Source organism: Saccharopolyspora spinosa NRRL 18395 (assembly GCF_000194155.1).
Lineage (GTDB): Bacteria > Actinomycetota > Actinomycetes > Mycobacteriales > Pseudonocardiaceae > Saccharopolyspora > Saccharopolyspora spinosa.
In genome coordinates this window covers 2,301,860-2,357,245 of record NZ_GL877878.1, presented here as the reverse complement: position 1 = coordinate 2,357,245, position 55,386 = coordinate 2,301,860, and the positions used below count along the sequence as shown (strand labels likewise).

Below are 55,386 nucleotides of genomic sequence, written 5' to 3'. Positions count from 1 at the left end.
ATGTAGGGGCGCACGCCGGTCAGGTCGATCGGGAGGAACGGCAGCACGCACCCGAGAAGTCCGAGGATCATCGCGGCCCCGGCCAGCCCGAACCCCTTGGGCTCGTTCACCGCAGGTGATCCGCCGGTCCACCCGGGGCCAGCGGTGTTGGTCCAGGGCTGTTGGAGAGGAGGGTGTGGCGGTGTCGGTGCAAAGTGCGCGACGTTCGGGATCGGGCTCGGGATCGGGATCGGGGTCGCTGCGTCGGGCTGCGGGGCCGACGCGTTCGGTTCGGGCAGCGGACCGTCTGTCATCGGGACTCCACACTTGCAGACTGCTTGGCAGCCTACCCGCATGTTTACCGGGCAAACAGTGGTCAGCTGGCGGTGGGGTGGTGCCGCGTCGTTCGCGATCAGGTCGTCCGCAGGCCGGTGATCGGCCTGCGCGATCAGTCACGCCAGTCCGATGCGGGCCGGGCCTTCATCGAGATCGGCGCACAATTTCCCATACGATTCGACGATTTACCGGTGTTTGGCGAGCGTATCGGCCGAGCGTCCCGAGCCGCCGCGGGCGGCGCCGCCGCACTGTTCTTGGGCAGGACGCCGCCGAGTACTCCGCCGTGCGGCGATCACGCCAAGCCCGTAGTCCCCGCCGTTCAGGCGGTGGGGCCGAACTGCTCGGTGAAGCGGCCGGTGAACAGATCCGCGCCCTTGTACTCGGCGACCATCGCGGCCGGGGCGGCGGTCGGGCCATCGGGAGAGGGCAGCTGTCCGACACCGCCGCTCGTACCGAGCGGGAGCAGGATCATGGGGAAGGGCGGGGGCTGATAGGTGGCCGTGGGTTGCTCGCCGTTTAGCTGGGCGGTGATGTTCTTGACGACCACCTCGGCGTGCTGCATCGCGTAGCCCGCCATCTTGGCCTCCGCGACATCGGTGATGTCGCCGACCGCATAGACGTGGTCGTGCTCCTTGACGTTGAGGAATTCGGTCACGGGAACCCGGCCCTGCGGCGTACGGATCGTGAGCTTGCCGTCGGCGAGGTAGTCGCTGTTGGTGCTCGTCCCGTAGGCGCGGAACCAGATGTCGGCGGTGATCTCGTCGCCGTCGGTGGTGGTGGCGGTGAAGGCACCAGCCCGGCCGGCCTCGGTGCTCGGCGGCGCCGCCAGGCCGGTGCCGAGGCGCACTTCGACGCCCAGCGCGTCGAGCTGGCCGCGCAGGTCATGAACCACCTCCGGCGTGAAGCCGGGGAGCAGCTCCTCGGCAGGGTCGGCGATGGTCACGTGCTTTTCCGGCCAGACTTCCTTGATTTCCCCGGCCAGTTCCAGGCCGACCGGGCCGGCGCCGAGGATCAGCACCTCGTTGGCCTGGAGCAGTTCCTCGTGCGTCCGGCGGAGGTCGTCCAGCGCCTCGCCGATCGAGTCGGAGCTGGGCTTGGCCGGGTAGGCGTAGCTGGAGCCGGTGGCCAGGACCACGTAGTCCGCCGTGACATGCTCGCCCGAGGCCAGGGTGACACCGCTGGGGTCCACCGAGACCGCACGGTCGCGGATAACCTCGCCCCGCGTGAGAAGGGTCTTGTAGGGGAAGAACATGTTGCCAGCCCAGCCGGGCCGGGTCAGCGCCCGCAGCGATGCGGCCGCGTTGACGAACGCGTCCCGGGGGTCGATGAGGATGACGTCGGCCTCGGATTCCAACGCCTTGGCGACCGCGGTGCCCCCATAGCCCCCGCCGATGACTGCGACTGTACGACTCATGATTTCAGGCTCCCGCAGAGGAAAGAGTTGAGTTCGTAGTACGAACTATATTAGTTCGTGTCACGAACTCAACCGAGTTGTGTCGCGGGACACGCTGTTTCTACGGTTGCAGGTCGTTGCGGGCGATCTGTTCCCTGCGCTGGGCATTGGCCGCAGTGATTTCGCCGATTCCGGAGGCGGGTGCGTCCCGCCAGGCGGGAATCGAGGTGGCCAGGTTTTCGTGGCGGCGGGGTGTGGCCTTCGGCGATCGGACACCCCGGCCCGCGCAGGGGATCAACGGGTTGAATCCGAAAGCCTTGGAGCTGGAGTTGCCCAGCCCCAAGGCCTCCGCGCCCGCGGATGGTTGCTATCAGAATGGGTGTGGTGCGTCGAATCGCTGGCGGACTTCGTCGGCCACACCTGGATTTCCGGCAGCTTCGATCAGCTTGGCGAAGCGGTGGGCGGTCAAGGCCCGCACCGGGTTGTCCGCGTAGAGGCCGATCCTGTCCAAGACCACGCCCACGTGGTCGCTGGTGGTCTTGTTCCCGTGCATGAGCTTCCGGTAGATCCCATACAGCACCGCTGCGAACAACGGAACGGTGACCAAGGCCGGCCACTGCAACAGTAAGCCGAGCACGAGCGGTATGACAGCCGCGAGTGCCAGGCCGCCGTACAGGATCCGGTTTTCCTTGCTCATCGAACGGCCTCCTCAGGCGCATGGTTGAACGTGTAATCGGTGACGTGCAGTCCCTGCGCCATGTCGATCAGCTGGGACAACCGCACGAAGACCTCGGCGCGTCCGTTCGCCGTGCGGCTCCAATCGCGCGCGAGGACGTGCAACGAACCGAGCAGGTGGAGGTGCTGGCTGGCCGCGTCCGCCAGGATGCCGAGCAGCAGGTCATACGCCACGGTGCGGCCGGCGGCGTCGAACCAGTTGTAGACGCGTGGCGCGACGATGTCTGGGCGGGCGAGCATGGTCGTACGCCAGCAGAAACCGAGTTGGGAACGGATCGTGTGGTCTGCCGCGAGAGGTTGGGAACGCTTGCTCGAGTCGGCAAGCCGCAACGGGTCCGCGACGGCGAGAAACAGGAAGTGATCGGCGGGCCACGGCTGCTGCTTCGGCAGATCTGCCGTGAGCCTTTCGAGCAGCAGCCGCAGCAATATTGGATCGCGAGAGGTCAGCTCGACCAGGGCGCGGTACGCGGTCGGGACGCCGGTACCGTCTTCGCGGCGAGCCCGGTGGTGGAGCCGGACCAGAGCCTGTTCTGGGTAATTCGGAGCGATCACCTCGGTGCACACGTCCACCACGATCTGCCCGACGTCCCCGGGAAGTTCGTTGCGCCGCGACCACTCGTACACCAGGCGCCGGAAGAAGTGACCGTGGCGCTCGTTCTTCAAACCCAACAGAAGGGCTCGCACCCCGTAGTCGCGCAGTACGTTCGGCGCTCCGGTCTGCCTCGGAAAGATCCACTGGTCGATTAGCCACCTCACGTGCCCCGGCGAGTTGGTGCGCAACGACTGTTCCACGAACCGGTCGACCAGGTTCTTTCGGTCCTGCACGCTGAACTGCTCAATGCGGATGATGCCGTCCACCCACCGGCAGAACGGCTCCCGAAGATCCGGGTAGTTGTCCCAGAAGTGTTCGCGCAACGCCCGGTCGTAGCTGAGCCGGCTGAACTCGATCCGGTTGTTCGGCGCGACATCGATGTTCAGCTCGTAGAGCTGGGTGCGGTAGCCCTCCTGTTCCATTCGGGGCTGCTCGCGCCCGTCGAGGCTCAACGAGCTCACCAGGCGGTGGGACGCGAAGAACACCGCGTCACTCGACGCTCCACGGCACATCGCGGCAGCGAGCAGCACTGTACGCTGCCGACCGCCTGGAACCTTGTTCAGCTGCTCCGTCACCTCGTCGCTGCGGTCGATTCGGGCGGAAACCGCTTCACTGAGCCAGGTCGAGAGATCGCCGCCGCGGTTCGTGTCCCGGGCGAGCACCACCATCTGCGCGAGGTTTGCGATCTCCGACATCGGTGCGGACAGGATGCGTGCGAGTTCCTTCGAAGTCAGCTGTTGCTCGGAGAGGAAGATCCCTTCCGCTTCCAGGTGCCGTCGTAACACCGAGGCACCTCGGGCCCGGTCGATCCGGGCTTCGAACTGCGCAAGGTCCGAGTCGAGGTGGTGCTTGCGGAAATCGGGCACGACGACGGCGAGAAAAGCCGTGCGCTGCTGGAGGATCGTGCGGAATGAGAGAAGATCTCGTTGCCGGGCGTGGAACACGTCCTCGGTGCTGTCCGAGAGGTCGAGCACGAACAGGTGCCCGGGCTGGACCATCAGCTTGTCCAGGCTTCGGTCGTGCTTGTGCGCCTCGTCGTCTAGCACGGTGAAGGGGGTGTGATCGTCGGCGAGTTCGTCTAGGAGCATCTTCGCCGCAGTGCGTCGACCGCTTCCCAGTAGCCCGGTGAGTACGACGGTGCGGGACTGCCGCAACATCTCCCGAGCGGCGCCCAAGTTCGGTGGCGGCTCGAACCGGCGCTTGAGCCAACGCAGATCGTCCTTCAGGGTCAACCGTGGCCCGCGAGCCTGCTGCTGGACGCTCTCGTGAATCGTGTAGTAGACCGGGTTGATGTTCAGATCGCCGGAGCCGGCGTGGATCGGGCTGCCCTGCGTGTCGTGGAATTCGTTGTTGGTCTCGGTCACCGGTCCTCGCCTCGCTCACGCTTCGAGCCGAACTTGTGGCGGATTCCGCCGATTTTGTTGCCCGTGACGTGGGTCGCCCCGTCGCCGTAGGAGATGTGCTGGTCGCCGCCGTCGGTGCTCACCGGGCCTGTTGGGCCGTTGAACGCCGTGTTGGTTATCGATCCACCGCTCATATCGCGAAGCTGGGTGATGTTTCCGTTGACCGGACCGCCGTTGGTGTAGTGCACGCCGCCGGTCGAAGGCGCTTTCGCAGTCCGGTCGACGAGCCCCGGCACCAGGTCGACGAGTTCGGCGGCGATCCGGTCGAGACCGGCCTCAGCGCTTCCAGTGTCGTAGGTGAGGGACTGGAGGTCGGCGAGCGGCGCCAGGGCACGCGGAAGATCGGCGGCCACCAGCCGGGGCAGCTTCCGTCCACACAGGATCGGGATGATCCGGGCACCGCTGCGCATGGCGTTCAGGATCTCCTTACGGGTCCAGTCATCCTTGTTGTTCAGTGCAGGGTTTCCGTCTCGATCACGAGCGTCGAGCCATTTCGGGCCAATCAGTACAAGCAGCACGCGGGCACTGGAGGACGCCGTCGACAGCCCGGTGCGGTAGTTGTCGCCGGGGCGGATGGACTTGCTGGCGCGGAATACCCGTTCACGGCCGAACCGCGCCGACAGATTCTGCTCTATCGCTACTGCGGCATGTTCGCAGTCTCCGGTGCGGTAGTTGATGAAGATTTCGGGCACAGCGGTACCTCACTTCTGTGGGAATGGAGGGTTCTCAGGCGGTCTGGTTGTGCAGCGTGGCGACCAGCCTGGGTTGGAGCTCACGCACCGAGGATGCTGTGTGGAACCGCGCGAGCACGCGGGCCACGCGCCGGAGATCGGTAGTGATGGTGGCGGAACTGACGGTGTCGACCATTCCGAGGACCTGCTCGAGCAATTTGCAGGCGTGGTCGATATCGCCCGCCGTGGCGTGCGCCAGGGCGCGGCGGACGCCGTAGCGCGCTTGGGACAAGAGCGTCCAGCGGAACTCGTTCGACTTCCCGGTCGAGGATCACCGTCGCATCCCTCGGGCGTCCCAGATCGTGAAGGCACCATCCCGAGACCATCGCGACCGGGTCGGTCAGGTTCGCTGTGCCGAGTACTGGTCCGGATTCGGGCTGGGCCGCGCTGAGCAGATCGCGAGCTCGGTCCAGGCTCCGCATGCACGCGTCGTAAGCTCCGGCTAGCGCGTGGCCTTGTGCCTCGCGCTGCGCGGCGAGTCCGCGAATGCGGGCGGACGTTGCGATCCGTTGGGCTTGCTGGGCGAGGTCGATCGTCGCCAGTGCGTCCTCTCGGTACAGAGTGACAAGCGCTCGGCGCACCAGGGCATATGCCGCCAGTGACCGGTCCTGTCCTGCATCCGCGAGCTCCACGGCGCGGTCGGTCCACCACAGGGCGGCCGCGTTGTCACCCGACTCCTGCGCCATCCAACCCGCGAACTCGGCATACCGCGCGCCCAGCACCAGGAGTTCTGCACTCACTGCGGGTTTGGCGCGGGCGGCGAGTTCGCGGAGGGTGTGGGTCTGCGCGATCAGCGCGGGCAACACCACCGATGGGCTCGCCGTTTGCCCCAGCTGGCGGAACTGGTCGAACATCGTGCGGAACGTCGAGATCGTGCCGTCCTCCGCGATGGCATGACCGCCGCCCATGCCGAAGGCCAGCATCGAGGCGGCTCCCGCTGCCAACACCTGTCGGCGGTCCATCGGCCGGAACCAGCTTTTCCCACCTGAATCGAGACTCATCAACCACACCTCACCGTCGCCGTTGGCTTCGGGCAGCGGTTCTTCGGAGGACTGCGCGGGAACCAGGCTCGCCAGCTTTCCCCCGGCAGCGAGGATCGCATCGCAGCGCCGGGCGAAATCCGGTGTTGGTCGTTTGCCGCCGGTTTCGATCTTGCTCAGGTGTCCCTTGCTGTAATGCGCCAGCGTGGCCATTCGAGTGAGGGAAAGACCGGCGGCGGTGCGCAGTCTTCGAAGCTCTGCCCCGAACAGTGTGGGCCGTTCTGTCACATCTTCCTCCGGGTTTCCCGTTGTCCGTTTCGGTGGGCGAGGGGAAACGGCTGTTGGTCCTGACCGGTTTTCGCGCAGTGTGAAACGCATCGGTCCGGTACCGGGCGAGCCGGACCAACGGCAGACCTTAGGAGAAGAGATGATCAAGGACGAGTCAGTCCGAGATTTGGCACCCGAACAGCGCAATCCGTCGCGTGCCTCGTTCCTGGGCAGTGCGGCGCTCACATTCGGGTTCAGCGCAGCGCAGGTGTGGGCCACGAGCGTGCTCGCCGATATCAGACTTTCGGGTGTCGAGTTGTTCGCATTGGTCCTGGTGCTCTCCGCCGGATTCATCGCCGTCCTCGACGCGTGGAAGGAAATCTGGTTCCGTGCGGCTGTGCGCCGCTCGTCGGGGGATTGTCGCGGAGATTCGGATTCGGCGGACGGGAAATAGAGTCGTTTCCCGTTTCCTGTCTCTGGAGGAAACGGGAAACGGGCGCTCTTCGGCTACGCGGGTGGGCGTCCGGTGGCCAGTTCCAGGATTCGGTCGGCTGCTGCGGCGTCGGTGATGAGGGTGGTGACGATGCCGGAGCGGAGGACCGCGTCGATCGCTTCGGCTTTCGGTTGCGTGTAGCCCAGGGCGATCACTTCCGGGACTCGGCGGAGTTGGTCGTGGGTGATCGCCAGCACGTGGTGGGCCAGGCCCGTTGACAGGGCGTTGCCGTTCTCGTCGAACAGGCGGGCCGCGATCTCCGCCGTTGCTCCTCGTCGGCCGATCGAGTCTCGTTCGCTCGGGGTCAGTGCGTCGTAGACCGTCGATTCGCCCGGTTGCCACGCACCGATGCTCACCACCGCTTTGGTCAGGTGTTGGAACTGGTCGAAGGTTTCCGCGATGCCCGGCTGCTTTCGCAGGATGTCGGTGGTGCGGCGGTCCGGCAGCACCAGCGGGCCGTAGATCGGGTAGGCGTCGCCGCCGCCGACCTCCGCGGCCCGGCCTACCGTCTCCACCGACCGGTCACGCATGTCCATGCCTGCCTGCACCCCGCACAGCTGCACGATCGGGCACTTCGGGAGCGACTCGATCGCCTCGGCCATGACGTTCACCGAACGCGCCCAGGCCAGGCCGATAACGTCGTCCGGGGTGGCCAGCTCGGTCAGCAGCTGCGCCGCCAGCGCGCCGATCCGGCGGCGCAGTTCCGGCCGATCGGCCTTGCTCTGCGCTCGATTGAGCACCATGACGCGGCGGAGCCCGTAGGCGGCGCGGACCTCGTCCGACAGCCGCAGGTCCACCGGCATCGGAAGGTCGAACTCGATGCGCACGAGGCCGGTTTCCTGCGCTGAGCTCAGGATCCTCGCCACCTTGAAGCGGCTGATGCCGAACTCCTCCGCGATCTCCATCTTCGAGCAGCCCTGGAGGTAGAACCGGTGCGCGATCGAGGCCGCGGTGAATGTGTCGGTCAGGCGGGACCTCGGCCCTTTGGTGCTCATATGAGCACGATAGCGCGAAATTTGGGCGAAAGGTTGACGTAACTTGCCATTGCGCCCTTGAATGCTCCGCATGTTGCGGGATGACTGCAACAAGACGCGCTCATTTGAGCAGAGTTGAATGGAGTGTCATGCGCGCCGCGATCATCGATCAGCCCGGCTCGATCAGGGTGGGCGATGTGCCGGATCCGAACGCCGGGGACCGGCAGTTGGTGCTCAAGGTCGGTGCAACCGGGATCTGCGGCACCGACCTGCACATCGCCGACGGCCACTTCCCGCCCACCCCTTACCCGATCGTGCCGGGGCACGAGTTCGCCGGCGAGGTCGTCGAGATCGGCGCGGACACACCGGGGGATTGGACGATCGGTGACCGCGTCGCGGTGGACCCGTCGCTGTTCTGCGGCTACTGCACCCCGTGCCGGTCGGGCCACGGCAACCTCTGCGCGAACTGGAACGCCACGGGCGACACTGTGGACGGCGCTTTCGCCGAGTACGTCGCCGTCCCGGCGTCCACTTGCTACCGGATGCCCGACGAGATGACCTGGCAGCAGGGCGCGCTGGTCGAACCGGTGTCGTGCGCGGTGCACGGCGTCCGGCAGATCGGTGTCGAGGCGGGCGAACGGTTCCTCGTGGTGGGAGCGGGCACGATGGGGCTGCTGATGCAGCAGTTGCTCCAGCGCGGCGGCGCGCACGTCACGGTGGTCGACCGCAACGAGGCGCGGCTGGGCCGGGCAACCCGTCTCGGCGCGGTCCGGGTGGGTACCGACGTCGCCGAACTCGACGAGCGCTTCGACGCCGCGGTTGACTGCACCGGTGCCGCGTCGGCGATCGAGGCGGCCTTCGACTCGCTGCGGCGCGGTGGCCGGCTGCTGGTTTTCGGCGTCGCCCCCGCCGAGGCCCGGGTGTCGCTGTCGCCGTTTCGCATCTACAACGACGAGATCAAGATCATCGGCTCGATGGCCGTGCTGAACAGCTACGGCGCGGCGCTCGGCCTGGTGGCTTCGGGCGCGATCGACACCGACGCGCTGCTCACCGACACCCTGCCGCTGGACGAGTTCCCCGCGGCGCTCGACCTGATGCGCAGCGGAGCCGGCCTGAAGGTCCAGGTGCTGCCGGGAGGCGTTGATGCATAGCCGAATAAAGAAGCTCGCGCTGCTCGCGTGCGCCGGACTGCTCACCCTCACCGGCTGCGCCGGGGCCGGTGCGCTGGGGTCCGGCGGACGCACGCTGGTCGTCGCGATCGTGTCGAACCCGCAGATGGAAGACGCGATTGCGCTGTCGGACCAGTTCGAGCGCGACAACCCCGGCATCAAGCTGAAGTTCGTGCAGTTGCCCGAGAACCAGGCGCGCGCCAAGATCACCGCGTCCACCGCCACCGAGGGCGGCGAGTTCGACGTGGTGATGATCAGCAACTACGAAACCCCGCAGTGGGCGGCCAACGGCTGGCTGGAGAACCTGCAGCCGTACATCGAGAAGAGCGAGGGCTACGACCCGGGCGACTTCATCCCGAGCATCCGGGACTCGCTGTCGTACCAGGGGTCGATGTACGCGGTGCCGTTCTACGGCGAGTCGTCGTTCCTCGCCTACCGCAAGGACTTGTTCGAGCAGGCTGGGCTGACCATGCCGGAACACCCGACCTGGCAGCAGATCGCGGACTTCGCGGCGAAACTTGATAACAAGGCGACGGGCGTGTCCGGCATCTGCCTGCGCGGAAAGCCCGGCTGGGGCGAGAGCCTGGCGCCGTTCAGCACGGTCGCCAACACCTTCGGCGCGCGCTGGTTCGACGAGAACTGGAACGCGCAGCTGACCTCGCCGGAATTCCGCTCTGCCGCAGAGTTCTACGTGGACCTGGTGCGGCAGCATGGCGAGGTTGGCGCGTCCAGCGCGGGCTTCTCCGAGTGCGGCACGCGGTACGGCCAGGGGCAGGCGGCGATGTGGTACGACGCCACGGTCATGGCCGGTACCAACGAGGACCCGGAGAGCAGTAAGATCGTCGGCAAGTCCGGCTACGTCGCGGCCCCGGTCGAGCGCACCGGCAGCAGCGGCTGGCTCTACACCTGGTCGCTGGCCATGCCGAAGGTCGCCGAGGACAAGGACGCCGCCTGGCGGTTCATGCGCTGGATGACCGACAAGGAGTTCGTGCGCAACGTCGGCAACACCTTCGGCTGGAACAGGGTTCCGCCCGGCTGCCGCCTGTCGACGTACCAGATCCCGGAGTACCAGCAGGCCGCGCAGGCCTACGCGCAGCCCACGCTGGACGGGATCGACCGCGCCCAGCAGCGCAACGCCATGCTGCGGCCGGTGCCATACCCGGGGATCCAGTTCGTCGGCATCCCGGAGTTCCAGGACCTCGGCACGCGGGTCAGCCAACAGCTCTCCGCTGCCATCGCGGGGCAGATCACGGTCGACGAGGCGCTCCAGCAGTCGCAGGAGTACGCCGAATCGGTCGGCGCGGCATACCGGGAGACCCGATGACCCAGACCGCCACGGCACCCGTCACGATCCGCAAGCCGGTCGGCAAGTGGTCCGGCACGGCGTGGTTGCGGCGCGCGCCGCTGCTGCCCGCCCTGCTGTTCACGATCCTGGTCACGCAGATCCCGTTCCTCCTCACCGTCTTCTACTCGTTCCAGTCCTGGAACCTGGTGCGACCCGGTTCCCGGCACTTCGTCGGCCTGCGCAACTACTTGGACGTGTTCGCCGACAGCCAGTTCCGGGGCGCGATGCTGAACACCGTGCTGCTGACCGTGGTCTGCGTGCTGGTGGCGATGCTGCTCGGCCTCGGGCTGGCGTTGCTGCTGGACCGGAAGTTCCTCGGCCGCGGCGTGGTCCGCACGCTGCTCATCACGCCGTTCCTGATCCTCCCGGCGGCCGGGGCGCTGCTGTGGAAGACGACGATGTTCGACTCGACCTACGGTCTGCTGAACTTCGTGTTCGGCGGCGACATCGACTGGCTATCGGAGTTCCCGCTGGCCTCGGTCATGGCGCAGATCGTCTGGCAGTGGACGCCGTTCATGATGCTGCTGATCCTCGCGGGTCTGCAGGCTCAGTCCAAGGAGGTGCTCGAAGCCGCCGCGGTCGACGGAGCGGGCCGGTGGCGCACCTTCGCGTCGATCACGCTGCCGCAGCTGAGCCGGTACCTGCAGCTGGCGGTCCTGCTGGGCGCGATCTACATCGTCAACAGCTTCGACGCGATTTTCCTGATGACGCAGGGCGGTCCGGGCACCGCCAGCACGAACCTGCCCTACTACATCTACCAGCGGGCCTTCGAGGGCTTCGACATCGGGCAGTCCTCGGCGATGGGCGTCATCGTCGTGGTGCTGACCCTGATCGTGGCGACCTTCGCGCTGCGGCTGATGTTCCGGACCTTCGGCGTGAGCGAGGTGCGATGATGCGTACCGGAAACCCCGTCGGCCAGTGGGCGCTGACCGCGTTCACCTGGCTGGTCGCGATCCTGTTCGTCTTCCCGCTGCTGTGGATGGTGCTCACGGCGTTCAAGCAGGAAGCCGACGCCTACACCGATCCGCCGCGCCTGGTGTTCACCCCGACGCTGGACCAGTTCGCGGGCATCCTGGAGCGCGGTTTCCTGCCGTACCTGGGAAATTCCGCGTTCGTCACGGTGGTGTCGACGCTGCTGGTGCTGCTGATGGCGGTCCCGGCGGCGTACGCGCTGTCGATCTCGGCGGTGCCCGGCACCCGCGACGCGCTCGGCTTCTTCCTGTCCACCAAGATGTTGCCGATCGTCGCGGCGATCATCCCGCTGTACGTGATCTCGCAGAACCTGAAGCTGCTGGACAACGTCTGGGCGCTGGTGATCCTTTACACGGCGATGAACCTGCCGCTGGCGATCTGGATGATGCGTTCGTTCTTCCTGGAAGTGCCAACGGAGATGGTGGAAGCCGGCCGGGTCGACGGAGCGACCCTGCCGACCCTGCTGTTCAAGGTCATCCTGCCGGTGGTGGCCCCGGGAATCGCGGCCACGGCGCTGATCTGCGTCATCTTCTCCTGGACGGAGTTCTTCTACGCGGTGAACCTGACGGCGGCGCAGGCGGGCACGGTCCCGGTCTTCCTCGTCGGCTTCATCACCAGCGAGGGCCTGTACTGGGCGCAGCTCTCGGCGGCGGCCCTGCTGGCTTCGCTACCGGTGATGATCGTCGGCTGGTTCGCCCAGAACCACCTGGTCCGAGGCCTGTCGATGGGCGCGGTGAAGTAATCCGTCCGGTAGCGGCCCGGATTCATCCCGAACCGGGATGAATCCGGGCCATCGCTCGTTCGGTGGCCTGCCTTGTGGCATATTCCCAACGTTGTTGCGGGCGAAACTCCCCGTTTTCTCGAATGGGTTTCGAAATTATCTCAATTGCGATTCGTTGATCGGGTGTAAAATTGCACCCGATCGTTGGATTGAACTCTTCGAATTGATAGCGTTCGCCGCAGTCCTGCTGTCTGCATTGGCAGAACGCCAACGATGCCTGGTGCCTCGATTGAGGATGTCGAGTTAATCCGAACGGGTGGCGGGGTTGCACCGGGTGTTCTATATGGTTATTCCATCGAGGGTAGTTTTCAGTTGATCGGGCTAAACTGTTCGAGTGAAATGCGGACCGAGTTCTCGGGTGTGGTCCGCCCCGTGTCCAAATGTCGATAGCCTCCAGAATGAGTCACCGCAAATCCATCGGGAATTCTGGGGAGAGCTTGTGGGGACGCATCGAGTCGACTTCGAAGCGCTACGCCGAGCAGCAGATGACCTGGACCAACGGGCCAAGGTGATCCGCCGAGCGCGGGACGAGCACGAAAGCCATAATTTCAGCGGGCGATCCGGTTCGGGTCGGGTGGTCGCGACCTGTCTGGGCAACGGGACCGTAACGGAAATCGCGATCCGGGGTGGGGCTCTCCGCAGCATCTATCCTGAGACGGTCGCTGCGGAAATCAAAGATGCCATTGGAAATGCTCGTTCGCGGGCATCTGAAGCCGCCTCGCAGGCGTTCAAGAAGGTGGCGCCCGACTTGGCGGGCGGGCAGTGATGGCTTCGATGCACGAAATCGAGAACCTGCTCGCGGAAATCCAGCAGCGGACCGCGGCAGTGCAAGCGGCCAGTCGGCGCCTGGTGGCCGAGACGGTGGTGGAAACGATTGGCGGCGACCTTGGTGAGCTCGCCGTTAACGGGTACGGAGAACTCGTCGACATCAGTTTGGAACACGACAAACTCCGCTACACCACGGAGAAAGCTCTCGGAAACCAGGTGGTCGAGGCATTGGCGCGCGCGGAGCGGCGCGCCGCGGCCGTCCGGCAGCAGGCATTGAAGGCGCGGAGGTGAGGGATGTCCGGATTCGAGGTCATCATCGAAGCGTTGCGCACGAACGTGATTCTCCTGTCGGAGGCCGAAAGTCGTTGGCGAAACGCACTCCACGCGGTCAACGGAAACTTGCTCGCTTCGGACGACCTCGGCCTGCTCGGCAAGCAGGACGGGATCGTGCTCAGCTGCAACGAGGCGGCGGCGGACCTTGAACTGGGACTGCGTAAGGGAGCGGACAACCTCCACAGCGCCGCCGAGGCCCTGCGAGCGGTCGCCGACGATCAGGAACGCCGGCAACAGGAGATCGTCGCCCAGTTCGGACATCTTCGGTAGCGCCCGCATCGGAAGGAATCCGCATGACCGCCGCCAACCCGCCCTTCCCAGAGGAACAGGCAGCCAAGATCATCGAGTATGCCGAGAAGACCGGGCAGGACGTGATCGTCCGCATCGTCAACGAAGTCCGCGACTGGCTCGGTCATCCCGAAGCTGTTCTGGGCATCGCCAGACTCTGGTCGCCGACAGCCAAGGCCGAGCTGCTCCAAGCCGACGAGACGGTCACCAACGCCCGCACGGCGATTGCGGCCAGCTGGACGGGCGCTGCCTCCGAGGCGTACATCGCCTACCTGGACCACGTGGTGAAGGTAATGCAGGACACCGCGGGCCTCTTCGACCGATTCAGCAAGAAGCTGTTGGACATGCGGGACCACATAACGGAGGCGTACAAGATAGCCATCGGCTTGATCGGGAACACGGCGGCCGAGGTCATCAGCCTGACCGGTGGGCTCATCGCCAGGATCCACGAAACCATCTTCGACGTCGCCGACGAAGTGCTCCAGGCGCTCGCGAACTTCGTCAGGCAGATGACGTCGACGGCCGAACGGGTGGTTCAGGTCATGGCTGATTTCCGGCGCTCCGGGGTGGAAATAGCGCAAGTCGCCGCGGATTTGAAGATTCCGGAGCCACTCCCCGCCGCTGCCTCGGAACCCAGTGATTGGAAGGTCAGACCGAAATGAAGATCTCGACCCTGCAGCGGTCGGTTGCGGTGATGACGTTGATGGGCCTGCTCGTGGCGGGCTGCGCCGGAAACCCGGGCTTCGATCCGGACGATGATCGGTTCAAGGTGCTACCGCAGATTTGCGATCTGGTCTCGCCGGTGATGGCAGGCCAACTGATCGGCACGCCGTACGAGACTGACACGATCGCGGTTGAAACCACCGGATACTGTTCGTGGACCTACCGTGATCTGGGTTCCGAAGGCGCTCATCCGCTCGAACGGAAGCTGTCCCTGCACGTAAGCCTGCACCGGAGCAACGACGCGAGGTCCGGAGCCAACGGGGCGCTGGAAGAACTGGACCGGCTGAGCGGGGACTCGCCGAACCACTTCGAGCGGGTGCTGGGCTTCGGCGAGTACGCGGTGCGAAGCAACACGAGCGAAGGCGTCGACTACATCATCGTCGTCGGCAACCTGAACCTCAAAATGTCCTTCGCCGGAGTAGATGTGGACGCGGCCGGCAACACGACCCCGATCCCACCCGGTCAAGCCGTTGAACCGGCCGCCGTCTTCGCCCGCGAGATAGCCGCGAACGCGGCGAAACCCTGACGACTCGCTGGGGCCTGCAGAATCGGTCGCTGGTCAGCATCCGAGATCGGCCAGCAGTTCTGCGGGGTCGGAGAGGCAGCGCCAGACCGGGATCCGGACGACCTCTCCATCGGTCGCGGCAAGCATGAGCTCCTGGACGGGGCGGTCGCTGTGCTCCGCACGACGAGGCACTGGTGCAGCCTGGCGAGTGGCTCGTCGTGTCGAGATCGTTGGCGTTCCGGAGACCTGCGTTCTCTGCTTGGGCGAGCAGTGTCCTGAGCAGTCCCTTGGTGTCATGTCACCGAGTCGCGTCACCGACGACGACCAGTCGCGAGGTCGCGCGGGCGAACGCCACGTTCCAGAGGTTCTGGTTTTCCGCCAGGCGCCGGACGGACTGCCGCTTGGCGTTCTGCGAGAGGGTGGGGGACAGCACGATCACATCGCGTTCCCCGCCCTGGAAGGTGTGCATGGTCCCGACCCGCACCTCGGGCCTCCCGCTGAGGAGTTCCCGCATCTTCTTGCGCTGCGCGGCATAAGGACTGACCACCCGTGATCGCCATTTTCTTGCGGTGCGCTCATGCCTGGTGAGTTGAGAGTTTGGCAACCGCCTCGGGCATCGCGACTTTGGTTCTGGAGCCCAGCATGCGCGTTGAGGACTTGCTGATCGTGCTTGTCGCGGAACGGCACGCTGGGGCCGGTCGTTATGCGGATTCAGAGGGTCACGGGCAGGGTTTTCAGGCGCCGGGTGCCCGGGTCGGGAAGGTGTTGTACGCCCTTGGGCGTTGGCTCCAGGTTCGGGAATCGGCCCAGCAGGACGGAAAGCGCTACCTCGGTTTGGGTTCGGGCTAGCGCGGCGCCGAGGCAAAAGTGAGCGCCGTGCGCGAAACCCAGGTGCGGGGGCCCGGCGGGGCGGTTGACGTCGAGCCGGTCGGCTTCGGGGAACACCCGCGGGTCGTGGTTGGCCGACGCGATCACGACCGTCACCGGCTGGCCCTTGCCGATCCGCATGCCGGAGATCTCGACGTCCTCGCGTGGGAAGCGCGGGATCGTCAGCAGTTGCGGGCCGCACCAGCGCATCAGCTCTTCCACCGCGTGGGGCATGAGGTCGGGGTTCACGCGCAGTGCGGCGAGCTGGTCGGGGTGGGAGAGCAGGGCGTGGACGCCGTTGGCGATGAGGTTCGTCGGTGTCTGGCCCGCCAGGACGACGTTCCAGATCAGGGTGACCAGTTCTGCGTCGCTGAGCCGGTGGCCGTCTTCGTCCTGGGCTCGGATCAGTTGCGAGACCAGGTCGTCGCCGGGCTCGGCCCGCCGCGCCGCGACCGCCGCCTTCGCGCCCGCGATGATGCCGGGGATCGACTCGGCGAGCCCCGGACCGTAACCGGCGGCGACGTGGGCGCCGTACTCCCGCCACTTCGGCCGGTCCGATTCGGGGATGCCGACCAGTTCGCAGATCACGGCCATCGGCAGCGGTCGGGCGAAGTGCGGCAGCAGGTCCACTTCGCCGCCGTCGGGCAGGTCGTCCAGCAGGGCCTCGACGATCGTTTCGATGCGCGGCCGGAACTCGGCGGCTCGGCGGGCGGTGAACGCTGGCGCGACCAGCCTGCGCAGCCGGGTGTGCTCCGGCCCTTCCATCTCCTGCATGGTCCGCATGTAGGGCAGGCAGTCCTCGGGCACGTCAGGCCGCATGGCGAAGCTGTCGCCGGTGAGCTCCAAACGGGCATCGGTCAGCGCAGCCTTGGCGTCGTGATAGCGGAGAACGGCCCACATCGGGTTGAGACCGGGGACCAGCAGCCGTGCCAGCGGCGAACGTTCCCGGGCGCGCCCATAGGCCGCGAACGGGTCGTTGAGCACCTCGGGCGTCGTCAGGTCGATCTCGGGAACCGTCACATCTTGGCTGGTCACGTGGCCTCCGAAAGTCGGATGTTCATTTCAGATGTTCTCATCATTTGAGTGGTGACGGTATCTTGGATCGAGTTGGACGGCAACCCGCTCAGGTGCGCTTCGGGGGAGGACGATGGCTCGGCTCAGCAGGGCGGAAGCCCAGGAACGCAACCGCGGCAAGGTGCTCGCCGCGGCCCGGGACGAGTTCGCCGAGCTCGGCTTCCGCGACGCCAAGATCGACGCCATCGCCGAGCGCGCCGAGCTCACCCGCGGCGCGGTCTACTCCAACTTTCCCGGCAAGCGGGCCCTCTACTTCGCGGTTCTGGCCGACCTGGCCGAGCGTGCGCCCGCGCCGCTGCACCCGTCGTCGGGCCGCAATGCCCATGACGCGCTCGGTGCGCTCGCCCGCGCATGGGTCGCGCGTCTGCCAGACGAGCGACCCCTCGGCGCGGAGTTGATGCCGGAAATCCTGGCTGATGAGCGGGTGCAGCGCCCCTACGCGCAGCTGATTGAGCTGGATGCGCTCCTGCTCGCGCTCGCGTTGGAACGGTTGCAGCCCCCGGAAGTTCCGCCGGGAGCGCCGCCCGCCCGCCTGGTGCGGTTGGCGGAGATCGTGCTTACGACGCTGCACGGCGCGAGCCAAATGGCCGCCGCCGCACCGGGTTTCGTCGAACCCTTCGACATCGTCAGCGCTTGTGAGCGCCTGTCCGGGTTGGCACTCAACGACTTCTGGGCGCCGCCACCGATCGTCCCGCCGGCGCAACCGACCGACGAGCCGTGGTCCCCACCGGAAGCGACCGACCTCGTGCGCGGCGAATCCGCGCGGTTGACCGGTGACGGCGTGGTTGCGGTGCTCGGGCTGCACCGGCTTTCCGCCGCCGAGGAAGCGGTTCGCGCCGAGGCCGCGGTCACCATCGCCCTGGTCACCAGCGATCCCGGTGAATTAGCGCCGCTGGCGCGGCTGGCCATCGCCGAACTGTGCGGCTGCCTGCGCCAGGCATTCCCGGCTTCGTCGTTGCCCCGCCTGCAGGTCGTGTGCGACGCGTCGGGCACCCTCGCCGCGGCGGCAGGGGTGTCCGCGGTCAGCGACGCCACCGAAACCGCGGTGCGCATCGAGGCGAACCGGATCGTCGCCCGCGCCGACGGCCGTGGCGCCTGCCACGCCGTGGCCCACGAACTCGTGCACCGCGAGTGATTCCGGCCGAGGACTCTGAAAAGTGAGGACCAAGGTCCTGGCCGTTCGCGTCCGGGCTTCGGCATTCTGGGTTCAGCCGCCGCACTTGGATCGCGCAGCCCGCAGCGGCGTTGTTGCTTGTTGGTAAGGAGAATGATGATGAACCAGACCCGGATCGACGCGTCCGCACCGAGCGGAACCCAGTTGGACGAGCCGACCCGGCCCTGGACGGTGCCCGCCGCAGTGGCGCAGCCGATTCCGGCGCCGCGCGCGCCCGAGGAGCCAAGCGGCCGTGCGAGGCTCGTGATCAACCGCGGGCCCGACGCCGGTACCGGTTTCGCGATCAGCACTCCGCGCACCACGATCGGGCGCGGCCGCGAATGCGACATCGTCGTGGATGACATCACCGTCTCGCGCCAGCACGCCGAGCTGCGCCGCCGGGACGGCCGGTTCGTCCTCGTGGACGGCGGTTCGCTAAACGGCACCTACCTGAACCGGATGCCGGTGGAGTCCGCCGAGCTGACCGACGGCGACGAGATCTGGGTCGGCAAGGCCCGCTTCACCTTCCGCACCGACGCCTGAGCCACCACGCAGAGCCCGGCGATTTCGCGCGAAACGGGTTAGGGAGTAGAGCTTGATCAAGTGCACTCAACCCGGACACGCCTCTAAAAGTCGTCCCACGTGTGACGCACCGTGATCGTTGCCGGGTGGCGGCTTGGTCACGGTGCGTTGTGGTGGTGGGGATGGGGTGTGGCTGCGGTTCGTTGCTGCGGGGGTTCGCTGCTGCTGGGTGACTGTGCTTGTTCCTCTGCTGGCTGCCGTGCTGCTGGGCTGCCCTGCTGCTGCGGCTTGGTGCCTGGTGGCGGCGGTGTTTCGCTACCGCCTGGCGGCGACTGGATTTCTGCTGGGCTGCCACTGTGGTTGTTGCGGTGATCGCTATTATCCAAGGGTTAGCAGACTAGCGTAGAAGGTGGGCATGTCGGTTGACGACATCGCACGAAACCTAGACCTCGCTGTAGAGCGCCTTTCTATTGTTTAGTTAAATCAGGCCGCATCCCTCATTGACGAAGCGACGAACGTCTTATACTCGACCGTATCTGAAAGCAACGATCCCGAAATCGCGGAAGTCCTGGAAACCTGGCAGCAGGCTTCGGTCGAAATCGGGAACGCCCTTCGCTTATGTGTCGACGTACAGGAGCGAATCGGAAAATACAAGGTCGAAACCCTGGGAGTATCAGACACAACAAGTTTCACCGACTCGACAAAATCAACAAATGGGACTAATGGGCAGCGAAATCGTGCGATCATTGACCGGGATAAGTTCAAATACTTCTTTGGTAAAGTGAGATCCAATAAGCACAACACCAACCGGTCGAAGCAGCTGATCAACGAACTGAACAGTATTCGAATATTCGACACCCCAGACGGTCATGCTGCGCTGAAGCGGCACTTGGAGCACGTAGTAAGATCAGATGAGAACATTATCCGGACCTTTGCAGACGAATATGGCACCTATCAGATCCGAGACTCGCTCTTTGTTGGCCCTGGCGGGTTCCTTCAGCTCGAAACGGCGTGGCAGGTTACTCCGCAAGGATTGCGGCTTACTACGATCATCCCCAGGAGGGGCAAAAAATGACCGACGTGCTCAACGTTCCTGACGAACAAGAATTTCTGAACGAATTCGGCGAATCTCCAGAGCCTCTGGAAGAGCCTTGGATTCGTTCAATTACGATCACGTCAGAAAATGGCAATCTAGTGCTGAGCTACGACACGCATGAGAAGTCGATCCGGTTCGAATGGAACCAGGATGACGACCTGCTGTGGGAATTTTTCAGAGAAACGGCCACTTCGCTTTCGATCAGGTCCGAGCGTGGCGAGACACATTTCATCGCCAGCTTTGAATCCAGCGAACTTTCCGGACAACTCGACGTGCGGGTATATCCCAAAATTTCAGTGAAAGATTCATCTCTGCGTGGCTAGGCAAAAACCGGGTCGCTGTATCGCGTCCATCGGCGGCTGCTGGTCGCCCGCCTGCCCTGGGGCTGTGTTACACCGTCCGTGCTGATTTGCCGAGACCCCGCACAGGCCACTGTGCGGGGTCAGCGTGTTTATGCGGTGAGCCCGAGCCAACCAGCAAAGTTCGTGAGGTCGGGATTCGACCTTCGGTGATCGTGCACCAGCAACGCGGCGGTTTGGCGCACCATCGGATGCAACCGGGTTTGCTGAGGTGCGATCCGCCGAGCCTCCTGCAAAGACTTCAAGGCGTTTTTACGGTCCCCATGCATGTGGTATGCCCTCGCAAGATCAATGAAGTGGTGGCCCTGTCGTCGCTTGGGCATAGCCCGTGACGGACGCCATCGCTGTGCCGCCTCCAATGCCGCTGCGGAGTCTTGGAATTCCACAAACGCCCCCGTTTCATGGGTAGCGATGTTGCTGTTCCCGAACACGAGCCCGTAATGGACCTCGTCCGTTGAAAGAGACCGCGCGAGATCCCTCGCAGCCGACAGGTGCTCCCGGGTCGCATCCTGGTCCTTGTTCCGCGCGGCCAGCGTCACCGCTCGCAAGTGCAAGCTCCCGGCAACCGTGAGCGTTGCAGCGTTCGGGGAGCGAAGCTCGGGCCCCAAGTCGCGGAGAGCACCCGCCATCAGCGTCAAGCCGTGACCGTACTCGCCAACGTCCTGGAAATGCTGCGCCCGAACCCACTCGGACAGGGCTCCCGCCAGCGGATCCCCTGTTTTCGCTGCGGTCTTGGCCAGGAGGTGTTCAACAGCGTGGGCGAGATCAGGGAACCCCAACCGGTGCACCAACACATGCGTGGCCCGATAGACCGACACCAACAGCGAATGCAGGCGCGGAGCCTGTGCGTCGGGAGCCAGCAGGACAGCGGCAGACAGTTCTTCGATCAACGCCGGAAGTCGAGCGGCGAGCTTACGGTACTCAGCGTCTCGCCGAAGTTTCTCGATGCTGCTCACGTCAGCAGCCATAACGTCGATGTCGCGGGGGGTGATGTCGCTGGGGAGATCTACTCGGTGAAGCACGCCCCGAAGAACGTCGATGTCTGCGTGAACGGCCTTGTCCCGCTTGTTGTCGACATAGGGCTGACCGGTCAAATCCTCGATCGTGCACCGCAACGCCCGTGCGGCAGCGGCAACGGTGGAATGACTGGCCTCTCGCTCCCCACGCTCCACTTTGGTCAGCATGGAAGGGGAAATCCCTATCCGCGCGGCGAACGCATGTTGGGTGAGACCTTTCGCCTTTCGCCGGAGAGCAATGTTCGAGCCAATGTGCTCGGGACCGGTGGCGGTCATGGTGAACGTCCTCTCGCCCGGGGTGCCGTGCGCCTGGCCTGCCCGAGACCCCCGGGGGCCTAGTCCGGGGGCCGGTTCCTCCGGGCAGGAGGCGTGATCCAAGGGTAACGCTGATCTTTGTGTCAATTCTGTGTCAGTTCACGCCTTTGCCCGGTTGCACACTCTCAGTGCGTGAGTGATCACGCAGAGCCGCAATGGTGTGGCTGGCGAGGCCGCCGCCGGAAGATTCCGATGCTTTCTTCCCGTAGGCCCGTCCAGCCCGTCCCCCCAGGAACACCGGCGCGGCCTGGCGGGGGATCGGCACGGCATCGGGTACACGAACGCCGATCCCCCGCCACCCAGACCACGACCAGGGGTGATCAGTGATGCCGTGTCGAACTTACGACCCTGACGGAGCCACCGTGTGGCGATGCAGCGAACCCGCGTGTCTGCACACCGACCCGGTTTACAACGAAGTCCGTGAACACGAACGATGGACCCACTACGGCGCTGAATGGCAGGACGCCTACCCACAGGCGTCCGCCGCAATCACCAGCAGCCAGGTTCCACGCAGCAACCTGTGGCCCACGATTAGCGGGGTGATCTCGTCGTGACCGGCTACCGGAAGCTCGTCAGCCGCAACGGAATTGAGCACTACGTTCTCCACAGGGCGCTCAAGTCCCTGTGCGGAGTACCGCTGGGCGTCCTCGCGCCTGCTGACCCGCGCAGACCGAGCCCCACCCCATGCACGGGGTGCCCCGGCGAGTTGCAGCGCCTTCAAGGACCAGCGGGGCAGTAATGGCGACGGCTGGTCTCCCTGCCCGCGCTCCTGGGGCGACGATCGCACCGCAGCAGTCCCGGACGCCAATTGCGTGGTTCACCTCCGACGACACCGGCAACGACCCTGTCGTCATCTGGGTCGACCACCACCGGACCGCCCACGAACGCGACCCTGCCCGGCGTGGGTGGACGTTGTGCGACGTTCGGGTGATCGGCGGTGACGCACCGACGCATGCTCGGGTCAGCGTGGTCGGTTGCCGGAACTGTGCCGGGCGAGCTGCCCGCAGTCAGCCAGCTGCGGTCGCCTAGACCCGGTGCGGGTGTCGTCAGTCGCCCCCGACCGGCACCCGCACCGGAAGACGGTTACTCGATACCGGTGATCCGACTACGCGGAACCGGTGATTCGGCGGTCCCACGGTTCACCCGGATTGCGGCTGTCACGCCGTAGTAAGGGTGGAAGGAAGGAAGAGCGGCGCAAGCCGCATGGAGGAAGGAAGGAGGGAATCCTAATGGAAGACCAGGAAGAGTTGGTGATCGGCGTCCGGCGACTGCCGGTCGTGCAGGACCGGCTGAACCTCGTGCACGGCGACCCGTCCAAGTCCGGTGGTGGCGACGGCCACGGCGACCAAGGCGGCGACGGGCTGAACATCCCGGAGTGATCCGCAACAAGTGATCGGCGGCGACAGGGCGCGCGCCTGCTCTGTCGCCGCCGTTCTCATTGGTACACAAACGAAGGAGCGTCAGCCGTGGACCCACAGACTTGTTTCATCAATTGAAGAAGCCTTGGATTGGAAGGATTCTCGATCGCTCGGAGCGGGTGTCGATTACGGCAAGATGCCGAATTCCGAACTGTGCCAACAGATCCTTACTCCAACCCGGCTGCTGGACATCATCATGCGCCGGTCGTTGGAGTTCCCGCAACTGAGGGTGTTCCAACATGGTGAAGAGTTGCACCCCGACCGGTACACGCGCGCCGTCACAAGCCGTAGAGGGCAAGCTCGGCAGATGGCGCGCATGGATCGGCTCGCCTCCTTCATCCGAGAGGGATGCACGCTCGTCCTGGATACGCTGGATTCGTTCGATCCCGCAATGGAAATCGCCTGCCAAGCATTGCAATGGTGGTCCCGTGAGCTGGTCCAGGTGAATACCTACCTGACGACCAGCAACGCGGCCGGTTTTAATCTGCATTGGGACGACCATGACGTTGTGGTCGTGCAGCTCGGCGGCGAAAAGTCCTGGGAAGTGCGCGGCACCTCACGGGTAGCGCCGATGTACCGCGACGTTGAACGCGCCGACGCACCGTCAGAAGAAGTCCTCTGGGCTGGCACCATGAGGGCCGGGGACGTGTTCCACATTCCACGCGGCTACTGGCACCGAGCGACCCGCACAGACCGAACCGACGACCGAGCCGGTTACTCGCTTCACGCCACGTTCGGATTTGTGAAGCGAACCGGGGTGGACTGGCTGTCATGGATCGCTGACCGGTCCCGCCAGGACGAGGCATTCCGGTTTGATCTGGACCGGGACGGCAACACCGACACGCTAGCGGAGCTGGTGCCGCAACTCGTCGCCCGCTGCCCGCAAGACGTGTACCTGTTGGCGCGTGAGACCGAGCGACCACAGCGACGTCGGGTCATCACTGGGGGCGCGTTCGGTGAGCTGACCGACATCGTTTGCCTAACCGACTTTCCACCGCACATCATCACCGGCCCGGACGAGGTGACGGTGTGGGCAGTCGGCAAAGAACTTGCGTTCGCGGTGAAAGCCGAACCGGTCGTTCGCAAGCTCCTATCCGGCAACCCGGTCAACATCGAACAGGTCACGGCCGAAACCGGCGTTCCTGCCGACGCCATCGCGCGAACGCTCGTAGACGAGGGTGTATGCGCCGAGTTGACGCCAGAGCTGGCCGCTGGCTTCCTACAGCTCGGCAAGTAGCTGATCGGCCGCTGCCCGTGCGGGCCCTGACAATGGCGTCGGCGCGCCAAGCCGGGCAGCGGCCCTTACCGCGTTTGCCGCTTGAAGCAGCATGGCCAACTTCCCCGAACGCGTATCCAGATCGGCGGCGAATACCTGCCGGACCTGCGCGGCCAGCTCCGGGACCGGCAAAGACGCTTGCCACAAACACGCCGCGTCAAGGCCGCGCGGCGCACGGCCCCAATCCTCCCAATCGATCAGATATCCGTCGGTGGTCACGTTGTCCCAGTGAACATCCGTGTGTGCGGTGCTCCACTCGTCCACCGTGGTACCCGCACCGTTGCCGAAAACCTCGGTAATGCGGCGGGTCACGTGCTGCTGACTCATGCCGATGCGCGTGGTTGAGTACGCGGCGAGCTGGTCAAGCGATGACGACAGGCCAGCCCACCACGATTCCGGCAGGGCCAGGGCAGTATCGAGATCACTGACCGTTGGAGCCGTGATGAGCTGCACCTCGTCCGCACGCCACACCACCCCCCGCTCTTGGTCACCCCACGTCGCCGACTGGAACCACGAGGGTTTGCGGACACCGGGAATGGTGGCGGCTTCTTCAAGGCCGATCCATGCTTGCCCGCCAGCACGTTGACGGTTGCGACGCTCAATGCGCACCCACGTACCGGCCGTGGAGCGGTAGCTCTCAGACGCGCCGGACTCCCCGTACACAACAGAGGACCGGTCAAGCTGGACGGAAAGGGCGCGTTCGGCGCGTTCTACCACGTCGTCATGCGCGGTGTGGCGAACATCAATCACAGCGGTCACGGTAGCCGAACCGTCACCACAGAGAAACCAGAGCGGCCGGGGAGACATCACCGCCAACCCGACCGCTTAGTCGCGTCTGCGACCTGACCACGCAGCCAAGGCCAGTACCCGCAGGGGGTAGGTCCCGCCGGCTCCGGTCCGCGGTGCCCTATAACGCCTGATCAGGGCTCTGCTGACAGGAAGCCGAAACGGATACCCCCGCCCCGACGCACGACACGGCGGTTCAGGCCGGAACGGCGTCGGTTTCGGCGCGAAGTTGGCGGATGTGGTCGCTGTCTTGGAGGGCACGTTCAACGGCGGGCCATGTGCCCGCTTGCTGCCAGTTGTCGAGTCGGGTTTGGCAGGTTTTGGAGCTGACTCCGAGGGTGGGCGGGATTGTGGTGTAGGAGCAGCCGAGTTGTTCGGCGCACACGATGCCCGCCAGCACAGCCCGGCTGTCGGCTGGGGGACGTCCCACGCTGCGCCGCTGCGGGGCCGCAGGCAGTAGCGGAGCGATGTTGGCCCAGAGGTGATCGGGAATGATCCGCTCGACCGTGACCGTCCCGGACAAGCGCAGTGGCGTTGTGGGGCGGTACTTCCGGGGGCGCGTGCGCTTGCTCGGAGCGGCGGGCCGAACCGCACCTTTGGCACCAGTGGCCAGCATGCGCGCGATGTGGACGGCGTGGGGGACGATGCTGCGTAACCAGTCGAGGCACTGTTCGGCCACCAGGTGAGTCAAGGGTGGGACAAGCCTGCAATGCCCGTCGGACTCCTCGACGAACAATTTCGGGGACAGGTAGCGCATGGGGCCGTTGGTGGACAGCAGATCGAGCACGAACCGATCAACCTCCGGGCGCAGGATTTCCAGCAGATCCAGGGCCAGCGAATCGCGGTTGGGCTTGTCGGAGTGGTGAAATCCCATCGCGGGATCAAGCCCGACAGCCAGGCAGGCGAGGCGGCATTCGGTCTCGGCCAGCCTGTAGGCGAAGTTCAGCAGCGCGTTGATCGGGTCGGCCGCGTGGTGGCCGTTGGTCTTGGCGGTGTCGATGGGGGATTTGCGGGCCACGAAGGTGGTCCAGTGTGCGGGCACGCTGAACGCCTCACGTGGCTCGAACGGGACGATGACGTGCCCGGACCAGGCTTGCCAGTAGGCAGCGCCCGCTGCGCCTTCCCGCACCCGAGCGGCGCTGACGCTCTCGCTGGCGGCGACATCGGCGGCGTACTGGCGGATCGTGTCGCTGACGGCCGGGTTGTTCAGGTACTCGGTGACGATGGCGGCCTGTCCGTCGAGCTTGCGGGCGAGGATGTATTTCGCGATCTCCAAACCGACGGCCGCGTTCGGCCCATCGTCGCCCGCGAATGCTTGCGCCCGCCGCAGCCTGACGTCATCGGTATCCGGCTGGGGGTCGGCGGCGGTGGTGATCTGTCTGCCGGACCGGTCGGCCTGCACCACGGTGATTCCGACATCGGCGCACCAGCGGGCGGCGTCCCAGGACACATACCCGTTGTCCGAAAGCACGATGATGCGACGCACGTCGCGTTCGATCTTCGGGAGGGTGCGGGTGCGGCGGTGCTGGCCTACTCCGTCCTGAATGGACAGCTGCCCGCGTTCGACACGGAGTTGGACGTTGCGGCCGTCGGCGATGATCACGCGCGGGTCCGTACTGGTGCGGCCGTAGACGGTGGCGGCGGTGGCGGTCGCACCTTCGGGCAGGGTGCGCTGGGCGCGTGCGGGCGCGCTACGCTGCTGAGTCAGCATCACGGAGAACTAGTGTCCTGCGCCAGAAATTCGTGAGATATATTTGTGCAGGGAGTTGAGGATCTCGTCTGCGGTCTTGGTCCAGGCGAAGGGTTTGGGGTCGGCGTTCCAGTTTGTGATCCACTCGCGGACGTCTTTTTCCAGTGCCACAACGCTTTTGTGGACGCCGCGGCGCAGGAGTTGGTCGGTGAGGAAGGCGAACCACCGCTCGTCGGGTAGCTCCAGCGCGTTGCCGCGCCGGAGCCCCCTTAGAACCGGCCATGCCCGTTTCCGAGCAACCGGCTCAAGCAAGCCCTGAAGGCTCACAGGTGGACAGAAGTGCTGTGCCCACTGCCATTGCTGATGACCCGGTGCTGGCAATGGGCGTGTATGAGACGGTCTGCGGTGCGTTCGTCCGGCGTGCCCACGCCCCAAGCGGTGACCGCGACGGCGAAACGGCCGAACGTGCGCTCGAACGTGCTTTCACCGCGTTCGACTACGCCCGCCCGCATCACGAGCGCTCGTGGACGAGCTTCTTCGGTGCGAGCAGGCTCGGCAGCCTCGCCGTTTCGTCGTACGGGCGATTGGGGCACCGCGAGACCGACTCTCTCGCCGGGTCGCTGCTCTCCGTGCTATCGCCGACTGAGACCAAGGTTCGAGCGCTGGTGGTCGCGGACCTCGCCCTTTCGGCCGCAACACGGTCGGACGTTGACCGGGCTGACGAGCTGGCGGCCGAAGCTTTGCCGCTCGCCGTCCGAACCGAGGCAAGCCTCGCGCAAGACCGTCTGTGGGAACTAACCGTGGTGCTGCCGCAAGACAGCGGACGAGGTACGGCCGAGGCCCTGCGGCAGCGGGTTACGTCGGGGCTGCTCGCGAGCTTTCAGGCTTGAGTTTCCTCGTCGAGCCACGACAGGTAGGCGGCACTGCCGCCGGTGATCGGCGTTGCGATGATCTCGGGCACGTCGTAGGTGTGGTGCTCGTTGATGTGCTTGATCAGCTCGTCGAGCCGCCCGGCCGACGTCTTGATCTGAAGCTGCCATTCCGGGTCATCCTGAACGGCGTTCTCCCACCGGTAGAAGCTGCGGATCGGCACCACCTGCACACAGGCGCCGCCCTTCGCTTCCACGATGCTCCGCGCCAAGGTGGCTGCCGCTTCTTCCGAGTCCGTCGTGGTCACAACCTGCACGTAGTCAGCCATGTGATCAGGGTATCGAGTAGAGCGCCCGAGCAGACCGGGCGGCGCCTTGGCTGAGCGCTCCGCTGCCGCCCGGTTCGTGGCGCAGGTGCGGGTGCAGTCGGGCCCGCGAGTGTGTGTGCAAGGTGTGGGTGCAGGGGTGCGCGAGGTGGCCGGTAAGGGGGGTGTCAGTGCGACTCAGTGATAATTTAGTGCTATCCGTAACGCCTGGTGAGGGCGCTACGAGCAGCATTTCACCTAGTCACCGCGCCGCGTGGTCGTTAACGCGCGGAATCGCCGTCCAGGACGGCGAGCGCGAACCCATGCGCCAGCGGTTCAGGATCGATTCGAACCGGTGGGAAGCGACTCGTAGCCTGGGGTTCGTGGATGGCACCCGGTCCGAAGTGACGAAGGTGTTCCTGGTCGACGACCACGAGGTGGTGCGGGTCGGGCTGGCCGACCTGCTCGGCGCCGAGCCCGACCTCGAAGTGATCGGCGAGGCCGCCACGGTCCGCGAGGCGGAGGCCCGCATCCCCGCCCTGCGCCCGGACGTGGCCGTGATGGACGTGCGGCTGCCCGACGGAAACGGCATCGAGCTCTGCCGCGAGCTGCGTTCCCGGCTGCCCGGGCTGAACTGCCTGATGCTCACGTCGTTCACGGACGAGCAGGCGATGCTGGACGCGATGCTGGCCGGTGCGGCGGGATACGTGATCAAGAACATCAAGGGGATGGAGCTGGCGTCAGCGGTGCGCATCGTCGGATCGGGCAAGTCGCTGCTCGGCGAACGGGCCACCGCGGATCTGATGAATCGGCTGCGGGCGAAGCTGGACAAGTCCACGGAGCTGCCCGAGCTGACAGCTCAGGAACGAGTCCTGCTGGACCTCATTCGCCAAGGCCTGACCAACCGGCAGATCGCCGACCGCATGTACCTGGCGGAGAAGACGGTCAAGAACTACGTCTCCCGCCTGCTGTCGAAGCTGGGGCTGCAACGCCGAACGCAGGCGGCGGTCCTGGCCACCCAGCTGCACCACCGGCCGAAAGGCACGTGACCGCGCTCAGGCGCGTGGGACGGGCATGCCGCTGACCACTTCGTGCAGGGGGCGGCGCGGCGTCGCCGGTACCGGCGATCCGTAGCCGATGCGCAACACGGCTTGCGGCCACAACCCGCCGCCAAGAAGGGAGCGAAGTTCCTTGCGGGCGCAGGGAATTTCGACCACCTGGGAGAGGAACGAGCTCGACAGCCCGGCGGCGGTGGCGGCCAGCAACACGCGTTGCATCGCCATCCCGGCGTGCAGCTGCGCCAGCACGCCGTCCTGGAACGAGCCGAGAACGCAGATCAGCGGCTCGGGCTCGAAGTCCTTGCCCACGACCCGGGCCTTCGCCTGACCGCTGCTGTAGTCGCGCAGCACCCATTCGTCCTGCGGCTCCGGCCGCGGACCGCTGCTGCGCGCGGGCACCCCGTCGGGCGAGCTGGAGTCGCGGCCCGTCCAATGTTGCAGTTCCGCCGTGAACTTCGCGTCGGAGATCTGCGCCTCGTGCGCCTGCTGGGTGAGCGCTTGCACCTTCGGCAGCTGTTCCCGCTCGGGGATGGCGAGCCACGCCCGCTCCGCTTCCGCCGCTTGCCGCAGATGGCCGTGCAGCGACGGCGGGACCGAGTTGGGCAGGAACGGCTTGCGGTTTGTTCGACGCCGGGGGATCGCCGCCGCCAGTTCGGCATCGGTGGGCGTCGGCGGGCGCCGCCGGACGGGGCGGACGATCGCGAGCAGATCCGCCGAGCAGTGCCCGGGCAGCACGCGCACGTCGGGCTGCACGCCGAGCACCCGTATCGCCAGCCGCAGGTTCAACAGCGCCGCACCGCAGGCGAGCACGAGCTCCCGGTGCTCCGGATCCGCCACCGGCACGGCGTGGGACCGGTCCGCGTACAACGCGATGGCGTCTGGTGTGCAGTGGAACCGCCAGGGCTGACTGTTGTACAGCGACGGCGCGGCGGTGGCCTTGAGCAGTGCAGCCCGGGTCTGGTCAGCCGTCAGGTACCCCACTGCGCCGGTGGGCGTGTTCATCGGTCTCCCCTCCGGTCGCCGTTGTTGCCAGGGTGCCGGTGACGTGGTCTGGTGAACCAGAGCCGATCGTCACCACTGGACCCAGGCCAAGCCTCGGTGCGAACCGTTAGTACGTGTCACAGTGGAGGTGTGAGCAGGGCGGATGTGCCGAGTTCCCGGGAGGACCCACAGGGCCCGCGGTCGGTCGAGGATGCGTTCTCCCGGCTGCGGCTCAGGGAGCTGCTGACCCAGGTCCAGGTGCGCATCGAGGAGATCATCGGGCTGCGCGACCGGATGGACGGGCTGCTGTCGGCCGTGCTCGCGATCTCGTCGGAGCTCGAACTCGACGCGACGCTGCGGCGCATCGTGCACACCGCGATGGACCTCGTCGACGCCCGCTACGGCGCCATCGGCGTGTTGGGCGTCAACGGCGAGCTCAGCCAGTTCGTGTACGAGGGCATCGACGAGCCGACGCGCGAGCTCATCGGGGCGCTGCCCACCGGGCACGGCGTCCTCGGCGTGGTCATCGAGGAAGACAAGCCGCTGCGCCTGGATGACATCGCCTCCCACCCGGCCTCGGTGGGGTTCCCATCCCACCACCCGCCGATGCGCGGCTTCCTCGGGGTGCCGATCCGCGCCAGGCAGGAGACCTTCGGGCGGCTGTACCTGACGGAGAAGCGCAGCGGCGGTAGGTTCACCGAGGACGACGAGGTCGTCATGCAGGCGTTGGCGGGTGCGGCGGGAATCGCGGTGGACAACGCCCGCCTGTTCGAGGAAGTCCGCCGCCGCGAGCACTGGTTGGACGCCACCAGCGAGATCACGGCGGCGCTGCTGGCGGGCACCGACCCCATCGACGCGTTGCAGCTGATCGCCGAGCGCGCCGCGGAGCTCACCGCCGCCGACTACGCCCTGATCGCCGTGCCGGTGCGCGGCGAGGACACGGCGGACGAACACGTCAGCGAGCTCATCATCAGCATGTCCGTCGGGGTGGGCCTCGACGACCTGACGCACCGGACGATCCCGGTCAGCGGCTCGATCACCGGGCAGGTGTTCCGGGAGCGGATCCCGCGCAACGTCTCGAAGCTGGTCTTCGACCTGACCGAAGGCCAGGCCGTCCGGTTCGGGCCTGCGCTCGCGGTTCCGATGCGGGCCGACGAGATGACGTCCGGGGTTCTGCTCGCGGTGCGCATGGCCGACTCGTCCGACTTCGACGAGGACCAGCTGCAGGTGGTGTCCTCGTTCGCCGACCAGGCGGCGCTGGCGTTGCAGCGGGCCGAGGCGCAGGCCGCGCGCCGGGAGCTCGACGTGCTGGCCGACCGCGACCGGATCGCCCGCGACCTGCACGACCACGTCATCCAGCGGCTGTTCGCCATCGGCATGGCCATGCAGGGCACGCAGCGCCGGGCGAAGTCGCCGATCGTGGCCGACCGGTTGACCGAGCACATCGACCAGCTGCACGAGGTGATCGAGGACCTGCGGGCCAGCATCTTCGACCTGCAGGCCACCGCCGAGACCGCGGTGCGGTTCCGGGCACGGGTGCAGCGTGTGATCACCGACGTGGTCGGTGACAGCCCGATCCGGATCACCGTGCGGATGGCGGGCCCGCTCGACGTGCTGCCGCCGAAGCTGGCCGAGCACGCCGAGGCCGTCGTCCTGGAGGCGGTGAGCAACGTGGTCCGGCATGCGCGGGCGAGTGAGCTCTCGGTCACGATCTCCCTGGACGGGAACCTGGCGATCGACGTGACGGACAACGGCGTCGGAATCCCGGAACCGGCGGCGCACGGCGGCTTGCACAACCTCGCCGAGCGCGCCACCCAGCTCGGCGGGCAGTGCACGGTGGATCAGCTGCCGTCGGGCGGAACGAGCCTGCGCTGGAGCGTACCGGTCCGCTGACCGTCCACTGTGGTCCGGGATTGACCTCGTGCTGGAAGTTCTCGACCGCATGGACATCGCGGAAGCAACGGGGTGCTCGCGGTCGCGTGGTGCGTCGCAATCGCGCTGGCCGGCCACCTGCAGGTGCGGGCGGCGTTCCGGCGCGAACCCAGCCGGTGAGACCGCATGGCCGCGAGCTCTCAGACGTCGCTTGCCGAGGCCGGTCCGAACCCGCGCGGTCGTGCACGGTTCGGGGCCCGGAGTCCAGGCGGCCTCCGAGTCGTGCTTTCCGCACCGCTTCACGAGACTTCTTTGGTCAGGCGGCCACCAGGCCGCGAACCTCCGAGAGCAGTTCGAGCGAGCGGCGCCAGGCGGTGCGGTCCGGCGCGGCGGACGCGACGATCAGCTCGTCGGCCTGCGACCGCTCGACGAACCCGTCCAGGTAGTCGTCCACTTCGGTCGGGGTGCCGACCGCGGTGTACTTGGTCATCTGCAGAACCTGTTGCCCGGCCGGGGAAGCGAGGATGGTATCCGCTTCCTCCGGGGTGAATTCCCTTCCCTGGCCCAGCATCCGGGCCACCCGGTAGCGTTTCGCCGCCTGGAAGTGCTGCTCGGCCTCGTCGGTGGTGTCGGCCGTGATCACGTTGACCCCGGCGATCACGTAGGGCTCCGCGAGCTGGGCGGAGGGCTGGAACTCCCGCCGGTAGATCGAGACGGCGGCCTCCAGCGCATCCGGCGCGAAGTGCGAGGCGAACGAGTACGGCAGGCCGAGCACGGCGGCGAGCCTGGCGCCGAACAGCGACGAACCGAGGATGTACAGCGGCACGTTGGTGCCCGCGCCGGGCGTCGCGTTGACCCCGGGGATCCGGGTCTCGCCCGACAGGTAGCCCTGCAGCTCCAACACGTCCTGGGGGAAGGTGTCGGCCGCGGTCGGGTCGCGGCGAAGCGCCCGCATGGTCTTCTGGTCGCTGCCCGGGGCCCGGCCGAGGCCGAGGTCGATGCGTCCCGGGAACAGCGTTTCGAGGGTGCCGAACTGCTCGGCGATGGTCAGCGGCGAGTGGTTGGGCAGCATCACGCCACCGGCGCCGAGCCGGATGCTCTTGGTGTGCGTGGCCACGTGCCCGATCAGCACGCTGGTCGCCGACGACGCGATCGACGACATGTTGTGGTGCTCGGCGTACCAGATCCGCCGGTAGCCCAGGGCTTCGGCGCGCTGTGCCAGGTCGACGCTGGCGGCGAAGCTGTCGCCGGCCGTCTCTCCCGGGCCGATGTGTGCCAGATCGAGAATGGAGAGGGCAACAGCCACGGCAGCATCAGCCTTTCATCGCGTGCGAAACGCGCGAGACCCCTGCCCCGCGCAGCAGCGATAACGGAACAACCGCCCCGCTTATTCCGCGCCCGGAGGCGCGGTGGGCCCGGTCACGCTCCACCCGAGGATGAGCGTTGCCCGTGGGTGATCGCCCGTGCGCACTTCGCGGTGCCGCAGCCCCTGGAAGTGCTCACGGGCGGGAACCGGTCACTTGTGGAGTCCGGCCTTCTTCGAGCACACCGGCCAGGCCTTGGGCCCCTGGGCCTTGAGGACCTTCTCCGCGACCGCGATCTGTTGCGCGCGTGTCGCCTTGTGCGCCTTGGGGGCGTAGGCGGTGCCGCCGAAGGCGGCCCAGGTGGACTGCTTGAACTGCAGGCCGCCGTAGAAACCGTTGCCGGTGTTGGCCTTCCAGTTCCCGGAGCTCTCGCACTTCGCGACGGCGTCCCAAGTGGACGCCGAGGCGGCGCTGGCGGGGAGGGTGGTCGCCAGGGAAGCGGCGGCGATCAGGCCGGCGAGGATTGCTCCGGAGGCGATTCGGCTGGTGGGGGACATGCGGGTGCGCGTCATGGATGATCTCCTGCTGCGCCTGCGACCGCGCACGATCGACCGCCCGGCGTGCTGGGGGTGCCGGCGGAACGTGGTTCGAGGAGGTGTCGTCCCTGCCCAGTCGTTTCTTCGGGGGTGGGAGCCCGCAGGGCAGGGTACGGCGCTGCGGGCTCCCAGGCGGTCGGTTCGGGGGGTGACCGACCATTGGACACGCTACGTAGTCAAAGTTGGGAGGCCAACCCTCATGGGGTACTCGATCCCGATCAGGAAACCTCTGCAAGATCCCGTGATTTAAGTGTCGTTCCTGGTAGCGGTAGCCCTGGAGGGTGAGTACTAGTCGATTACACTATGTATTGATCGAGTCAATCTTCACCCGTGTGGGTTACCTTCGAAATCTGTTCCCGCGCTGGCCGCGCCGAACCGCTGGTTAGTCTGGCGTCTCGGCCAGGAGCCGGATGGCCGCGGCGCTGCGGGCCAAAGCGGCGTGGACGCCTTGCGCCGCTCCGGCCGGTATCACCGAGCAGGTGGACGGCGGGCCGTCGCCACGACCGCGCCGGCGAAGGGGGCCAGACGTACTGCCCGGCACTGTCGATCCGAGGAGACACGATGAGCATGGCCACGAGGACGGACGCGCAGTCGCCTGAGCCGCACGTCGCCGACAGCCACGATCTGATCCGCGTGCACGGCGCGCGCGTGAACAACCTCAAGGACGTCAGCATCGAGATCCCGAAACGCCGGCTGACGGTGTTCACCGGCGTCTCCGGCTCGGGCAAGAGCTCGCTGGTGTTCGGCACGATCGCCGCGGAGTCGCAGCGGCTGATCAATGAGACCTACAGCGCCTTCGTGCAGGGCTTCATGCCGACGCTGGCGCGGCCCGAGGTCGACGTCCTGGACGGGCTGACGACCGCGATCATCGTCGACCAGGAGCGGATGGGTGCCGACCCCCGCTCGACGGTCGGCACCGCCACCGACGCCAACGCGATGCTGCGCATCCTGTTCAGCCGCCTCGGGCAGCCGCACATCGGCTCGCCGCAGGCGTTCTCCTTCAACGTCGCCTCCATCAGCGGAGCGGGCGCGGTCACGCTCGAACGCGGCGGGACGACCGTGAAGGAGCGTCGCAGCTTCAGCATCACCGGCGGCATGTGCCCGCGCTGCGAGGGCCGGGGCTCGGTCAACGACATCGACCTGACCCAGCTGTACGACGACAGCAAGTCGCTCAACGAGGGCGCGTTCACGATCCCCGGCTACAGCATGGACGGCTGGTACGGCCGCATCTTCAAGGGCTCCGGCTTCTTCGACCCGGACAAGCCGATCCGCAAGTTCACCAAGAAGCAGCTGCACGACCTGCTCCACAAGGAGCCGACCAAGATCAAGGTTGACGGCATCAACCTGACCTACGAAGGCCTGATCCCGAGGATCCAGAAGTCGATGCTGTCCAAGGACGTCGACTCGCTGCAGCCGCACATCCGGGCCTTCGTGGAGCGGGCGGTCACCTTCGCCATCTGCCCCGAGTGCGACGGCACCCGGCTAAGCGAGGAGGCCCGGTCGTCGAAGATCGACGGGATCAACATCGCCGACGCCTGCGCGATGCAGATCACCGACCTCGCCGAATGGGCTGGGGGCCTGGACGAACCGTCCGTCGCGCCGCTGCTGACCGCGCTGCGGCACACCCTCGACTCGTTCGTCGAGATCGGGCTGGGCTACCTCTCGCTCGACCGGCCGTCGGGCACGCTGTCGGGCGGCGAGGCGCAGCGCACCAAGATGATCCGGCACCTCGGGTCGTCGCTCACGGACGTCACCTACGTCTTCGACGAGCCGACGATCGGGCTGCACCCCCACGACATCCAGCGGATGAACGGCCTGCTGCTGCAGCTGCGCAACAAGGGCAACACCGTGCTGGTCGTGGAGCACAAGCCGGAGGCGATCGCGATCGCCGACCACGTCGTCGACCTCGGCCCGGGCGCCGGCACCGAGGGTGGGGAGGTGGTTTTCGAGGGCACCATCGATGCGCTGCGGGCCAGCGAAACGCTCACCGGGCGGCACCTGGACGACCGCGCCCGTCTGAAGCCGTCGGTGCGGACGCCGTCGGGGATGTTGGAGGTGCGCGGCGCCGGAACCCACAACCTCCGGGACGTCGACGTCGACATCCCGCTCGGCGTGCTGGTCGTCGTCAGTGGGGTGGCGGGCTCGGGCAAGAGCTCGCTGATCCACGGCTCGGTGTCCGGGCGGGACGGAGTGGTGGCGGTCGACCAGACCGCGATCCGCGGCTCGCGGCGGAGCAACCCGGCGACCTACACCGGACTGCTCGACCCGATCCGCAAGGCGTTCGCGAAGGCCAACGGCGTGAAGCCGGGGCTGTTCAGCGCCAACTCGGAAGGCGCCTGCCCCAACTGCAACGGTGCCGGTGTCATCTACACCGACCTGGCGATGATGGCCGGCGTCGCCACCACCTGCGAGGAGTGCGAGGGGAAGCGGTTCCAGGCAGCGGTGCTGGACTACCACTTCGGCGGTCGCGACATCAGCGAGGTGCTCGCGATGTCGGTGGCCGAGGCCAAGGAGTTCTTCGGTTCCGGGGACGCGAAGCTCCCGGCCGCGCACAAGATCCTCGAACGCCTCGCCGACGTCGGGCTCGGCTACCTCCGCCTCGGCCAGCCGCTCACCACACTGTCCGGTGGCGAGCGGCAGCGGATCAAGCTGGCCACCCGCATGGCCGAGAAGGGCGGCGTCTACGTACTCGACGAGCCGACCACCGGTCTCCACCTCGTCGACGTCGAGCAGCTGCTCGGGCTGCTGGACCGGCTCGTCGACGCCGGCAAGTCGGTCATCGTCATCGAGCACCACCAGGCGGTCATGGCGCACGCCGACTGGATCATCGACCTCGGCCCCGGTGCAGGCCACGACGGCGGCCGGGTCGTCTTCGAGGGCACGCCCACCGACCTCGTCGCCGCGCGCTCCACCCTCACCGGCGAGCACCTCGCGGCCTACGTCGGCGCCTGACCGGGGCCCTCCCGGACACCGCGGGACGAGGACCGGCTCACTGCTAGCGGGGCTGGTTGAATCGCAGCATGTTGCCCGCGGGGTCGCGGAAGGCGCAGTCGCGGACGCCGTACGGCTGGTCGACGGGCTCCTGCAGCACCTCGCCACCCGCGGCGCGGATGCGCTCGAAGGTCGCGTCGCAGTCGTCGGTGTCGAAGATGACAGCGCGCAGCACGCCCTTCGCCAGCAGTTCGGACATGGCCTTCTTGTCGGCGGGCGAGGCGTTCGGGTCCGCGAGCGGCGGCTCGAGGACGATGTTCACATCGGGCTGCGACGGCGCGCCGACGGTCACCCAGCGCATCCCCTCGAACGCTACGTCGTTGCGCACCTCCAAGCCGAGGACGTTCCGGTAGAAGGCGATTGCCTTGTCGTGGTCATCGACGGCGATGAAGCATGTTGAGAGCTTGATGTCCATGCGTTTCACGCTAGGTGCGAGGGGTGGATTTCGCTTCTCCGTTCCTGACCGGTCGCGTGTGGATCTTGGCGATGCAGGCCGGGATGGCGGCGCCGTCATCATGGCGGCGGGCCCGGTACGAGCTCGGGCTCTCGCCGACCAGCTCGGTGAACCGCGAGCTGAACGACCCCAGCGAGGTGGAGCCGACCGCGAAGCAGACCTCCGTCACCGACAGGTCACCCCGCCGCAGCAGGGCCTTGGCCCGCTCGATCCGGCGCGTCATCAGGTAGCTGTACGGGGTCTCGCCGAAGGCAGCGCGGAAGCTGCGGGAGAAGTGGCCCGGCGACATGAGGGCGAAGCGCGCCAGCGCGGGAACGTCGAGCGGCTTCGCGTAATCGCGGTCCATCAGGTCACGGGCCCGGCGCAGCCGGACGAGGTCCTCCAACGTCACGTGCTCCACCATCCCACGCCAGCAGGTACAACACCGCTGGCACCCGTCCGAGGTTTAGTCCGAAGGAAGCCGCAGGGGCCGGGCCCGGCGGCGGCCTTTGCGACGTTAACCGCCGCCTTGGGTCCGTCGAACACCATGCCAGCGCACCCGAACGCCCTGGATAACGCGGTTTGGTATCGGTGTCGGGTAGCGTTCAGAAGCCGCACGATTTGATCATGTGGTGTGCGTGGGCGAGGCGGTCACCAGCGCCAACGCTGCGAGCGGGGCGAGGCCGCCGGAGAAGGTGCCGCCGACCTCCCGGCCGGTGCCGAGGCCGGACACCCGAACCGTGGTGGGGAATTGCTGGGAGAGGAAAGCGCCCTGTGCGGCCAGCATCGCGGGGACCACCACGCCGGTGGCGAGGATCAGCACGATCCAGATGTAGATGCTTGCCCCGAGTCGAGCAGCCAGAAGAACGGGAACACCAGCGCAGCCGTGGCGATCGCGCCGGTGACGATCACCTTCTTGGCGCCCACGGCGCGCACGAACTGCTCTCTCGAGTCGGCAACGCAGCGCCGCCGCACAAACACGCACGTCGAAAGCAACCCGCCGAGCCCGATGCCAACCCGACGCCAAGGAGACCGCGACGATCCCACGATCCCCGCCCGGGTTGGCACCCCTGGAAAGCCGGTGGGGGAGCCGTTTTCCGCTTCCCCGGCAACGCCGCGCGCAAGCAGTGGAAATCCGCCGAAGCGGTTTGGTGCGGCTGCGACGGCGGGTACGTACCGAGTCGGAACGCACGTGTTGTGGGGAGGGATCAGGATGGCTGAGCGGATGCCCGTCCGGCGCGGCGAAGGTCGGGAGTGGGCGGGACGCCCGGATATGTGGCAGGAGCCGTTCCGCGAGCTGGAGGAGATCTGGGATCGCATGGGGCAGCTCTTTGACCCGGGGTGGGCCACGACGCGGCCCGGTGTCGCGTGGCAGCCGATGGTCGACGTGGAGGAGACCGAGAACGCCTACGTGTTCGAGGTCGACCTGCCCGGTGTGCGCAGGGAGGACATCGCCGTCGAAGTCCGTGGGCACGAACTGTGGATCACGGGTGAGCTGAAGGACAAGGAGCACACCGGTGTGCTGCGGCGCAAGATGCGACGCACCGGCAGCTTCTCCTTCCGCGGAACCCTCCCGGGAGAGGTCGACGCGGACAAGATCGAGGCGAACCTCGCGGACGGCGTGCTCTCGGTGAAGGTGCCCAAGGCCGAGGTGAGCAAGTCGCGCCGCATCGAGATCAAGTGACGAGGAGCCGGGGCCGACCGGCCCAGGTTCGCTGGCTCCCGCAACGGGAAATGCGCTCGCGGGCGGTCATCGTGCGCGGATCTCGGCGGCGACGGCGAGCACGATCACCACGGCTCCGCCGAGGACTGCCGGGTTGAGCGGTTCGACGAGCGCGAGTACTCCGACCGCGGGCCGCGGAATCGAACGTCCTTTTCGGGCGATCTGGAACTCGTCGGTCGCCAGGCAGGTCAGTCGGCTTTGTCGTGCACCGCTTTGCCGCTGATGTAGAAGGACAGCGGGGTGCGGGCTTCCGGGAACAAGAAGCAGTCCAGGCGGTCGAGCGTGAAGCCGGTGCGCTCGATCGCCGCTGCGGTGTCGCGGCCAGCGTGGCAGCCCCCGGCCAGGTGGGGCCAGACGGTCGCGTCGAGAGCGCGCTGGACGCGCGCCAGGCCGGGGGAGTCGGCTCGGACGTGTTCGAGGAAGCGCAGTTGTCCGCCCGGTTTGAGCACCCGCTGGATCTCCCGCAGGACCGTCGCCTGATCTCGCACCGAGCAGAGCACGAGCGACACGACCGCCGCATCGGCGCTGCTGTCCTCGGTCGGCAGCCGTTCGGCAAGGCCGTCGACGACTTCGACCGGTACCGGGGCCGACGCGGCAGCCCGCCGAGCGACCTGGCGCAGGTGCGGTTCGGGCTCCACGGCCACGACGCGGGTCACGGTCGATGGGTAATGCGCGAAGTTGAGCCCGTTGCCCGCGCCGATGTCGATCACGGTTCCGGTGAGGCCGGCGAGCAGCGCCTTGCGGTGCGTGGCCATGCCGCGGCGCTCCAAGGCCTGGCTCAGCCGACGGTAAAAGCGTGCGAAGACGGGGTGGTGGACGGGCATACGATCACCATGCCACCTGCCGCGTTGCCGGTCCACCAGCGTCACACGGACCCCGTATCGGCTGTTCAAACCGCTTGGGCGGCCGTCCTCCCGCATCGGGGCGCGGCGATGCGTGGTGGATATCCTGCAGCCATGTTCCGGCTGTTGGTGGTGGAGGACGATCACACGATCGGCCAGGCCCTGGAGTCGAGCCTGCGTTCGCACGGCTACGAGGTGTCCTGGCAGCGCACCGGTCGGGACGCCTTGGAGCAGGCCGGTGACCGGGAGTTTGACCTCGTCCTGCTGGATCTAGGCCTACCGGACCTCGACGGCGTCGAGGTATGCCGCCGGCTGCGCGAGGCGCAGGCGCAGTGCGTGCAGGTGATCCTGACCGCGCGCCACGAAGAGATGGACGTGGTGGTGGGCTTGGAGGCCGGCGCCGACGACTACCTCACCAAGCCCGTTCGCCTCGGTGAGCTGCTGGCCCGCATCCGCGCGCACCTCCGGCGCGGCCCCGCTGCCGGGCCCCAAGTGGCCGTCACCGTGGGGCGCTTGCGCATCGACACGGCGGCCAGGCGCGCTAGCCTCGACGGCCGGGAGGTGTCGCTGCGGGCGAAGGAGTTCGACCTGCTGGCCCGCCTCGCCGCGGAACCGGGCGTGGCCTTGAGCCGGGACACGCTCATGACCGAGGTGTGGGACGAGCACTGGTACGGCTCCAGCAAGACCCTCGACGTGCACATCGCCGCGCTGCGGCGGAAGCTCGCCGCGGCCGCGACGTCACCCCAGCACGTGCCGAGGATCGCCACCCTCCGCGGACACGGGTACCGGCTGGAGAACATGGCCGGCTGAACAGGGCGAGGAGGGCGCGACAGTGCGCAGGCGCATCGTGGCACTCACGGTGCTGGCCGCCGTGCTGGCGATCGGCCTCTTCGGCCTGCCGCTCGCTGCGGCTGTGGCTGGCTACTACCTCGAGGACGAGCGCGCGGAACTGGAACGCGCTGCCGAGGCCGCGGCGCTGTCCGTCGCCGACGAGCTGATCCGCGACCAGCGCCCGCTCCAGCTGCCCCCTGCCCAGCCGCAGACGCGGCTCGCGCTGTACTCGCCGACCGGGCAGTTCGATACCGGCAACGGCCCCGCCGAAGCCGACGCAGCAGTCATCGCCGCCCAGCGCGGCGATGTGGCCACCGGCTCTGCGGGTGACGATCTCGTCGTGGCGGTCCCGATCGCCGACAACGGCACGGTCGTGGGCGTCGTCCGCGCGGCCACCCCGCACAGTGAGGTCTACCTGCGCACCGCCGTGACCTGGCTCGTCATGGTCGGGTTGTCGGTGCTGGCGGTGGCCGCCGCCTGGTTGATGGCACGCGGCATGGCCCGGCGGCTCACGCGGCCCCTGGACGAGCTCTCGCACGCCGCCCAGCAGCTCGGGGAGGGCGACTTCACGGTGCGCACCAGCCGCGCCGGGATACCCGAGATCGATTCCGTCGCTTCCGCGATGGAGACCACCGCGCACCGCCTCGGCGAGATCCTCGCCCGCGAGCGCGCGTTCTCCGCGAACGCCTCGCACCAGCTCCGGACGCCGCTGGCGGGGCTGCGGCTGCAGTTGGAGGCCGCGCTCGACTCGCGCGACGCGGACCTCCGCCCCGCGATCCAGGCGAGCATCGACGCGGCGGACCGGCTGGAACGCACGATCGACGATCTGCTGCTCCTGGCCCGCACCAGCGGGTCGGCGTCCGCGCCCGCGGACCTGGACGAACTGCTCGCGGAGGTGCGGGAGAGCTGGGACGGCCTGCTGGCTGCACAGGGCAGGGAACTGCTGGTCTCGCCGCCCGGGGCCGCTCGGCCGAACGCGTCCGCCGCGGCCATCCGACAGGTGCTCGCGGTCCTGCTGGACAACGCCGCGACGCACGGCACGGGCACCGTCACGGTCACCGCGCGGGACGCTGGGGACGTGCTGGCCATCGACGTCTCCGACGAGGGGGCCGGCATTGACGCCGGCGTGGATCCGTTCGCGCAGCGCCGAGAAGGCGGCGGGCGCGGGATCGGGCTGGCGCTAGCGCGTGGCCTCGCCGAGGGCGAAGGAGGGCGTCTGTGGCTGCGGAAGCCCGTTCCGCCGACCTTCACCCTGCTGCTTCCGATCGCCGAATCACCCGACCCGTAGCCCAGCTCTCCGCAAGCGCTCCACACCGGCCGTCAGGGGACGGCGCACGACGAACCACGCGCCACCGTGAACAGCGCCGACGACGAGGGCGGCGATCACGTCGTGCGGGTAGTGCGCCCCGACATAAATGCGAGACAACCCCATCAACAGCGCCACGACCACCGCGACGTAGCCCCAGGTTCGGCGAACGATCAAAGTGGACACCGCGAAGGCGGCGAAGATGACCGTGTGGTTGCTGGGGAACGCGTAATCGGTGGGACCGTCGCAAGGCAGCACCGTGATCACGTCCGGCAATGCCCGGCACGGGCGCTGTTCGGCCACTACGTCCTTCAACGCGCTGTTCACCGCGTACGCCGCGACTACCGCGATGCCCACCCAGAGCACCTTCGCCGCGGTGGTGGAGTCGGCTCGTCGCGCCCACCACAGCATTCCCAGAACCGCCAAGACCAGGGCTACCACGCCGTAAGTCGTGAACAGGACCACTGGTGTCCAGAGCCAAGGCGTGCGCTCCGCGAACTGCGTCGCCGCCAGGTACCCGTCGCTGTCCGGATAGACGGGCGCGCCCTTCACCGCGCTTCCGGAGTCCGGCGCGACCGGTACACCTCCAACGCCACCGGCACTAGGGACAGGACGACGATCACGGCGATCATGGGCATGAGGTAGTCGTCGATGCTCGGCACGGAGGTGCCGAGGAGGTACCCGGCGAGCATCACGCCGACCGTCCACAGCAGACCGCCGGCGACCTGCCAGAGCGTGAACACCCCGGCAGGCACCCCGGTGATCCCGGCCATCGGGTTCAGCACGGTGCGCACGACCGGGATGAACCGGGCCAGCACGATGGCCTTGCCGTAGCCGTAGCGGTCCAGCAGGCGCCCCGCGCGGTCCACGCCCTCGTGCAGGCGCCGGTTTCGCACCCGGCGGAGCATGGCGGCCCCGGCGCGTCGGCCGATCAGGTAGCCGACCTGCGCTCCGGCCAACGCCCCAGCGACCGAGGCGACCAGCAACGGCAGCAAGGCGGAGCCACCTGACGCCACGCCGGTGGCCGCGAGCACCCCTGCGGTGAACAGCAGCGAATCTCCGGGGAGGAAGAAGCCGATCAGGAGCCCGGTCTCGGCGAACAGCACCAGGAATACCCCGAGCGCCCCGAGACCGGTCACCAACGACCGCGAGCCCAGGACGTTCACCGCCAATTCATGCATCCGGCTCCCCGTCTTTCTGCGTCCGACAACAGGATCACCACCAACGCTAGGAGCCGCCAGGCAAGCGCACGGTTCGCGGAAGGTTAACCGGGAGTTTGCTTTGCGCGTGAACGAAGTCAGCGGGGCGGCTACTTCGCTTCTGCCTGGGCAGCGAGGACTACGGTGCAAGCCACGCAGTGCAAGGCCCACGTCGAGTGGATGAAGCGAACGGACCGGTTGTCTTGTCTATTGGCGTGAATGGTCCGTTCGCTTCAGGCCGGCGAGCGACGGCAGTCCGCGGCGCACCGCTGGTGACCACAATCCCCACGCAAGGAACGATGCCGCAACTACGATCGTCCACGGTGGACGTTGTTCGACGTGAGCGAGCGCATCAGCGTGGCCGCTGTTCGGGCACCTGTCGGACCGCTTCGGCCGGCGGCTCATCTACGGCATCGGCATCGTCTGCACCGGCTTGTATGCCTTCCCGTACTTCGCCCTGCTGGACACCAGGTCTTCGGGCCTAGTGCTGCTGGCCATCGTCGTGTCACTGATCGTGCACGACATCATGTACGGCCCGCAGGCGGCGCTGATCGCGGAGAGCTTCGGCACCAACATCCGCTACAGCGGCGCCGGACTCGGCTACCAACTCGCCTCGGTCATCGCCGGCGGCCCCGCGCCGCTGATCGCCGCCGCGCTGCTGCAGTCCACCGGCACCAGCGTGGGGATCAGCTGGTACATCGTGCTGTGCTCGGTGATCTCGCTGATCGCCCTGCTGCTGATGCCCCGCCGCACGGTTCCGGCTTCCTCAGGCTCGCCGACCACATCGGACCGTTTGGAGGCGTGACCTGCCGAGGAACCGGGAAGAAGATCTTCCGGAACACTAGCGCGGCCACGGTCCCGAAGCGGAAGAAGTCGTACCACTGCTGACCACTGCTGACCCACGGCGCTCTGCGCGGGCGTTTTCCGAGATCATACGTCTCACCTGCGACGATCACTCGTCAAGCTGCGTCAGGCTCCGTTACACTGCGTCGGGTTTCGACCGTTCTCGGGGTTCAGCGCACACACTTCGCCCACGCTTCACCCCCACACGACTGGATGCAGCGAGGGCTAATCGCGCTCGGCTCCATCTGGCCAGATGACGGTGACCGGGAGATCACGCTCACGAGCGGCATCCACGACATCGGCAGTTCCCCCGTAGCCCCGAGCGGGCTCGCCGTCCCACACTGCGACGAGGCGATCTGCCGACTCGATCATTTTGACGCTGGCGGCCATGTGAGAGTCAGATGTGGACTCGGGGAAGTCGAGCCGAATGATCTCCGAGGCGCGGCCGAACAGTTCGTCGTAGTCGGCGTGGTGCTTGTCAGGAAGCTTCTCGCGATAGTTCGCCGCCGGAACGATGACGATCAACGCCCCGCCTTGATCGAGGACTGCCCGTGCGAAGAGCGTATCCGCGCCGTCCGCGATGCAGCTCAACCCGATCAGGGAATCGTCGTACTTCCCCAGCTCTGAGCGGAGCGCATGCTCGACCAGCTCTGTGGTCTGCTGCGGCAGCCCTCGGTGTCCCGTCACGGCAAGTCTCGCCACAGCAGCTCCTTAGTCGTAGAGGTCGATCAACATACGATCTAGCCGCTTGGCATCGCCACACGTCGTCGCCATCCGCGAAAGCAGGTCACGTACGCGATCGACGATCTTCTCAGAGCCGTACTGCTTGCCGACCTGAAGCGCCTCGACCGCGAGACCGTATGCTTCGTCTTCCTGCCGCACCGATACCAGCAGGTCCGCGTACTCGACCTTCGCGAGCGCGAGTGGCTTGGGCGCGATGATCGCGGGGAGCGCGGTTGTGTAGGCGGTACGCGAGCCCGAGTAGTCACCCAGCGCAGCGAGCGCGGTGGACTGGTACCGAGCCGCCTTTATCTCCTGAACAGGGGCAACGCGGTGAACTTCCTTCACGGTGCGAGCGTGGGGCCGTTCATCTTCCTGGTCCAGGCCGAGATCCTTGCCGCCGTTGCCAGGCTCTCACAGCGCACCCTGGAGGCGGGTATGCACGAGGTGGCCGACTACCGACCCTTGGTCGCCGCAACGTGGCTCAACTACTTCAACAGGTGAACAGATGCCGATCACAAGCAAACATATCTCCCAAACGGTCAAGACCTATCTGACGGTCCGACCCGAGTACGTTGACGAACTCAAGATGGTCACGGACCTGCTCGACGCGGGCGTGGACATCACGCCTCGCAAGGAGTTCCGTGGGCACGCCACGGCTGGCGCCGTCCTCGTCAACGATGACGGTCTGGTCCTGCAGATCCGTCACAAGGGGCTCGGCCGCTGGCTCTTGCCTGGTGGTCACCTCGAATCCGGTGATGAGTCGCTGCGTGGCGCGGCGCTGCGAGAACTGAGCGAGGAGACCGGCTTCAATCTGGAGCTGGTGTCGGAGGACGGCGAAGATCCAATCCACGTCGACGTTCACCGGATCCCCGCCAACCCGGGGAAGGGCGAACCCGACCACCACCACTTCGACTTCCGGTTCCTGTTCCGCACCAGCGGCGACGTGGGTGCGTTGCAGACCGAGGAAGTGACCGGAGCCGACTGGCTCAGCGTCGATGCCCTGCAGAGCCCCCTTCGCGACCACGTGCGTGCGGCCATCGCCTAGTTAGGGCGGGACACGAAGAGAGCCCCCGCACCAACCGGGGATGTACCCGTATCGGTGCGGAGGCTCTGTCATGTCCGGCTGGCAGTCCTTCCCACCGGGCATCCACTTGTGGGGTCTAGGAAGTCCGGTCATCCAGCGTCGCTTCTGCCCGGGCTGCGAGGACTACGGTGCAAGCCACGCAGTGCAAGGCCCACGTCGAGTGGATGAAGCGAACGGACCGGTTGTCTCGTCTATTGGCGTGAATGGTCCGTTCACTTCAGGCCTCCGAGCGAGAGCAGCCCTCGGCGCACTGGTGGTGACCGCAATCCCCGCGTAGGGAATGACGCCGCAACTGGAATTGTCCACTGTGGACGTTGTTTGGCGTGGGCGAGCGCAGCCCGGCCGCAGTGGAGCCGGGTGCGCGTGGCAGGTCATGCCTCCAGCCGGTCCGAGGTGGTTGGTGAGTCGGAGGAAGCCGGAACCGTGCGGCGGGGCATCAGCAGCAGGGCGATCAGCGAGATCACCGAGCACAGCACGATGTACCAGCTGATCCCCACGCTGGTGCCGGTGGACTGCAGCAGCGCGGCGGCGATCAGCGGCGCGGGGCCGCCGGCGATGACCGAGGCGAGTTGGTAGCCGAGTCCGGCGCCGCTGTAGCGGATGTTGGTGCCGAAGCTCTCCGCGATCAGCGCCGCCTGCGGGCCGTACATGATGTCGTGCACGATCAGTGACACGACGATGGCCAGCAGCACTAGGCCCGAAGACCTGGTGTCCAGCAGGGCGAAGTACGGGAAGGCATACAAGCCGGTGCAGACGATGCCGATGCCGTAGATGAGCCGCCGGCCGAAGCGGTCCGACAGGTGCCCGAACAGCGGCACGCTGATCAGGCCGACCGCGGCGGCGACCAGCGTGGCGTTGAGCAATTCGCTGCGCGGCATCTCCAGGTGCTTCGTGCCGTAGGTCAGCACGAACGTGATGAAGAGGTAGAACGGCGCCTGCTCGGCCAGCCGCACGAAGGCGGAGGTGAGGATCTCCTTGGGGTGCTTGCGGATGGCGGCCCACACCGGCTGCTTCTCGACGGCCTGCTGCTTCTTGACCTCGGCGAAGTCGGGGCTCTCCAGCACCCGCATCCGCACCCACAGCCCGACCCCGATCAGGACCACGCTGAGCAGGAACGGCACCCGCCATCCCCAGGACTCGAACGCGTCGCCGCTCACCGCGCTGGACACACCCACCGCGGCGGTGGACAGCAGCAGGCCGAGCGGTACCCCGAGTTGCGGCATGCTCGCCATCAGACCGCGGCGGGAGGCGGATCCCCACTCCATTGCGATCAGCACCGAGCCGCCCCACTCGCCGCCGACGCCGATGCCCTGCATGATCCGCAGCACGACCAGCAGCATCGGCGCGGCCACGCCCAGCGTGGCGTACCCGGGCAGCAGGCCGATCAGCACCGTGGCGATACCCATCAGCAGCAGCGTGGTGACCAGGGTGGCCTTGCGTCCGATCCGGTCGCCGTAGTGGCCGAAGATCGCGGCACCGACCGGCCGCGCGGCGAAACCGACGAACAGGGTGCTGAAGGATTCCAGTACGCCGGCGCTCGCCGAGGAGCCCGGGAAGAAGATCTTCGGGAACACCAGCGCGGCCACGGTCCCGTAGAGGAAAAAGTCGTACCACTCGATGGTCGTGCCGACCGTGCTGGCGATCACGGCGCGGCGGCGGTGGGTCCGACGGGAATCGGTGCCGTTCGGCATGGCAGCCTCCATTGGCCAAGCCACTGAACCAACTGGTCCGAAAGCCTGCAATCCCGCACTCAGGCTGTCAAGGGGACCGAGCGCCCGTGTCCGACTCGTTGTCTTCCGCCCCACCAGTCACTCGAATGCCCGAGGACCCGCCCATGTGCCCTGATGACCATTGTGGACATTGACGACTCATTCGCGGCCATCGGCGGCGGCCAGGCGCTTGCGCAGCACGTCGAGTTGGTTGCGGAGTTCGGCGGGCAGCTTTTCCCCGATGCCGGCGAACCATTCCTCGATCATCGGGATCTCGGCACGCCATTCGTCGGTGTCGACCGCGAGTGCCGCGTCGACGTCGGCGGGATCGCCGTCGAGGCCCGCCAGGTCGAGGTCGGCCGCAGTGGGGACGAGCCCGACGGGCGTGTCGGCGGCGTCGGCGGTGCCCTCGATGCGGTCGACGATCCACTTGAGCACGCGGGAGTTCTCGCGGAACCCGGGCCACAGGAATCGTCGGTCCTCGCCGCGGCGGAACCAGTTGACGTGGAAGATCTTCGGCAGCCTGGCGGCGTTGGTGTGCTCGGCGATGTGCAGCCAGTGCCCGAAGTAGTCGCCGGCGTGGTAGCCCATGAACGGCAGCATCGCCATCGGGTCGCGGCGGACGACGCCGACCTTGCCGGTGGCCGCGGCGGTGGTCTCCGAGGACAGCGTTGCGCCCATGAAGACGCCGTGCGTCCAGTCGCGGGATTCGGTGACCAGCGGGACGGTGGTGGCCCGCCGGCCGCCGAAGAGGATCGCCGAGATCGGCACTCCCCGCGGGTCGTCCCACTCCGGCGCGACGATCGGGCACTGCTCGATCGGGGTGCAGAACCGGGAGTTCGGATGAGCGGCAGGTTCGCCGGTTCCGGGCGTCCATTCGCGGCCCTTCCAGTCGGTCAGGTGATCCGGCGGCTGCTCGGTCATGCCGTCCCACCAGACGTCGCCGCCGTCGGTGAGCGCCACGTTGGTGAAGATGGTGTTGCCCTGCTCGATGGTGCGCATGGCAACGGGATTGGTGTGGTAGCCGGTGCCCGGGGCGACGCCGAAGAACCCGAACTCGGGGTTGACGGCGTAAAGGCGCCCGTCGTCGCCGAAGCGCATCCAGGCGATGTCGTCGCCGAGCGTCTCGGCCTTCCAGCCGGGCACCGTGGGCTGCAGCATCGCCAGGTTCGTCTTGCCGCAGGCGCTGGGGAAAGCGGCGGCGATGTAGTAGACGGTGCCCTGTGGCGAGATGAGCTTGAGAATCAGCATGTGCTCGGCGAGCCAGCCCTCGTCGCGGGCCATGACCGAGGCGATCCGCAGCGAGTAGCACTTCTTGCCCAGCAGCGAGTTGCCGCCGTAGCCGGAGCCGAAGCTCCAGATCGCGCGTTCCTCGGGGAAGTGGCTGATGTACTTCGTCGTGTTGCACGGCCACGGCACGTCGGCCCGGCCGGGTTCCAGCGGCGATCCGACAGAGTGCAGGGCCTTGACAAACTCGCGCTCGCGGCCGTCGGCGCCGATGAACTTCCCCAGCGCCCCAACGCCCATCCGGGTCATCACGCGCATCGAGAGCACCACATAGGCGGAATCGGTGATCTCCACGCCCAGTTTCGGGTTGTCGTCGTCCAGGGGGCCCATGCAGAACGGGATGACGTACATGGTCCGGCCAGCCATGCTGCGCCGGTAGAGCCCGGTCATGACGGCCTTCATTTCCCCCGGGTCCATCCAGTTGTTCGTGGGCCCGGCGTCCTCCTCGCGGCGGGAGCAGATGAAGGTGCGGTCCTCGACGCGCGCGACGTCGGAGGGATCGGACGCGGCCCGGTACGAGTTCGGCTTCGCCGACAGCCGGACCAGGGTGCCCGCGGCGACGAGCTCGGTGGTCAACCGCCGCCACTCCTCGTCGGAGCCGTCGCACCACACCACCCGCTGCGGGGTGGTCAGCTCGGCGACCTCCCGAACCCACTCCAGCAGCGGCCCGTGGGTGGTCGGCGCCTGGTCCAAGCCTGGGATCGCGGTGGTGGTCATCGTGATTCTCCTCGCGGCGGTGCGTCGAACGGAAGTGAGCGGCGCGTGCATGCGGCCCTTGCGGGAGCCTCAACGCGTCGTGCACGACGACCACCGGTGCGCACCGCAGGAACGCGGGACGGCTCGGCGTTCGTCCGGTTCAGCGGCGACCTCATGTTCGATCCTCGTGCGTCGGACCCACCCTGCGGGTGGCGTCGGTGTGCTGCGCGGTCAGATCCAGGAGATTGCGCAACCGCGCGTCGTGCAACCGGACCGCACGGCCGTGCACGGTTCATGGTCCCCGCAACAGCCGCGTCGTTCACCGGCCTAAGGTCCCCTAAAGGGCGAATCCGCCATCGTGTTCGAACCCCGTCGAGCGCGGTTCGCAGGCCCAGCACACGGGCCGGTGGGCTTGAGTCACCTCGACGACTGGGCCGGAGATGCGGGTGCTTCCGCGAGCCGTGCGCGGCGTTGCCGCAGTAGCCACCAGATGGCGATGAGGCACAGCCCGTCGAGTCCGAACAGGATGATCGGGACCGAAGACGCGGACGTTCGCTCGATCCCTTTGCCGAGGAGCGGAAGGAACGCGACCCGGCGTCGACGCCGCGATCACGTACGCACCGGCGCACGGACTGGTGCCAGACGCGCTCCGCTGTGGGCTGTCGACGGGTTGCGTCGCCGCGCGTGGCTGCCTGAAGTTGGACGATGGCGTTGTTCCGTTTGATGAAGATGGGGCAGCAGTGGCGCGTGCTGGTAGCGCAGGGAGTCGGCGTAGATGTACTCGTGCCCCGCGCCGGAGCGGCGGAGAGGCGATAAGACGCGGGAATGCGGGTACGCCCGAAGCGATGGGTTGTCGAGCGCAGGGAGCACCCGATGGGCACCACAGGCAGCATCCCCGGTTACACCTACGGCGAGCCACAGGTCCAGCACTCGCCCGTCACGGCGGCCGAGCTGGACGCGCTGAAGGAAACGCTGTTGTGGACGGACGGTGACGACCAGGCGTTGCGCCTGGCCGGAGACGTTCTGGAGGATCAGGTCGGCGACGTCGTAGCCACTTGGTACGACTACGTCGCCGTGCACCCGCACCTGGTCGCGTACTTCGCCCCTGCCGGTGGCGCGCCCGACCCGGAGTACCTGGAGCGGGTCCGGGCCCGGTTCGAGCAGTGGATCCTCGACACGTGCAGGCGTCCGTACGACGATGTCTGGCTCGACTACCAGTACGAAATCGCGCTGCGCCACACGCAGGCGAAGAAGGACCAGACCGACCACGTCAACGCGGTCGATCGCGTACCGCTCCGCCACATCATCGCGTTCATCTACCCGATCACGGCGACGATCCGCCCGTTCCTGAGCGCGAAAGGACACGACCGGGACGACGTCGACCGCATGTACGAGGCCTGGTTCAAGGCGGTAACGCTACAAGTAGCCCTCTGGAGCCGCCCGTACGCACGCGAAGGCGACTGGTAGCGGCCCGGCGGTTGCAGGTTCTGCGCCACTGCGGTTTCCATTGAGCGAAAGCCTTTTGGACGTCGTGGGGAGATTTCGCAGGATTGTCGACGAGCAGTGCGTGCGCGGCGCGGTGGAGCGCCACTGCTGGCTGCGCCAGGATCGGTCCGGGATCGACGAGGCGGCCAAGTCGATGGCCCTGGACGACCACGGCCGAGCGGATCCGACCAGCGCCAGATCGGCATGGCAGCCGGCTGGGGGGATGGTCGATACACGATCCAGCGATGTGGCTCCGGAAGGCACCGGACGAAGATCGGAAAGGTACTGCTCTCGAAGATCCGGAGACCGCTGCTCATGCGCATTCTCGGCAAGATCGCATTCACCACCGTGCCCGCTGCAGCGGTCGCGTTGCTGCCCGCGGTGCCGCGGCCTGCCGAGGCCGCCCCCGTTGTCGAGGTGAGCGAAATCGATGGCGGTGACATCGCGCGGGACCTGGCCCGCGATCTCGCCCGGGACCTGGCGAGGGATTTGGCCCGCGATCTCGCGCGGGACCTGGCCAAGGACGTAGCCCGCGATCTTGCCTGGGACCTGTGCCGCGATCACCAACTGGCACACGACCTCGCCCGGCGAGTGGTCGGAAGGGTGTCGGAAGCCGTCTCGTGACCGCACCGCTGCCGTCGAACATGCTCGTGCCGCCCGGCTGCTCGCTCGCTTTGAGCGCGAAGCGGCCGTAGGCTGGCGGGTGGAATTTCGCGTTGTGTTGTTTTCTCGTTCTGGGGCCGTAGTGGCCGGTCGTACGACACACAGGCGTGTGGGTAACCTTCCCGCTGAGCGGACGAGTTTCGTTGGGCGTCGGCAAGAAATCGCCGATGTCAGGGAAATGTTGTCCCGCTCCCGGATGGTGACCTTGATCGGAGTCGGCGGTGTCGGCAAGACCCGGCTGGCGCTGCGCGCGGCAGTACAACTGGGCCGGGCCTACCGGGACGGCGCTTGGCTGGTCGAGTTGGCCGAGGTGCACGAGGACGAACTGGTCGTGCACACCATCGCCCAGGCATTGGGCATCCAGGACTGGTCCTCCCGCGGCGTGGAGGCCGTGCTCGCGGATTACGTCCGGGACAAGGACATCCTGATCGTGCTGGACAATTGCGAGCAGGTGCTGGGCGGGTGCGTAAAGGCGTGCACCGTGCTGCTCGACGTCGCCCCCGCGCTGCGCGTTCTGGCCACCAGCCGGCAGCCCCTCGACGTGTACGGCGAGCACGTGCTCGTGGTGTCCACCCTGCCGGTGCCCGACCCATCCGAGGTGGAGCGGCTCAGGGGCGCGGAGATGCCAAACTCGGTTCGCCTGTTCGTCGAGCGCGCCTCGGCTGCGGGCTTCCAGTGCGTGCGGGGCCATGAGGTCGTCATCGCGAAGTTGTGCCGGGAGCTGGACGGGATCCCCTTGGCGATCGAGCTGGCGGCTGCCCGCACGCGGTTCTTCTCGGTGGACGAGATCCTGGCCCGAATCGGGGACCGCTTCCGGTTGCTTGCCGGCGGCTGCCGCACGTCGGCGCGGCATCAAACGCTGAAAGCGACGATGGACTGGAGCTACGAGCTTTGCTCGGAAGAGGAGCGCATGCTCTGGGCACGGATGTCGGTCTTCGCGCGTGGGATGGATCTCAAGGCCGCGGAGGACGTCTGCAGCAGTGCCGATCTCACACCGGAGCGGGTTCTGGATCTGACGGCGTCGCTGGTCGACAAGTCGATCCTGATCCGCACGGAGGTGCCCGCCGGGAACGACACCGCTACCCGCACGCGCTACCAAATGCTGGCGACCGTCCGCGAGTACGGACTGAGCTTGCTGGGCGAGAGCGAGAAGCAGCAACTCCGCAAACGGCACCGGGACTGGTACCTGGGCCTGGCGGAACGATGCGCTCGCGAATGGTTCGGTCCGGATCAGCTCGAGTGGCGCGCGCGCATCACTGCCGAGCACGACAACTTGAGGGCAGCTCTGGAGTTCTGCGCAACGCAGCCCGGGCAGGTGCAGGCGGGGCTGCGCCTGGCGGGAGCGCTGTGGTTCTACTGGACGGCTTGCGGGTTCATCGCGGAGGGGCGGAAGTGGCTCGACCGCCTGCTGGCGCTGGATTCGCGGCCCACCGAAGCCCGGGCGACGGATCTGTGGGTCTGCAGCTGGCTGGCCTCCCACCAGGGCGACCTGGAGTGGGGGCGGGCTACGGCTGAACGGTGCAGTGCCCTTGCCGAAGAACTGCGGGATCAGGGCCTGGCCGCCTTCGGCATGCACTTGAGGGGCGTCGCCGCGATGGCCGAGGGGGAACTGGCGGAGGCGCGCGAGCTGTGCCTGCAGGCGTGGTCGCGGCACCGCGCGCACGACACGATGACCAGCCCAATGGTGATGTCGTTGTTCCAAGCGGGGTTGGTGGCGTGCTTGCAGGACGAGCCGGACCAGGCGACGGCGGATGTCGCGGAAGTCCTGCGGATCACGGCCGAGGTCGGCGAATCGTGGACCCGGTCGTGGGCGCTCGTGGTTCGAGGCCTCGCGTGCTGGATGCGGGGCGATCCCAACGCCGCGGTCGCGGATCTGCGCGAGAGCATCGGCTTCAAATCACGCCTCAACGATCTCTTCGGCCTCGGAGTTGCGGTCGAGGTCCTGGCGTGGTCGTACGTTTCCCTGGGCGAACACGCCCAGGCCGCGAGGCTGTTCGGCGTCCTGGAACGCATCTGGCCGCTCGTCGGGATTCCGCTGCTGGGTTCGCAGCAGCTGCTCGACTACCGGAAGAAGGCTGAAGGTGAGGCCCGCGCGGCGCTGGGGGAGAGCGCGTTCGGCGAGATCTTCGCGGAAACCGCGAAGCTGCCGCTGGAGCAGGGACTCGCGATGGCCATGCGGGGCAAGACCCGATCGGCTCCCGTGGCGCCCCCGGAAGCCCGCGGGCAACGTCCGGGCTGGCCGCTGACGCGCCGGGAGCTCCAAGTCGCCGAAGCCGTCGCCGAGGGGATGTCGAACAAGGAGATAGCGGCGCAACTGGTGATCAGCCAACGCACCGCGGAGACGCACGTCGAGCACATCCTCACCAAGCTCGACTTCGGCTCGCGCACCCAGATCGCGACCTGGTTGGCGGCACAACGAAACTCCGAGAGCACGACCTAGCGGCCGACGCGCGGTCAGGCGGACGGTCAGGCGGACGCCAGTCCGATTCCGGTGGGCGCGTTCTCCTCGCCGCGCATCTGGCGCAACACGGTCTCGTTGTCGAAGTAGATGCGCTCCGCGAGCAGCTTCTCCGGGGCGTCCGCGCGGAAGAGGTAGAACGCGGCCAGCTCGAACAGGACCGGCCGCCCCGCTGGGGGGATGCCGCAGTAGTCACCTTGGTGCGTCCCGCTGATCGTCACCTCGCGGACCGAGGAGCCGGGCGTGTCGTACTCGGCGTTCACGGTGACCCGGAAATCCGGAACGGCTGTTTCCAGCACCTGGTAGAAGTCCTGAACGCCCTGGAACCCTTCGTACCGCGTGCTCAGCGGCACGACGTCGTAGAAGGCGTGTTCGTCCTGGACGAATGTGCCGTACACGCGCAGCCAGTCGTGGGAGTTCTCCGCATCGACGTGCTCGGCGATCGTGCGGCGCTGCAATAATTCGATCCGCTGTCCATCGCTAATTGCCATGTCGGCCCCCCGGGTTGCTCAGCCACGGCTCGACCTCTGCCGCCGAGGCTACCTGCCGGGCATCCGTTTCCGCAGGTGAACGGCCACGCTACGGTGGGCTGCGCTCGGCACCGCGAGGCGCGCCCGGTGCAGAGGAGAAAGTCCCGAGATGGAAATAGGTAGTCGCTACGTAGTACTCCCGTAGTTGCCGGGGCCTTGCCGGGCGAAGCTGGTGCAGTACTGACCGACCCGCAACCCAGGAACCACCCCGATGTACGCAACCCGAACCAGCGCCGCGACGCCCACCGGGGCTCCCGCGATCCTCGCGTTCCGACCACGCGAGCCACGCTCCTCCACCCATCAACCCCAACGGCCACACGTGTACCGCAACCTGTTCATGGGCACTTGGATCTGCGACCAGGAGGGCACCCGAGCCAACCCTGGTCCGGACAGGGCCCGGACGGTGCACCGTACGCACCACGATGCGCTTCGCGCCGCGATCGGCGCGGACGTCCCGCAACATCGACTGAGTGCGTGACCCCGAAGACGGCCGCACGCAGACCCCGACACCAGGTAGCCCGACCATGTTCTTGAACCAGTGCACCGAAGAAGACCTCGACAACCGCGCCCGACGCGCCGAGCACCACATGAACCTCGCCCTCGAAGCACGGCGGGGGAACCTAGCCCAGCGCTACCGCTTCGAACGGCCCCCGCCGAGACCGGAAACCCGACTGGCAGTCCTGAGACCAGGGCGCGAATAGGGGCCGTTGCATCTCGAACAGCCCCTGCTTCCGCGCCGTGCTGGTCGGTCGAAGCCCAGGCTTCGACGAGCGGTCGTGCAGAACGGACCTTGGCCCCTGTGAGGGCGTGGCAGTCCGCTGGATGGTTATGGCGTTCGCGCCCCGGCGGAAACGGCGTTGCCGTCCGCGCCCGAGGATCGAGGACCAACCATGACAAGCTCAACGACCGCCCGGACGAAAGCGTCGACACCGGCGTCGAAGAGTGCCAGCGAAACCGGTGCTGCCCCGCCCGGTGCCACACGTCGTGCAGGTGAAGGCCCGCTCGCCGTCGAGAGGCACGTCGTACGGGTGGCGGTACCGGGAATGGGGACGATCCCGCTCCCCCCGCTGAACGAGCTCGCCTACCTGACCGGGGTAGTCGTCCTGGCCAGTACGGGGCTGATGTCGTGGCCGGTGGCGTTGACCATCGGAACGGGCCATCTGCTGGCGCACAACCGGCACATGCAGCTGCTGCGGGCCTTCGGCGAGGCCTTGGAGGAGGCTTAACCGCATCCTCAGCCGTCCGCAGGCGCTGTGCTT

57 protein-coding genes (1 of these 57 running past the window's edge) are annotated in these 55,386 nt (G+C 67.0%); 29 read left to right on the top strand and 28 right to left on the bottom strand.

The window, feature by feature from the left end; translation table 11 throughout:
* From SSPN_RS54590 to SSPN_RS43485, 6 genes are all read right to left on the bottom strand, one after another.
* On the bottom strand, positions 1-110 hold the 5' portion of the coding sequence (locus SSPN_RS54590) for a hypothetical protein (RefSeq protein WP_143539519.1). 154 nt of this gene lie to the left of the window's left edge; only the first 110 of its 264 coding nucleotides appear in the window; its start codon is at positions 108-110; its stop codon lies beyond the left edge, outside the window.
* Positions 111-634: 524 nt separating this feature from the next.
* Positions 635-1,729 (bottom strand): NAD(P)/FAD-dependent oxidoreductase, encoded by a 1,095-nt coding sequence (locus tag SSPN_RS0111780; protein ID WP_010694829.1) that lies wholly within the window; start codon positions 1,727-1,729, stop codon positions 635-637.
* Positions 1,730-2,078: 349 nt separating this feature from the next.
* Positions 2,079-2,405: a hypothetical protein gene (locus SSPN_RS0111770; protein ID WP_010694823.1), complete on the bottom strand. Its 327-nt coding sequence runs from the start codon at positions 2,403-2,405 to the stop codon at positions 2,079-2,081.
* A complete protein-coding gene (locus tag SSPN_RS43490; protein WP_010694821.1) occupies positions 2,402-4,399 on the bottom strand; it encodes a hypothetical protein in 1,998 nt (665 codons plus the stop codon). The genes SSPN_RS0111770 and SSPN_RS43490 overlap by 4 nt, the downstream gene beginning before the upstream one ends.
* The gene (locus SSPN_RS0111760; protein ID WP_010694819.1) at positions 4,396-5,130 is read right to left on the bottom strand and encodes a toll/interleukin-1 receptor domain-containing protein; all 735 of its coding nucleotides are present in this window, start codon (positions 5,128-5,130) and stop codon (positions 4,396-4,398) included. Before SSPN_RS0111760 ends, SSPN_RS43490 begins: the two co-directional genes overlap by 4 nt.
* 80 nt (positions 5,131-5,210) lie before the next feature.
* Positions 5,211-6,437 carry a helix-turn-helix domain-containing protein gene (locus SSPN_RS43485; protein ID WP_237710524.1) on the bottom strand — a complete coding sequence of 409 codons (1,227 nt, stop codon included), beginning with the start codon at positions 6,435-6,437 and terminating at the stop codon, positions 5,211-5,213.
* A 139-nt stretch (positions 6,438-6,576) separates the two neighbouring features.
* On the opposite strand from SSPN_RS43485, the gene SSPN_RS43480 reads away from it, so the two are divergent.
* Positions 6,577-6,870 carry a hypothetical protein gene (locus SSPN_RS43480; RefSeq protein WP_010694814.1) on the top strand — a complete coding sequence of 98 codons (294 nt, stop codon included), beginning with the start codon at positions 6,577-6,579 and terminating at the stop codon, positions 6,868-6,870.
* A gap of 53 nt (positions 6,871-6,923) precedes the next feature.
* Here the strand turns inward: SSPN_RS43480 and SSPN_RS0111745 are convergent, their stop codons facing one another.
* A complete protein-coding gene (locus SSPN_RS0111745; RefSeq protein WP_010694809.1) occupies positions 6,924-7,904 on the bottom strand; it encodes a sugar-binding transcriptional regulator in 981 nt (326 codons plus the stop codon).
* A 128-nt stretch (positions 7,905-8,032) separates the two neighbouring features.
* Here SSPN_RS0111745 and SSPN_RS0111740 point away from each other — a divergent pair, with 128 nt between their 5' ends.
* The 9 genes from SSPN_RS0111740 to SSPN_RS0111705 all read left to right on the top strand — a co-directional run bounded on the left by SSPN_RS0111740 (position 8,033) and on the right by SSPN_RS0111705 (position 14,788).
* On the top strand, positions 8,033-9,034 hold the full coding sequence (locus tag SSPN_RS0111740) for a zinc-dependent alcohol dehydrogenase family protein (protein WP_010694807.1): 1,002 nt from the start codon (positions 8,033-8,035) through the stop codon (positions 9,032-9,034).
* Positions 9,027-10,376, top strand: a complete 1,350-nt coding sequence (locus SSPN_RS0111735) for an ABC transporter substrate-binding protein (protein ID WP_010694805.1) — start codon at positions 9,027-9,029, stop codon at positions 10,374-10,376. Before SSPN_RS0111740 ends, SSPN_RS0111735 begins: the two co-directional genes overlap by 8 nt.
* Positions 10,373-11,290 (top strand): carbohydrate ABC transporter permease, encoded by a 918-nt coding sequence (locus SSPN_RS0111730; RefSeq protein WP_010694798.1) that lies wholly within the window; start codon positions 10,373-10,375, stop codon positions 11,288-11,290. Before SSPN_RS0111735 ends, SSPN_RS0111730 begins: the two co-directional genes overlap by 4 nt.
* Complete coding sequence (locus SSPN_RS0111725; RefSeq protein WP_010694796.1) at positions 11,287-12,111, top strand: carbohydrate ABC transporter permease; 825 nt, start codon at positions 11,287-11,289, stop codon at positions 12,109-12,111. The genes SSPN_RS0111730 and SSPN_RS0111725 overlap by 4 nt, the downstream gene beginning before the upstream one ends.
* A gap of 373 nt (positions 12,112-12,484) precedes the next feature.
* Complete coding sequence (locus tag SSPN_RS62545) at positions 12,485-12,916, top strand: YbaB/EbfC family nucleoid-associated protein (protein WP_083821684.1); 432 nt, start codon at positions 12,485-12,487, stop codon at positions 12,914-12,916.
* 8 nt (positions 12,917-12,924) lie between these two features.
* The gene (locus SSPN_RS0111720; RefSeq protein WP_143539520.1) at positions 12,925-13,209 is read left to right on the top strand and encodes a YbaB/EbfC family nucleoid-associated protein; all 285 of its coding nucleotides are present in this window, start codon (positions 12,925-12,927) and stop codon (positions 13,207-13,209) included.
* A gap of 3 nt (positions 13,210-13,212) precedes the next feature.
* Entirely contained in the window at positions 13,213-13,521 is a 309-nt protein-coding gene (locus SSPN_RS0111715) for a hypothetical protein (protein ID WP_010694792.1), read from the top strand.
* 23 nt (positions 13,522-13,544) lie between these two features.
* Positions 13,545-14,201 (top strand): hypothetical protein, encoded by a 657-nt coding sequence (locus tag SSPN_RS0111710; RefSeq protein ID WP_010694790.1) that lies wholly within the window; start codon positions 13,545-13,547, stop codon positions 14,199-14,201.
* Positions 14,198-14,788 (top strand): hypothetical protein, encoded by a 591-nt coding sequence (locus SSPN_RS0111705; RefSeq protein ID WP_010694788.1) that lies wholly within the window; start codon positions 14,198-14,200, stop codon positions 14,786-14,788. Before SSPN_RS0111710 ends, SSPN_RS0111705 begins: the two co-directional genes overlap by 4 nt.
* 277 nt (positions 14,789-15,065) lie before the next feature.
* Here the strand turns inward: SSPN_RS0111705 and SSPN_RS0111695 are convergent, their stop codons facing one another.
* Positions 15,066-15,314, bottom strand: a complete 249-nt coding sequence (locus SSPN_RS0111695; protein WP_010694784.1) for an AAA domain-containing protein — start codon at positions 15,312-15,314, stop codon at positions 15,066-15,068.
* 164 nt (positions 15,315-15,478) lie between these two features.
* Positions 15,479-16,669: a cytochrome P450 family protein gene (locus tag SSPN_RS0111690; RefSeq protein WP_010694783.1), complete on the bottom strand. Its 1,191-nt coding sequence runs from the start codon at positions 16,667-16,669 to the stop codon at positions 15,479-15,481.
* 112 nt (positions 16,670-16,781) lie between these two features.
* Between SSPN_RS0111690 and SSPN_RS0111685 the strand changes: the two genes are divergently transcribed.
* The 3 genes from SSPN_RS0111685 (at position 16,782) to SSPN_RS54585 (ending at position 19,802) form a co-directional block, all read left to right on the top strand.
* Complete coding sequence (locus SSPN_RS0111685) at positions 16,782-17,843, top strand: TetR/AcrR family transcriptional regulator (protein ID WP_010694781.1); 1,062 nt, start codon at positions 16,782-16,784, stop codon at positions 17,841-17,843.
* 138 nt (positions 17,844-17,981) lie between these two features.
* Positions 17,982-18,404, top strand: a complete 423-nt coding sequence (locus tag SSPN_RS0111680) for an FHA domain-containing protein (protein ID WP_101376506.1) — start codon at positions 17,982-17,984, stop codon at positions 18,402-18,404.
* A gap of 1,050 nt (positions 18,405-19,454) precedes the next feature.
* Entirely contained in the window at positions 19,455-19,802 is a 348-nt protein-coding gene (locus SSPN_RS54585) for a hypothetical protein (protein WP_143539521.1), read from the top strand.
* 128 nt (positions 19,803-19,930) lie between these two features.
* Here the strand turns inward: SSPN_RS54585 and SSPN_RS0111675 are convergent, their stop codons facing one another.
* A complete protein-coding gene (locus tag SSPN_RS0111675) occupies positions 19,931-21,130 on the bottom strand; it encodes a helix-turn-helix domain-containing protein (protein ID WP_010694777.1) in 1,200 nt (399 codons plus the stop codon).
* Between the two features lie 1,268 nt (positions 21,131-22,398).
* Between SSPN_RS0111675 and SSPN_RS57635 the strand changes: the two genes are divergently transcribed.
* Both SSPN_RS57635 and SSPN_RS0111660 read left to right on the top strand, forming a co-directional pair.
* Positions 22,399-22,548, top strand: coding sequence for a hypothetical protein (locus SSPN_RS57635; RefSeq protein ID WP_010694773.1), 150 nt, complete (start codon positions 22,399-22,401; stop codon positions 22,546-22,548).
* Between the two features lie 10 nt (positions 22,549-22,558).
* On the top strand, positions 22,559-23,824 hold the full coding sequence (locus SSPN_RS0111660; RefSeq protein WP_237710523.1) for a cupin domain-containing protein: 1,266 nt from the start codon (positions 22,559-22,561) through the stop codon (positions 23,822-23,824).
* Here SSPN_RS0111660 and SSPN_RS0111655 read toward each other — a convergent pair.
* The 3 genes from SSPN_RS0111655 to SSPN_RS50825 all read right to left on the bottom strand — a co-directional run bounded on the left by SSPN_RS0111655 (position 23,807) and on the right by SSPN_RS50825 (position 26,651).
* On the bottom strand, positions 23,807-24,613 hold the full coding sequence (locus tag SSPN_RS0111655; protein ID WP_010694770.1) for a phosphotransferase: 807 nt from the start codon (positions 24,611-24,613) through the stop codon (positions 23,807-23,809). The two genes, SSPN_RS0111660 and SSPN_RS0111655, sit on opposite strands and share 18 nt — an antisense overlap.
* 232 nt (positions 24,614-24,845) lie before the next feature.
* The gene (cas1, locus tag SSPN_RS0111650) at positions 24,846-26,360 is read right to left on the bottom strand and encodes a CRISPR-associated endonuclease Cas1 (protein WP_010694769.1); all 1,515 of its coding nucleotides are present in this window, start codon (positions 26,358-26,360) and stop codon (positions 24,846-24,848) included.
* Positions 26,361-26,369: 9 nt separating this feature from the next.
* Positions 26,370-26,651: a hypothetical protein gene (locus tag SSPN_RS50825; protein WP_010694768.1), complete on the bottom strand. Its 282-nt coding sequence runs from the start codon at positions 26,649-26,651 to the stop codon at positions 26,370-26,372.
* A 32-nt stretch (positions 26,652-26,683) separates the two neighbouring features.
* On the opposite strand from SSPN_RS50825, the gene SSPN_RS0111645 reads away from it, so the two are divergent.
* Positions 26,684-27,229 carry a hypothetical protein gene (locus SSPN_RS0111645; protein ID WP_237710521.1) on the top strand — a complete coding sequence of 182 codons (546 nt, stop codon included), beginning with the start codon at positions 26,684-26,686 and terminating at the stop codon, positions 27,227-27,229.
* Here SSPN_RS0111645 and cutA read toward each other — a convergent pair.
* Complete coding sequence (gene cutA, locus SSPN_RS0111640) at positions 27,220-27,537, bottom strand: divalent-cation tolerance protein CutA (protein WP_010694766.1); 318 nt, start codon at positions 27,535-27,537, stop codon at positions 27,220-27,222. The genes SSPN_RS0111645 and cutA overlap by 10 nt on opposite strands.
* A gap of 380 nt (positions 27,538-27,917) precedes the next feature.
* On the opposite strand from cutA, the gene SSPN_RS0111635 reads away from it, so the two are divergent.
* Positions 27,918-28,562 carry a response regulator transcription factor gene (locus SSPN_RS0111635; RefSeq protein ID WP_010694765.1) on the top strand — a complete coding sequence of 215 codons (645 nt, stop codon included), beginning with the start codon at positions 27,918-27,920 and terminating at the stop codon, positions 28,560-28,562.
* 6 nt (positions 28,563-28,568) lie between these two features.
* Here SSPN_RS0111635 and SSPN_RS0111630 read toward each other — a convergent pair whose 3' ends face one another.
* Positions 28,569-29,573: an Acg family FMN-binding oxidoreductase gene (locus SSPN_RS0111630; RefSeq protein ID WP_010694764.1), complete on the bottom strand. Its 1,005-nt coding sequence runs from the start codon at positions 29,571-29,573 to the stop codon at positions 28,569-28,571.
* A 129-nt stretch (positions 29,574-29,702) separates the two neighbouring features.
* Between SSPN_RS0111630 and SSPN_RS0111625 the strand changes: the two genes are divergently transcribed.
* Positions 29,703-31,445 (top strand): GAF domain-containing sensor histidine kinase, encoded by a 1,743-nt coding sequence (locus SSPN_RS0111625; protein ID WP_272941737.1) that lies wholly within the window; start codon positions 29,703-29,705, stop codon positions 31,443-31,445.
* A 295-nt stretch (positions 31,446-31,740) separates the two neighbouring features.
* Here SSPN_RS0111625 and SSPN_RS0111615 read toward each other — a convergent pair whose 3' ends face one another.
* Positions 31,741-32,730 (bottom strand): LLM class flavin-dependent oxidoreductase, encoded by a 990-nt coding sequence (locus SSPN_RS0111615; protein ID WP_010694762.1) that lies wholly within the window; start codon positions 32,728-32,730, stop codon positions 31,741-31,743.
* Between the two features lie 210 nt (positions 32,731-32,940).
* Entirely contained in the window at positions 32,941-33,300 is a 360-nt protein-coding gene (locus SSPN_RS0111610) for a transglycosylase family protein (RefSeq protein WP_010694761.1), read from the bottom strand.
* A 585-nt stretch (positions 33,301-33,885) separates the two neighbouring features.
* On the opposite strand from SSPN_RS0111610, the gene SSPN_RS0111605 reads away from it, so the two are divergent.
* Positions 33,886-36,276 carry an ATP-binding cassette domain-containing protein gene (locus SSPN_RS0111605; RefSeq protein ID WP_010694760.1) on the top strand — a complete coding sequence of 797 codons (2,391 nt, stop codon included), beginning with the start codon at positions 33,886-33,888 and terminating at the stop codon, positions 36,274-36,276.
* Positions 36,277-36,319: 43 nt separating this feature from the next.
* Here the strand turns inward: SSPN_RS0111605 and SSPN_RS0111600 are convergent, their stop codons facing one another.
* The 3 genes from SSPN_RS0111600 to SSPN_RS0111590 form a co-directional block, all read right to left on the bottom strand.
* Entirely contained in the window at positions 36,320-36,730 is a 411-nt protein-coding gene (locus tag SSPN_RS0111600; protein WP_010694759.1) for a VOC family protein, read from the bottom strand.
* Between the two features lie 10 nt (positions 36,731-36,740).
* Complete coding sequence (locus SSPN_RS0111595; protein ID WP_010694758.1) at positions 36,741-37,172, bottom strand: helix-turn-helix domain-containing protein; 432 nt, start codon at positions 37,170-37,172, stop codon at positions 36,741-36,743.
* A gap of 201 nt (positions 37,173-37,373) precedes the next feature.
* Positions 37,374-37,571 (bottom strand): hypothetical protein, encoded by a 198-nt coding sequence (locus SSPN_RS0111590; protein WP_010694757.1) that lies wholly within the window; start codon positions 37,569-37,571, stop codon positions 37,374-37,376.
* A gap of 390 nt (positions 37,572-37,961) precedes the next feature.
* Here SSPN_RS0111590 and SSPN_RS0111580 point away from each other — a divergent pair, with 390 nt between their 5' ends.
* A complete protein-coding gene (locus SSPN_RS0111580) occupies positions 37,962-38,432 on the top strand; it encodes an Hsp20/alpha crystallin family protein (protein WP_237710520.1) in 471 nt (156 codons plus the stop codon).
* A 227-nt stretch (positions 38,433-38,659) separates the two neighbouring features.
* On the opposite strand, the gene SSPN_RS0111575 is transcribed toward SSPN_RS0111580, so the two are convergent.
* Positions 38,660-39,295, bottom strand: coding sequence for a class I SAM-dependent methyltransferase (locus SSPN_RS0111575; RefSeq protein WP_010694753.1), 636 nt, complete (start codon positions 39,293-39,295; stop codon positions 38,660-38,662).
* Positions 39,296-39,427: 132 nt separating this feature from the next.
* Between SSPN_RS0111575 and SSPN_RS0111570 the strand changes: the two genes are divergently transcribed.
* On the top strand, positions 39,428-40,123 hold the full coding sequence (locus SSPN_RS0111570) for a response regulator transcription factor (protein ID WP_010694672.1): 696 nt from the start codon (positions 39,428-39,430) through the stop codon (positions 40,121-40,123).
* A 22-nt stretch (positions 40,124-40,145) separates the two neighbouring features.
* The gene (locus SSPN_RS0111565) at positions 40,146-41,432 is read left to right on the top strand and encodes a HAMP domain-containing sensor histidine kinase (protein WP_010694670.1); all 1,287 of its coding nucleotides are present in this window, start codon (positions 40,146-40,148) and stop codon (positions 41,430-41,432) included.
* Here SSPN_RS0111565 and SSPN_RS43475 read toward each other — a convergent pair.
* Positions 41,418-42,002: a phosphatase PAP2 family protein gene (locus tag SSPN_RS43475; RefSeq protein ID WP_010694669.1), complete on the bottom strand. Its 585-nt coding sequence runs from the start codon at positions 42,000-42,002 to the stop codon at positions 41,418-41,420. The genes SSPN_RS0111565 and SSPN_RS43475 overlap by 15 nt on opposite strands.
* Positions 41,999-42,631 (bottom strand): DedA family protein, encoded by a 633-nt coding sequence (locus tag SSPN_RS0111555; protein WP_010694666.1) that lies wholly within the window; start codon positions 42,629-42,631, stop codon positions 41,999-42,001. The genes SSPN_RS43475 and SSPN_RS0111555 overlap by 4 nt, the downstream gene beginning before the upstream one ends.
* 382 nt (positions 42,632-43,013) lie before the next feature.
* On the opposite strand from SSPN_RS0111555, the gene SSPN_RS0111545 reads away from it, so the two are divergent.
* The gene (locus SSPN_RS0111545) at positions 43,014-43,454 is read left to right on the top strand and encodes an MFS transporter (RefSeq protein WP_272941760.1); all 441 of its coding nucleotides are present in this window, start codon (positions 43,014-43,016) and stop codon (positions 43,452-43,454) included.
* Positions 43,455-43,717: 263 nt separating this feature from the next.
* Here SSPN_RS0111545 and SSPN_RS0111540 read toward each other — a convergent pair whose 3' ends face one another.
* On the bottom strand, positions 43,718-44,194 hold the full coding sequence (locus SSPN_RS0111540; protein WP_044572837.1) for a hypothetical protein: 477 nt from the start codon (positions 44,192-44,194) through the stop codon (positions 43,718-43,720).
* 9 nt (positions 44,195-44,203) lie between these two features.
* Positions 44,204-44,560: a hypothetical protein gene (locus tag SSPN_RS0111535; protein WP_010694660.1), complete on the bottom strand. Its 357-nt coding sequence runs from the start codon at positions 44,558-44,560 to the stop codon at positions 44,204-44,206.
* Positions 44,561-44,569: 9 nt separating this feature from the next.
* Between SSPN_RS0111535 and SSPN_RS50820 the strand changes: the two genes are divergently transcribed.
* Complete coding sequence (locus SSPN_RS50820) at positions 44,570-44,716, top strand: hypothetical protein (RefSeq protein WP_202798807.1); 147 nt, start codon at positions 44,570-44,572, stop codon at positions 44,714-44,716.
* Between the two features lie 4 nt (positions 44,717-44,720).
* The gene (locus tag SSPN_RS0111525; protein WP_010694658.1) at positions 44,721-45,260 is read left to right on the top strand and encodes an NUDIX hydrolase; all 540 of its coding nucleotides are present in this window, start codon (positions 44,721-44,723) and stop codon (positions 45,258-45,260) included.
* Positions 45,261-45,670: 410 nt separating this feature from the next.
* On the opposite strand, the gene SSPN_RS43470 is transcribed toward SSPN_RS0111525, so the two are convergent.
* Entirely contained in the window at positions 45,671-46,990 is a 1,320-nt protein-coding gene (locus tag SSPN_RS43470) for an MFS transporter (RefSeq protein WP_010694657.1), read from the bottom strand.
* Positions 46,991-47,167: 177 nt separating this feature from the next.
* Complete coding sequence (locus SSPN_RS0111515) at positions 47,168-49,012, bottom strand: phosphoenolpyruvate carboxykinase (GTP) (protein WP_010694656.1); 1,845 nt, start codon at positions 49,010-49,012, stop codon at positions 47,168-47,170.
* An 852-nt stretch (positions 49,013-49,864) separates the two neighbouring features.
* On the opposite strand from SSPN_RS0111515, the gene SSPN_RS0111505 reads away from it, so the two are divergent.
* From SSPN_RS0111505 to SSPN_RS0111495, 3 genes are all read left to right on the top strand, one after another.
* Positions 49,865-50,458: a protoglobin domain-containing protein gene (locus tag SSPN_RS0111505; protein WP_010694653.1), complete on the top strand. Its 594-nt coding sequence runs from the start codon at positions 49,865-49,867 to the stop codon at positions 50,456-50,458.
* 333 nt (positions 50,459-50,791) lie between these two features.
* Entirely contained in the window at positions 50,792-51,100 is a 309-nt protein-coding gene (locus tag SSPN_RS53670) for a hypothetical protein (protein WP_158309556.1), read from the top strand.
* Between the two features lie 217 nt (positions 51,101-51,317).
* A complete protein-coding gene (locus SSPN_RS0111495) occupies positions 51,318-53,579 on the top strand; it encodes an ATP-binding protein (protein ID WP_010694649.1) in 2,262 nt (753 codons plus the stop codon).
* A gap of 26 nt (positions 53,580-53,605) precedes the next feature.
* Here SSPN_RS0111495 and SSPN_RS0111490 read toward each other — a convergent pair whose 3' ends face one another.
* Positions 53,606-54,088 (bottom strand): ester cyclase, encoded by a 483-nt coding sequence (locus tag SSPN_RS0111490; protein ID WP_029535224.1) that lies wholly within the window; start codon positions 54,086-54,088, stop codon positions 53,606-53,608.
* Positions 54,089-55,170: 1,082 nt separating this feature from the next.
* Here SSPN_RS0111490 and SSPN_RS43465 point away from each other — a divergent pair.
* The gene (locus SSPN_RS43465) at positions 55,171-55,353 is read left to right on the top strand and encodes a hypothetical protein (RefSeq protein WP_010694646.1); all 183 of its coding nucleotides are present in this window, start codon (positions 55,171-55,173) and stop codon (positions 55,351-55,353) included.
* Positions 55,354-55,386: the final 33 nt, after the last annotated feature.

Excerpts from the sequence above, each read along its gene's own strand:
- SSPN_RS0111780 (WP_010694829.1), bottom strand. The coding sequence starts at position 1,729 with ATGAGTCGTACAGTCGCAGTCATCGGCGGGGGCTATGGGGGCACCGCG.
- SSPN_RS0111770 (WP_010694823.1), bottom strand. The coding sequence starts at position 2,405 with ATGAGCAAGGAAAACCGGATCCTGTACGGCGGCCTGGCACTCGCGGCT.
- SSPN_RS43480 (WP_010694814.1), top strand. The coding sequence starts at position 6,577 with ATGATCAAGGACGAGTCAGTCCGAGATTTGGCACCCGAACAGCGCAAT.
- SSPN_RS0111745 (WP_010694809.1), bottom strand. The coding sequence starts at position 7,904 with ATGAGCACCAAAGGGCCGAGGTCCCGCCTGACCGACACATTCACCGCG.
- SSPN_RS0111740 (WP_010694807.1), top strand. The coding sequence starts at position 8,033 with ATGCGCGCCGCGATCATCGATCAGCCCGGCTCGATCAGGGTGGGCGAT.
- SSPN_RS0111735 (WP_010694805.1), top strand. The coding sequence starts at position 9,027 with ATGCATAGCCGAATAAAGAAGCTCGCGCTGCTCGCGTGCGCCGGACTG.
- SSPN_RS0111730 (WP_010694798.1), top strand. The coding sequence starts at position 10,373 with ATGACCCAGACCGCCACGGCACCCGTCACGATCCGCAAGCCGGTCGGC.
- SSPN_RS0111725 (WP_010694796.1), top strand. The coding sequence starts at position 11,287 with ATGATGCGTACCGGAAACCCCGTCGGCCAGTGGGCGCTGACCGCGTTC.
- SSPN_RS0111720 (WP_143539520.1), top strand. The coding sequence starts at position 12,925 with ATGCACGAAATCGAGAACCTGCTCGCGGAAATCCAGCAGCGGACCGCG.
- SSPN_RS0111715 (WP_010694792.1), top strand. The coding sequence starts at position 13,213 with ATGTCCGGATTCGAGGTCATCATCGAAGCGTTGCGCACGAACGTGATT.
- SSPN_RS0111710 (WP_010694790.1), top strand. The coding sequence starts at position 13,545 with ATGACCGCCGCCAACCCGCCCTTCCCAGAGGAACAGGCAGCCAAGATC.
- SSPN_RS0111705 (WP_010694788.1), top strand. The coding sequence starts at position 14,198 with ATGAAGATCTCGACCCTGCAGCGGTCGGTTGCGGTGATGACGTTGATG.
- SSPN_RS0111685 (WP_010694781.1), top strand. The coding sequence starts at position 16,782 with ATGGCTCGGCTCAGCAGGGCGGAAGCCCAGGAACGCAACCGCGGCAAG.
- SSPN_RS0111680 (WP_101376506.1), top strand. The coding sequence starts at position 17,982 with ATGAACCAGACCCGGATCGACGCGTCCGCACCGAGCGGAACCCAGTTG.
- SSPN_RS54585 (WP_143539521.1), top strand. The coding sequence starts at position 19,455 with ATGACCGACGTGCTCAACGTTCCTGACGAACAAGAATTTCTGAACGAA.
- SSPN_RS0111675 (WP_010694777.1), bottom strand. The coding sequence starts at position 21,130 with ATGACCGCCACCGGTCCCGAGCACATTGGCTCGAACATTGCTCTCCGG.
- SSPN_RS57635 (WP_010694773.1), top strand. The coding sequence starts at position 22,399 with ATGGAAGACCAGGAAGAGTTGGTGATCGGCGTCCGGCGACTGCCGGTC.
- cas1 (WP_010694769.1), bottom strand. The coding sequence starts at position 26,360 with ATGCTGACTCAGCAGCGTAGCGCGCCCGCACGCGCCCAGCGCACCCTG.
- cutA (WP_010694766.1), bottom strand. The coding sequence starts at position 27,537 with ATGGCTGACTACGTGCAGGTTGTGACCACGACGGACTCGGAAGAAGCG.
- SSPN_RS0111630 (WP_010694764.1), bottom strand. The coding sequence starts at position 29,573 with ATGAACACGCCCACCGGCGCAGTGGGGTACCTGACGGCTGACCAGACC.
- SSPN_RS0111610 (WP_010694761.1), bottom strand. The coding sequence starts at position 33,300 with ATGACGCGCACCCGCATGTCCCCCACCAGCCGAATCGCCTCCGGAGCA.
- SSPN_RS0111605 (WP_010694760.1), top strand. The coding sequence starts at position 33,886 with ATGAGCATGGCCACGAGGACGGACGCGCAGTCGCCTGAGCCGCACGTC.
- SSPN_RS0111600 (WP_010694759.1), bottom strand. The coding sequence starts at position 36,730 with ATGGACATCAAGCTCTCAACATGCTTCATCGCCGTCGATGACCACGAC.
- SSPN_RS0111595 (WP_010694758.1), bottom strand. The coding sequence starts at position 37,172 with ATGGTGGAGCACGTGACGTTGGAGGACCTCGTCCGGCTGCGCCGGGCC.
- SSPN_RS0111580 (WP_237710520.1), top strand. The coding sequence starts at position 37,962 with ATGGCTGAGCGGATGCCCGTCCGGCGCGGCGAAGGTCGGGAGTGGGCG.
- SSPN_RS0111575 (WP_010694753.1), bottom strand. The coding sequence starts at position 39,295 with ATGCCCGTCCACCACCCCGTCTTCGCACGCTTTTACCGTCGGCTGAGC.
- SSPN_RS0111570 (WP_010694672.1), top strand. The coding sequence starts at position 39,428 with ATGTTCCGGCTGTTGGTGGTGGAGGACGATCACACGATCGGCCAGGCC.
- SSPN_RS0111555 (WP_010694666.1), bottom strand. The coding sequence starts at position 42,631 with ATGCATGAATTGGCGGTGAACGTCCTGGGCTCGCGGTCGTTGGTGACC.
- SSPN_RS0111525 (WP_010694658.1), top strand. The coding sequence starts at position 44,721 with ATGCCGATCACAAGCAAACATATCTCCCAAACGGTCAAGACCTATCTG.
- SSPN_RS43470 (WP_010694657.1), bottom strand. The coding sequence starts at position 46,990 with ATGCCGAACGGCACCGATTCCCGTCGGACCCACCGCCGCCGCGCCGTG.
- SSPN_RS0111515 (WP_010694656.1), bottom strand. The coding sequence starts at position 49,012 with ATGACCACCACCGCGATCCCAGGCTTGGACCAGGCGCCGACCACCCAC.
- SSPN_RS0111505 (WP_010694653.1), top strand. The coding sequence starts at position 49,865 with ATGGGCACCACAGGCAGCATCCCCGGTTACACCTACGGCGAGCCACAG.
- SSPN_RS53670 (WP_158309556.1), top strand. The coding sequence starts at position 50,792 with ATGCGCATTCTCGGCAAGATCGCATTCACCACCGTGCCCGCTGCAGCG.
- SSPN_RS0111495 (WP_010694649.1), top strand. The coding sequence starts at position 51,318 with ATGTTGTCCCGCTCCCGGATGGTGACCTTGATCGGAGTCGGCGGTGTC.
- SSPN_RS0111490 (WP_029535224.1), bottom strand. The coding sequence starts at position 54,088 with ATGGCAATTAGCGATGGACAGCGGATCGAATTATTGCAGCGCCGCACG.
- SSPN_RS43465 (WP_010694646.1), top strand. The coding sequence starts at position 55,171 with ATGGGGACGATCCCGCTCCCCCCGCTGAACGAGCTCGCCTACCTGACC.